The sequence below is a fragment of the Nocardia sp. CA-129566 genome, from assembly GCF_050956075.1.
GTDB lineage: Bacteria > Actinomycetota > Actinomycetes > Mycobacteriales > Mycobacteriaceae > Nocardia.
Window position 1 is genome coordinate 53931 of record NZ_CP192086.1, and the last position, 57671, is coordinate 111601.

General features: G+C 64.7%; 54 protein-coding genes and 2 pseudogenes (2 of these 56 cut by a window edge). 36 read left to right on the plus strand and 20 right to left on the minus strand.

Features of this window, described 5'->3' with window-relative positions; all coding sequences use genetic code 11:
* The 5 genes from ACQP0C_RS41760 to ACQP0C_RS41780 all read left to right on the plus strand — a co-directional run.
* On the plus strand, nt 1-152 hold the final stretch of the coding sequence (locus ACQP0C_RS41760) for a hypothetical protein (RefSeq protein WP_433734894.1). The gene continues 166 nt to the left of window position 1, outside the view; only the last 152 of its 318 coding nucleotides appear in the window; its start codon lies off the left edge, out of view; it ends in the stop codon at nt 150-152.
* Nucleotides 153-239: 87 nt separating this feature from the next.
* Nucleotides 240-1253 (plus strand): hypothetical protein, encoded by a 1014-nt coding sequence (locus tag ACQP0C_RS41765; protein WP_433734893.1) that lies wholly within the window; start codon nt 240-242, stop codon nt 1251-1253.
* Nucleotides 1253-1612: a hypothetical protein gene (locus ACQP0C_RS41770; RefSeq protein WP_433734892.1), complete on the plus strand. Its 360-nt coding sequence runs from the start codon at nt 1253-1255 to the stop codon at nt 1610-1612. Before ACQP0C_RS41765 ends, ACQP0C_RS41770 begins: the two co-directional genes overlap by 1 nt.
* A gap of 16 nt (nt 1613-1628) precedes the next feature.
* A complete protein-coding gene (locus ACQP0C_RS41775; protein WP_433734891.1) occupies nt 1629-1997 on the plus strand; it encodes a hypothetical protein in 369 nt (122 codons plus the stop codon).
* Between the two features lie 51 nt (nt 1998-2048).
* Nucleotides 2049-3536, plus strand: a complete 1488-nt coding sequence (locus tag ACQP0C_RS41780) for a PIN-like domain-containing protein (RefSeq protein WP_433734890.1) — start codon at nt 2049-2051, stop codon at nt 3534-3536.
* Nucleotides 3537-3570: 34 nt separating this feature from the next.
* Here the strand turns inward: ACQP0C_RS41780 and ACQP0C_RS41785 are convergent.
* Nucleotides 3571-3756 (minus strand): annotated as a pseudogene (locus tag ACQP0C_RS41785) (tyrosine-type recombinase/integrase); the annotation flags it as partial.
* Between the two features lie 42 nt (nt 3757-3798).
* The gene (locus ACQP0C_RS41790; RefSeq protein WP_433734889.1) at nt 3799-4032 is read right to left on the minus strand and encodes a hypothetical protein; all 234 of its coding nucleotides are present in this window, start codon (nt 4030-4032) and stop codon (nt 3799-3801) included.
* Between the two features lie 148 nt (nt 4033-4180).
* Here ACQP0C_RS41790 and ACQP0C_RS41795 point away from each other — a divergent pair, with 148 nt between their 5' ends.
* Together ACQP0C_RS41795 and ACQP0C_RS41800 are read left to right on the plus strand one after the other, a co-directional pair.
* On the plus strand, nt 4181-5143 hold the full coding sequence (locus tag ACQP0C_RS41795; RefSeq protein ID WP_433734888.1) for an ATP-dependent DNA ligase: 963 nt from the start codon (nt 4181-4183) through the stop codon (nt 5141-5143).
* Between the two features lie 77 nt (nt 5144-5220).
* Nucleotides 5221-6168 (plus strand): hypothetical protein, encoded by a 948-nt coding sequence (locus tag ACQP0C_RS41800; protein ID WP_433734887.1) that lies wholly within the window; start codon nt 5221-5223, stop codon nt 6166-6168.
* A 201-nt stretch (nt 6169-6369) separates the two neighbouring features.
* On the opposite strand, the gene ACQP0C_RS41805 is transcribed toward ACQP0C_RS41800, so the two are convergent.
* The gene (locus ACQP0C_RS41805) at nt 6370-6765 is read right to left on the minus strand and encodes a hypothetical protein (RefSeq protein WP_433734886.1); all 396 of its coding nucleotides are present in this window, start codon (nt 6763-6765) and stop codon (nt 6370-6372) included.
* Between the two features lie 233 nt (nt 6766-6998).
* Between ACQP0C_RS41805 and ACQP0C_RS41810 the strand changes: the two genes are divergently transcribed.
* The 3 genes from ACQP0C_RS41810 to ACQP0C_RS41820 all read left to right on the plus strand — a co-directional run bounded on the left by ACQP0C_RS41810 (nt 6999) and on the right by ACQP0C_RS41820 (nt 8975).
* Entirely contained in the window at nt 6999-7394 is a 396-nt protein-coding gene (locus ACQP0C_RS41810) for a hypothetical protein (RefSeq protein WP_433734885.1), read from the plus strand.
* Between the two features lie 583 nt (nt 7395-7977).
* On the plus strand, nt 7978-8634 hold the full coding sequence (locus ACQP0C_RS41815; RefSeq protein WP_433734884.1) for a hypothetical protein: 657 nt from the start codon (nt 7978-7980) through the stop codon (nt 8632-8634).
* Nucleotides 8631-8975: a hypothetical protein gene (locus ACQP0C_RS41820; RefSeq protein ID WP_433734883.1), complete on the plus strand. Its 345-nt coding sequence runs from the start codon at nt 8631-8633 to the stop codon at nt 8973-8975. The genes ACQP0C_RS41815 and ACQP0C_RS41820 overlap by 4 nt, the downstream gene beginning before the upstream one ends.
* Nucleotides 8976-9100: 125 nt before the next feature.
* On the opposite strand, the gene ACQP0C_RS41825 is transcribed toward ACQP0C_RS41820, so the two are convergent.
* Together ACQP0C_RS41825 and ACQP0C_RS41830 are read right to left on the minus strand one after the other, a co-directional pair.
* Nucleotides 9101-9448 (minus strand): hypothetical protein, encoded by a 348-nt coding sequence (locus tag ACQP0C_RS41825; protein WP_433734882.1) that lies wholly within the window; start codon nt 9446-9448, stop codon nt 9101-9103.
* Nucleotides 9449-9651: 203 nt separating this feature from the next.
* Nucleotides 9652-10644 carry a hypothetical protein gene (locus ACQP0C_RS41830; RefSeq protein ID WP_433734881.1) on the minus strand — a complete coding sequence of 331 codons (993 nt, stop codon included), beginning with the start codon at nt 10642-10644 and terminating at the stop codon, nt 9652-9654.
* Nucleotides 10645-10821: 177 nt separating this feature from the next.
* Here ACQP0C_RS41830 and ACQP0C_RS41835 point away from each other — a divergent pair, with 177 nt between their 5' ends.
* The 9 genes from ACQP0C_RS41835 to ACQP0C_RS41875 all read left to right on the plus strand — a co-directional run bounded on the left by ACQP0C_RS41835 (nt 10822) and on the right by ACQP0C_RS41875 (nt 17963).
* Nucleotides 10822-12519: a hypothetical protein gene (locus ACQP0C_RS41835; protein WP_433734880.1), complete on the plus strand. Its 1698-nt coding sequence runs from the start codon at nt 10822-10824 to the stop codon at nt 12517-12519.
* A 188-nt stretch (nt 12520-12707) separates the two neighbouring features.
* Nucleotides 12708-13472 carry a hypothetical protein gene (locus ACQP0C_RS41840; RefSeq protein WP_433734879.1) on the plus strand — a complete coding sequence of 255 codons (765 nt, stop codon included), beginning with the start codon at nt 12708-12710 and terminating at the stop codon, nt 13470-13472.
* A gap of 195 nt (nt 13473-13667) precedes the next feature.
* Nucleotides 13668-14321, plus strand: a complete 654-nt coding sequence (locus ACQP0C_RS41845; protein WP_433734878.1) for a hypothetical protein — start codon at nt 13668-13670, stop codon at nt 14319-14321.
* Nucleotides 14314-14640, plus strand: a complete 327-nt coding sequence (locus ACQP0C_RS41850) for a hypothetical protein (RefSeq protein WP_433734877.1) — start codon at nt 14314-14316, stop codon at nt 14638-14640. Before ACQP0C_RS41845 ends, ACQP0C_RS41850 begins: the two co-directional genes overlap by 8 nt.
* Before the next feature lie 154 nt (nt 14641-14794).
* Nucleotides 14795-15226 (plus strand): hypothetical protein, encoded by a 432-nt coding sequence (locus tag ACQP0C_RS41855; protein ID WP_433734876.1) that lies wholly within the window; start codon nt 14795-14797, stop codon nt 15224-15226.
* Nucleotides 15227-15413: 187 nt separating this feature from the next.
* Nucleotides 15414-16511, plus strand: coding sequence for a nuclease-related domain-containing protein (locus ACQP0C_RS41860; RefSeq protein WP_433734875.1), 1098 nt, complete (start codon nt 15414-15416; stop codon nt 16509-16511).
* A gap of 105 nt (nt 16512-16616) precedes the next feature.
* The gene (locus ACQP0C_RS41865) at nt 16617-16787 is read left to right on the plus strand and encodes a hypothetical protein (protein WP_433734874.1); all 171 of its coding nucleotides are present in this window, start codon (nt 16617-16619) and stop codon (nt 16785-16787) included.
* Between the two features lie 460 nt (nt 16788-17247).
* The gene (locus ACQP0C_RS41870; protein WP_433734873.1) at nt 17248-17520 is read left to right on the plus strand and encodes a hypothetical protein; all 273 of its coding nucleotides are present in this window, start codon (nt 17248-17250) and stop codon (nt 17518-17520) included.
* Nucleotides 17517-17963 carry a hypothetical protein gene (locus ACQP0C_RS41875; protein ID WP_433734872.1) on the plus strand — a complete coding sequence of 149 codons (447 nt, stop codon included), beginning with the start codon at nt 17517-17519 and terminating at the stop codon, nt 17961-17963. The genes ACQP0C_RS41870 and ACQP0C_RS41875 overlap by 4 nt, the downstream gene beginning before the upstream one ends.
* 143 nt (nt 17964-18106) lie before the next feature.
* Here ACQP0C_RS41875 and ACQP0C_RS41880 read toward each other — a convergent pair whose 3' ends face one another.
* Together ACQP0C_RS41880 and ACQP0C_RS41885 are read right to left on the minus strand one after the other, a co-directional pair.
* Entirely contained in the window at nt 18107-18370 is a 264-nt protein-coding gene (locus ACQP0C_RS41880; protein ID WP_433734871.1) for a helix-turn-helix domain-containing protein, read from the minus strand.
* Nucleotides 18367-18786: a helix-turn-helix domain-containing protein gene (locus ACQP0C_RS41885; protein ID WP_433734870.1), complete on the minus strand. Its 420-nt coding sequence runs from the start codon at nt 18784-18786 to the stop codon at nt 18367-18369. The genes ACQP0C_RS41880 and ACQP0C_RS41885 overlap by 4 nt, the downstream gene beginning before the upstream one ends.
* A 70-nt stretch (nt 18787-18856) precedes the next feature.
* Here ACQP0C_RS41885 and ACQP0C_RS41890 point away from each other — a divergent pair, with 70 nt between their 5' ends.
* Nucleotides 18857-19066 (plus strand): hypothetical protein, encoded by a 210-nt coding sequence (locus ACQP0C_RS41890; RefSeq protein WP_433734869.1) that lies wholly within the window; start codon nt 18857-18859, stop codon nt 19064-19066.
* Between the two features lie 183 nt (nt 19067-19249).
* Here the strand turns inward: ACQP0C_RS41890 and ACQP0C_RS41895 are convergent, their stop codons facing one another.
* The 3 genes and pseudogenes from ACQP0C_RS41895 to ACQP0C_RS41905 all read right to left on the minus strand — a co-directional run bounded on the left by ACQP0C_RS41895 (nt 19250) and on the right by ACQP0C_RS41905 (nt 21820).
* Complete coding sequence (locus ACQP0C_RS41895) at nt 19250-19456, minus strand: hypothetical protein (RefSeq protein ID WP_433734868.1); 207 nt, start codon at nt 19454-19456, stop codon at nt 19250-19252.
* A 267-nt stretch (nt 19457-19723) separates the two neighbouring features.
* Nucleotides 19724-20336, minus strand: a pseudogene (locus ACQP0C_RS41900) (recombinase family protein).
* A 194-nt stretch (nt 20337-20530) separates the two neighbouring features.
* Nucleotides 20531-21820: a pentapeptide repeat-containing protein gene (locus tag ACQP0C_RS41905; RefSeq protein WP_433734867.1), complete on the minus strand. Its 1290-nt coding sequence runs from the start codon at nt 21818-21820 to the stop codon at nt 20531-20533.
* A gap of 1012 nt (nt 21821-22832) precedes the next feature.
* On the opposite strand from ACQP0C_RS41905, the gene ACQP0C_RS41910 reads away from it, so the two are divergent.
* Both ACQP0C_RS41910 and ACQP0C_RS41915 read left to right on the plus strand, forming a co-directional pair.
* A complete protein-coding gene (locus ACQP0C_RS41910; RefSeq protein WP_433734843.1) occupies nt 22833-23090 on the plus strand; it encodes a hypothetical protein in 258 nt (85 codons plus the stop codon).
* On the plus strand, nt 23087-23602 hold the full coding sequence (locus ACQP0C_RS41915; RefSeq protein WP_433734844.1) for a hypothetical protein: 516 nt from the start codon (nt 23087-23089) through the stop codon (nt 23600-23602). The genes ACQP0C_RS41910 and ACQP0C_RS41915 overlap by 4 nt, the downstream gene beginning before the upstream one ends.
* 31 nt (nt 23603-23633) lie before the next feature.
* Here the strand turns inward: ACQP0C_RS41915 and ACQP0C_RS41920 are convergent, their stop codons facing one another.
* A complete protein-coding gene (locus ACQP0C_RS41920) occupies nt 23634-23987 on the minus strand; it encodes a hypothetical protein (RefSeq protein ID WP_433734845.1) in 354 nt (117 codons plus the stop codon).
* A 127-nt stretch (nt 23988-24114) separates the two neighbouring features.
* Between ACQP0C_RS41920 and ACQP0C_RS41925 the strand changes: the two genes are divergently transcribed.
* Both ACQP0C_RS41925 and ACQP0C_RS41930 read left to right on the plus strand, forming a co-directional pair.
* Nucleotides 24115-24669, plus strand: a complete 555-nt coding sequence (locus ACQP0C_RS41925) for a hypothetical protein (protein ID WP_433734846.1) — start codon at nt 24115-24117, stop codon at nt 24667-24669.
* Nucleotides 24670-24764: 95 nt separating this feature from the next.
* Nucleotides 24765-25196 carry a hypothetical protein gene (locus tag ACQP0C_RS41930; protein WP_433734847.1) on the plus strand — a complete coding sequence of 144 codons (432 nt, stop codon included), beginning with the start codon at nt 24765-24767 and terminating at the stop codon, nt 25194-25196.
* A gap of 264 nt (nt 25197-25460) precedes the next feature.
* Here the strand turns inward: ACQP0C_RS41930 and ACQP0C_RS41935 are convergent, their stop codons facing one another.
* On the minus strand, nt 25461-26273 hold the full coding sequence (locus tag ACQP0C_RS41935) for a hypothetical protein (RefSeq protein ID WP_433734848.1): 813 nt from the start codon (nt 26271-26273) through the stop codon (nt 25461-25463).
* Nucleotides 26274-26961: 688 nt separating this feature from the next.
* On the opposite strand from ACQP0C_RS41935, the gene ACQP0C_RS41940 reads away from it, so the two are divergent.
* Both ACQP0C_RS41940 and ACQP0C_RS41945 read left to right on the plus strand, forming a co-directional pair.
* On the plus strand, nt 26962-27333 hold the full coding sequence (locus ACQP0C_RS41940) for a hypothetical protein (protein WP_433734849.1): 372 nt from the start codon (nt 26962-26964) through the stop codon (nt 27331-27333).
* Nucleotides 27334-28243: 910 nt separating this feature from the next.
* Entirely contained in the window at nt 28244-30871 is a 2628-nt protein-coding gene (locus ACQP0C_RS41945; RefSeq protein WP_433734850.1) for a serine/threonine-protein kinase, read from the plus strand.
* A 181-nt stretch (nt 30872-31052) separates the two neighbouring features.
* Here ACQP0C_RS41945 and ACQP0C_RS41950 read toward each other — a convergent pair whose 3' ends face one another.
* From ACQP0C_RS41950 to ACQP0C_RS41965, 4 genes are all read right to left on the minus strand, one after another.
* Nucleotides 31053-31265, minus strand: coding sequence for a hypothetical protein (locus ACQP0C_RS41950; RefSeq protein WP_433734851.1), 213 nt, complete (start codon nt 31263-31265; stop codon nt 31053-31055).
* Nucleotides 31266-31609: 344 nt separating this feature from the next.
* The gene (gene mobF, locus ACQP0C_RS41955) at nt 31610-36298 is read right to left on the minus strand and encodes a MobF family relaxase (RefSeq protein WP_433734852.1); all 4689 of its coding nucleotides are present in this window, start codon (nt 36296-36298) and stop codon (nt 31610-31612) included.
* Between the two features lie 927 nt (nt 36299-37225).
* Complete coding sequence (locus tag ACQP0C_RS41960) at nt 37226-37444, minus strand: hypothetical protein (protein WP_433734853.1); 219 nt, start codon at nt 37442-37444, stop codon at nt 37226-37228.
* Between the two features lie 82 nt (nt 37445-37526).
* A complete protein-coding gene (locus tag ACQP0C_RS41965) occupies nt 37527-37850 on the minus strand; it encodes a hypothetical protein (RefSeq protein WP_433734854.1) in 324 nt (107 codons plus the stop codon).
* Nucleotides 37851-37928: 78 nt separating this feature from the next.
* Between ACQP0C_RS41965 and ACQP0C_RS41970 the strand changes: the two genes are divergently transcribed.
* Nucleotides 37929-38078: a hypothetical protein gene (locus ACQP0C_RS41970; protein WP_433734855.1), complete on the plus strand. Its 150-nt coding sequence runs from the start codon at nt 37929-37931 to the stop codon at nt 38076-38078.
* A gap of 83 nt (nt 38079-38161) precedes the next feature.
* Here the strand turns inward: ACQP0C_RS41970 and ACQP0C_RS41975 are convergent, their stop codons facing one another.
* The 3 genes from ACQP0C_RS41975 to ACQP0C_RS41985 all read right to left on the minus strand — a co-directional run bounded on the left by ACQP0C_RS41975 (nt 38162) and on the right by ACQP0C_RS41985 (nt 41274).
* Nucleotides 38162-38830 carry a hypothetical protein gene (locus ACQP0C_RS41975; RefSeq protein ID WP_433734856.1) on the minus strand — a complete coding sequence of 223 codons (669 nt, stop codon included), beginning with the start codon at nt 38828-38830 and terminating at the stop codon, nt 38162-38164.
* Nucleotides 38831-39087: 257 nt separating this feature from the next.
* Nucleotides 39088-39270 carry a hypothetical protein gene (locus tag ACQP0C_RS41980; protein WP_433734857.1) on the minus strand — a complete coding sequence of 61 codons (183 nt, stop codon included), beginning with the start codon at nt 39268-39270 and terminating at the stop codon, nt 39088-39090.
* 1746 nt (nt 39271-41016) lie between these two features.
* Nucleotides 41017-41274: a hypothetical protein gene (locus ACQP0C_RS41985; RefSeq protein WP_433734858.1), complete on the minus strand. Its 258-nt coding sequence runs from the start codon at nt 41272-41274 to the stop codon at nt 41017-41019.
* 952 nt (nt 41275-42226) lie between these two features.
* Between ACQP0C_RS41985 and ACQP0C_RS41990 the strand changes: the two genes are divergently transcribed.
* From ACQP0C_RS41990 to ACQP0C_RS42030, 9 genes are all read left to right on the plus strand, one after another.
* On the plus strand, nt 42227-42772 hold the full coding sequence (locus tag ACQP0C_RS41990; RefSeq protein ID WP_433734859.1) for a hypothetical protein: 546 nt from the start codon (nt 42227-42229) through the stop codon (nt 42770-42772).
* A 67-nt stretch (nt 42773-42839) separates the two neighbouring features.
* A complete protein-coding gene (locus tag ACQP0C_RS41995; RefSeq protein WP_433734860.1) occupies nt 42840-44099 on the plus strand; it encodes a hypothetical protein in 1260 nt (419 codons plus the stop codon).
* 17 nt (nt 44100-44116) lie between these two features.
* Nucleotides 44117-44899, plus strand: a complete 783-nt coding sequence (locus ACQP0C_RS42000; protein ID WP_433734861.1) for a hypothetical protein — start codon at nt 44117-44119, stop codon at nt 44897-44899.
* Nucleotides 44900-45201: 302 nt separating this feature from the next.
* Complete coding sequence (locus tag ACQP0C_RS42005) at nt 45202-45897, plus strand: hypothetical protein (protein ID WP_433734862.1); 696 nt, start codon at nt 45202-45204, stop codon at nt 45895-45897.
* Nucleotides 45898-46274: 377 nt separating this feature from the next.
* Nucleotides 46275-46481, plus strand: coding sequence for a hypothetical protein (locus tag ACQP0C_RS42010; RefSeq protein WP_433734863.1), 207 nt, complete (start codon nt 46275-46277; stop codon nt 46479-46481).
* 175 nt (nt 46482-46656) lie between these two features.
* Nucleotides 46657-46854: a hypothetical protein gene (locus ACQP0C_RS42015; protein ID WP_433734864.1), complete on the plus strand. Its 198-nt coding sequence runs from the start codon at nt 46657-46659 to the stop codon at nt 46852-46854.
* 8 nt (nt 46855-46862) lie between these two features.
* Nucleotides 46863-49532, plus strand: a complete 2670-nt coding sequence (locus ACQP0C_RS42020) for a LuxR C-terminal-related transcriptional regulator (protein WP_433734865.1) — start codon at nt 46863-46865, stop codon at nt 49530-49532.
* Between the two features lie 371 nt (nt 49533-49903).
* Nucleotides 49904-54604 carry a MobF family relaxase gene (mobF, locus tag ACQP0C_RS42025; RefSeq protein ID WP_433734866.1) on the plus strand — a complete coding sequence of 1567 codons (4701 nt, stop codon included), beginning with the start codon at nt 49904-49906 and terminating at the stop codon, nt 54602-54604.
* A 344-nt stretch (nt 54605-54948) separates the two neighbouring features.
* Entirely contained in the window at nt 54949-55161 is a 213-nt protein-coding gene (locus tag ACQP0C_RS42030) for a hypothetical protein (RefSeq protein ID WP_433734851.1), read from the plus strand.
* Between the two features lie 181 nt (nt 55162-55342).
* Here the strand turns inward: ACQP0C_RS42030 and ACQP0C_RS42035 are convergent, their stop codons facing one another.
* Nucleotides 55343-57671 carry the 3' portion of a serine/threonine-protein kinase gene (locus ACQP0C_RS42035; protein WP_433734850.1) on the minus strand. It continues 299 nt past the right edge of the window, so 2329 of the gene's 2628 nt are visible here — the last part of the coding sequence; the start codon falls outside the window, past its right edge — the gene reads right to left on this strand; its stop codon occupies nt 55343-55345.

The window sequence follows — 57671 nt, forward strand, 5'->3', positions numbered from 1 at the left end:
AACTGCTCGAGATCCAGACCCAAGGCGGCCACGGCGCCCTCGAGGACGGCTACACCCCCGCCGACTCCGCCGCAGTCGCCCACGCCCTGCGCACCCACATCCTGACCCGCATCGCCGAGAAGACCGGCCTCACCCTCACCGCCGCGGCCTGAAGCCCACCCCCACGAACCCCAGTGTCGCCCGGCTGCACAAGTCGGGCGACACCGGACACCACTCGCTGCGCCGGAAGGGCAAACACGATGAGCGAGAACATCCCCATGCCGAACAACCTGATCACTGCCACGCTCGACGCGGTCGCGGACCTGGATCCGAGCCTCCTCGCCGACCCGCACACGCGGGTGCTGATCGAGCTGGGCGCACAGTTCATCACCGAGGTGACCGACCGCTACGGATCACCGGCCGCCCCGCGCTGGGCCTCGGGAACCGTCGAGACCGACGTGCTGATGTGCTACCACAACGGCGGCACGGACGGGCACACCAGCGCCGGCCCGCTCGGAGCCGGAGTGCCGCGCGGCGTCCTGCAACTCGCCAACGCTGTGAACTCCACGGCCGGACGGGAAGTAATCGATCCGCTGCTGCGCGCAGCAGCGTTCACCGCGGCCTGCGCACACGATCACACCCAACTGTGCGGGCGGTCCCTGCTGCCCGAGGGGCAAGGCCCCGACCGGGGCGACGAACGCCTGTCCGCCGAAACCGCCCGCATCCGCTGCCTGGACACGGGCGTCCCGGCCGAGGTCGCGGACCTGGTCCACGTCGCCATCACCGCGACAGCGTTCGACCCCGAAACCCGCAGCCAGAACGTGGATTACGACGCGTACCCGGACCGGGTGGTGCTCGCTCAGGAGATGACCGCCGCCGCCGATCTGCTCAGCCTGGCCACCCGTCGCGGCCCGCTGTCCTCGCTGGAGATGGTGTGCGAGTCGCTGTGCCTGCATCAGCGTGGCCGCCTGGTCCAGCAGCAACTGCCCGCCGCCGCCGCGATCAACAACCCGGCCTGGCTGCTGGACTGCATCGACGTCGACCCAGAGCTGCACGCCGCGTTCAACGAGGCAGTGGTCGGACAGGCGAAGTTCTTCGCCGGCCACCGCTACAGCGACCGAGCCATCCGCCAAGCGTGCGGCGCCAGCGTCGACGACCTGTTCGGCGGTCGGCAGGCCAATGCCGAGCTGCTGGAGATCTTCGTCGGTCTGCTCCGCGACGGCCACAGCCCTCGCGAGCTGTGGAACTGCGCTCGGGATATGGCCGGATACTGATGCGCGACAAGGAGGTTCGCCCCAGCGCCTCGCTGGCGGACATGATCCGCGCCCACCAGGAACATCATCGGCGGGAAACGGTCTACCCGGACCCGCAACCGGCCGCCAACGAACCGGAGTACGACCACATCGTTGGGTGGTGGGAATCGGTGAGCGCGAGCCTGCTGAGGTGGGCACCGCCTCTGCTGCGCCGGGTACCGCGCGCCCTGTGTGGTGAACCGATGTGGGCCAATCCGGATCGGCTGGACCAGCCTTTGTACCCGGAAACGCCGTACTGCCCGGCCTGCCTGGAGGTCGACGGCCGCGACCCCGACACCATCGCCGCCCACACCAAACACGTTCGCGGCTACCGGATCTGACCGAAAGGAACAACTGATGACAACCGAGAACACCGCCCCGGAGCAGGAACTCAGGGTGGACAAGGCGTTGAGGCAGGCGTACGAGTCGCTCACCACCGCCGCCACCCTCGCCACCACCAGCAACGGCGAACGCGCATCACGGGTGATCGGCGCACAGTTCGATGCCGCGTTCGCGGCCGTGGAAACACTGCTGGAACTGCGCGCCGGAGACCGCGCCTGCACCACCGCCCGATTTGGAGCCACCGGCATGAGCAATGCGGAAATCCATTCCGAGACTGTGCGTTTGGCCGCGGACGTGGTGATGCTGGCCGAACACGACGGCGAGCTGCACGTCGGGCCGGTACAGAATGCCACGGCGCGCGCGGCTGATGGGCCCGCACAGTGACACTCCGGGTTTAGGCAGGCTCGGCAACTCAGGCTCCTTAGGCTTGAGCAGGTGTCCGACACCTCTTCTGGCGCGGCGAAGCCCCCGCGTCGACGTACCAAAAGCTCGAGCATGAAGACCATGTTTCCGGGCTACTTCCCTCCGAGCAGTGATGCCCTGCGCCGATTCGTCGTAGACGGTCTTGTGGTACTCGATACGAACGCTCTATTGGATGTGTACCGGTTCACCGACACGACGCGCTCGCAGTATCTGCAAGTACTGGGCCTCCTGGGAAACCGTCTGTGGATACCGCACCGGACAGGTCACGAGTTCTTCGAGCGCCGAACCACTGTCATCCGGCAGCGGCACGACGTCAGAGACAACCTGGAGCGCGACTTTGCCAATGTCCTTGACGTAGCAGTAGCTGCGATCTCCCAATTCGCCCGGCGCCGCGGTCTCGGGGATGAGGCTGTTCAGCCGATCGCCGAGCACCTAGCCGACGCGTTGATAAAGGTTCTCGCTGAGCTGGACGAAACGGCTGACACCGGTGCCGTGATCGATCCTGACGCTCATCCCGACTCAGATCCGATCCTGCAGGAGGTGCTGCTCCTGCTGGAGGGGAAGATCGGTGATCCGTTCGAGGTGAGCATCTTGGCTGGCCTTCAGAAAATCGGCCAGCAGCGCCTCACCGCGAATATCCCGCCGGGCTACCGCGATTCCAGCAAAGGAGGCGATCGTTCGATCGGCGACTTCCTGGTGTGGGAGCAGACCATGCGTGAAGCAGAGAAGCGCAAGATGCCGGTCCTCATGATCACCAACGAGCAGAAGCCGGACTGGGTACGCGAGGACGGTGTGCATATCGGCCCGCGGTCAGAACTGGTCAAAGAGATGCGGGATCGGGCAGATCAGGATTTCCACCTGGTCGACGCGCGAACCTTTCTGACCCTCGCGCAAGAGCACCTTGCCGCAGAAGTCAGCGAAGCTTCAGTCGACGAAGCTTCTCGGTTGGGCCGCATCTCCGAGCAGCCCGAACAGGTAAAGGACGCCGTCGTGGCAGCACCGACGGCGCGAGCATATGCGCGCGCCTTCTCTCCCGAGGTCACGGGCGCGATCGACACTCGCTGGATCGATGGGCTCTACTCCGATCAGGCCGCTGGAATCATGCAAGCAACTCAACAGATCTATGGAAATGCGCTCAAGGACTGGAATCCCGCTGCCTCTCTTGACTCCGTGCTCAAGGACTTGAATCCGACCGCGCGCCTGGATGCCGTGCTCAAGGACTTGAATCCGACCGCGCGCCTGGATGCCGCGCTCAAGAACTTGAATCCATTCGCTGGCCTTCGGGATTCCGCGCTCAAGGACTTGAATCCCACATATCAGGCGGCCCTCACAGCAGCGAACGCTCAAGATCGCCAAGGTGTGTCGAAGCACACCGCTGAGGAAAGTGACGCAGCCAAGGCGAAGGCTCCGAGTGCCAAAAAGTCCACGCCAGCAAAGAAGTCCACACGCGGCCAAAGCGCCAAGAAGACAGCGTCGGACTCGGAGTCTCTTGACGAGTAGTGCCTGGCTGGATTCCGCCACAGCAAACAGGCGCTCAGGTTCTCGCACTTCGCTGACAGGCGCCGCGGATTTCGTCGTCGGCGATCTTGTCGCCGAGCAGGGCGTACGCCTGCCTTGTCTCAGTGGAGACGTGCCCAAGCGATCTGCGCACCACCTCGATCGAACGGCCAGCGTTGATCAGCTCGGTCGCGTGCGAATGTCGCAGCTGGTGGATGTCGACATCGGGGCCTGCGCCCCAGGCCCGGTAGCCAGCCCGCTCGGCCTATCCTTCGACGATGTCAGCGACGATTTCGGCGAAATCGGTTGCGCACCAGTCGTCCCCGGCCACAGGAGCGCACTCGCCGCAGAGATGAATCGGGTCTCCGCTATTGCCCGGGTAGGTCGCGGCTGGCTCGTCGATGGCGGTTTCCAGTTCGTCGTCCCAGCCAGAGGTGAACTGCTCGTCGCAGCCAGCGCACACCCACACCCACGGGTCAGCGTCATTTATTTCAGTCATACCGCTACATGTACCGCCGCAGCGGACCATTCGGATGCTGGCCTCACACTGCTGGTGCGAGGTCAATTGGGAACCCGCGCTTTCCGATGGGGAGAACCGACCATAGAAATATGACCGGTCGGTATTTTATATCGGTAGGCTACTGCTCATGGTGCGCGTTCCGGCACCGATGCTCGCGACGGCTGGGCCCGCTCCCTCCGACGATGACCCCCGGTACGCCTACGAATGGAAGTACGACGGAATCCGCTGCCTGGCAGGGATTTCCGAGGGGGTATGCCACATGGTCAGCCGCAACGGCAGCTCCCTGAAACCAGCATTTCCGGAGATCGCCCACGAGCTGCTCGCATTGGCCGCGGGTCGGGAGATGACCCTCGATGGCGAGCTGGTGACACCCGACCGCAACGGTGTGCCGCGATTCTCCCGCATCGGTCGCCGCTTAGGCGTGATGCGGCCGAGCCAGTCACTGATCCAGACGGTGCCGACGCAGATGTATGTGTTCGACCTGCTCGGTCTCGACGGCCAGGACCTGCGCCCGCGGACCTATCTCGATAGACGCGAACACCTGCAGCGCCTCCCCCTGCCCCACGGCCCGATCCTGCTCTCCCCGTCCTATCGCGGAATCCCGGTCTCTCGCATGCTGGAGGTCGCCGCCGAACACCAGGTCGAAGGCGTCATCGGCAAACGTGTCGACTCTACGTACCGGTCCGGCCGGTCGCAGGCATGGCGGAAGCTGCCCCTGCGTCGCGCCACCGAAGTGGTAGTGGTCGGCTGGCTGGCCGGCCGCGCTGGCAGTGACGTGTTCGGGTCCCTGCTCGTTGCCGCCCACGACCCGAACGGGCACCTTGTTCTCCTGGGAGCCGTCGGGACCGGATTCACCGACGCCGCGCGCCGTGTGCTGCACCACGAGCTCCTGGCGCTGACCACAGCCGAGCCCCCGGTCGCCGGCGCGGTACCGTCGTCGATCGCGGCCACCGCGCATTGGGTCCTGCCGCACCTGGTCGGCGATGTCGCCTACCGCGAACGCACCGCCTCCGGACTGCGCCACCCCTCCTGGCGCGGACTCAGATTCGACCGCTCTCCCACTGAAATCAAAGTGCCGGAGCACAACTGACACCGAGTGCCCCGCATATCCCTGCGCGGGTTCGCATCCAGTGCACCGGCCGACCAGGATTGTGACAGCATCACCGGGTGCCAGCGTTCAACTTCCGAAACACGATCCTGCTCGCGCAGGGGACCCGCCTGTCGGTTAACACCGATGAGCAGGTGATTGTGCTCTCGGAGGACCCGCCCCGCGTCGAAATCACGCCCGTGCCACCGCATATTCGGTTTCTCGACACCGAGAAACTGGAAATGCGCGGCGGGCCGTACGCGACCGACAGTGAGGCAATCGAGGCGGGCCGAACGTGGCGGAAGTACCTCCTGGTTGCTTTTGCTGAGCAGCGCATAGGAATCGACCTCGGCGCGGAGCACAACCCAATCGCCGAGCCCATGGGCTACGTCGCCGACGCGGGCAAAAAGCTTGGCGTCCAAGCCCTTCGCGATCGACACGGGCTGCTCGTCTTCCCGTCCGACCTCGACGCGGCTTTCGGACGGTTCTTCGCCGAGGCCATGGTCTCCCGTGACGCAGGAAAGATAACCAGCGCTGTTGAACAGGTACAGGCCACCGCACCGAAAGTCTCCGACCCCCACCTGCTTGCGCTTCGCCTGCTGCATTCGTCATTTTTCGATACCAACCCAGAGACCCGTTTCGTACTGCTCGTGACTGCGATCGAGGCAGTGATCGAAACCAAGCAACGCTCGCCGCAGATTCTGGACCTGCTGGAGCAGTTCAGGGCCGTCACGAAGTCAGCCAGTCTGACGAGCGGTGACCGGGACGCTCTGCTGAATGCCCTCGGCAACGCCAAGTCAGAGACGATCTCGGCGGCTGGTAGACGGCTGGTCGCTCTTCTCACCGACCGCGAGTACGACGGCCAAGCCCCCGCCGAGTTCTTCGTAAGCTGCTACAACGCTCGCAGCAAGATCGTCCACGGCAGCCTCGGCCGCCCTAGCCGCGAGCGGTTGGAGCGCCTCATTCCGGTGCTTGAGGCTATGGTGGTCGATCTGCTAGGTGCGCTCACCCAGGGAACCAGCGACTGACCCACTGGGCGAATTCATCCGCGAACTCATCATCGACGGCACCCATGAGGGCATGGCCGCCCGCGGCTGCTTCAAGCAACTGATCAGGCGAGCAACCGCGGCCGTTTCGGTTGCGCGAGATTGTCGGTCAGAACATCAACGCTGTCCTGTCAGCTGTTGGAATCAACGATCCAAAGCTCTTCCGTCAATCTTTTCATCGCTCTAGTCGATTCGCCCTGGCGCGCCTTCGTCATCGAGAGCTTCCATGTGGGCTCGCCCAGCGGGCGTGAGTCGAACAACCATCACCTTGCGAACGACTTCGTGGTCTCTCATGTAGAGCGGATCTTGTTGCGAGATCGGCAAGTTCATCATCTTGAACTCGACGAGTCCGCGGTTATGCAAGCTGCGGACGCTGCGACGCACGCTCGCCCATTCGGCCCGGTCGTTCGGATCGATCGATTTCATTAGGAGCTTGGAGACGTGAACCCATCTGGGGGAACCAGGAACACGGCCGAACATTGCGTCCATGTCCCTCCAGCCGAACAGCGGCTCCAAAAGCTCGATGCGCCGAAGATCCTGCAGGATCCAGAGCTGCAGTTGGCCTAGCCCCCGGGACATGGCTGCAGCGTAAGTGCATCCTTCCCTCATTGCTGCGTGATCCAATGATTTCGCCCACAAAAGTGGCCTTCACCTGCTGAAAAAGGTGAAGGTAGCACGTCTTTGGGGCCGAAGAATATTTCCCACTTGAGGACGGCAGGATGATCAGGCCGCAGCGACAGGTGCCCGAGGCTCGCGCGCTGGCGCGGCGTCGAATCCGCGCAGCCACGCAGGGCTCCGCGCAGAACTCGCACGTGACGCCGCCGCCCGCACCGCGTCAGCAGAAGGCGCCCGAGAACGTTCTCGACTCGGTCGATCGGCAGCTGTTGCGCGCTACGGCGGACGATTACACCTTGACGCGCTACCTGACTCTGCTGCGGTTCTTGCGATCGACTGTCTTGATGGTGGGTGGCATCGTCGTGGTGGCCGCGGCGGTTTTCGGTGTCGGTATTGGTGCAGCGCTGTATCTCGCGGGGGTCTCCCTGAAGATGACGGTGGGATTCAGCGCACTGGGCAGTGGCATCACAATCGGCGTGGCGACCTCCAAGGGCGGCGCCATCGTCAGGCTGGTGAAACGGGCGACTACTGGCAACGAGGAGACGTCGGATTCCCAGCCCGATCAGACCGAGAGGGCCGAACCGGCGAGTTAGCACTGCCCGGCCGGATCCAGGAACCCACCGTGACGGACATCAGCACCACGGTGACCGCAATGACCACTTGAGCGCCGAGGCTTCCGCGCCCGAATACGAGTACGCCGGCGACGGCACCGAAGGCCAGCCCCGCACCGACTGCGGAGGCAGCTGCGGCGATCTGCCACAAGCCGAGGCGTATGGCCAAGAGACCAACTGACTTCCGCATATTCAAACCCTAGGGCAACCTCATCTCCGGACAATTCCCGGAAGACTGAGAGCAGACGATAAAGACTCTGCGACCGTACCCGAGTCCCCCGGGCGCCGGAAAGACAATTCAACCCTGGCACCGGACTGCGTTGGGCGGCAACATGGTTCGCTGCCACACCCGGGTGGACGGCCTGGAATAGGCTCTGACCTGCGGGTGGGTGGTCGACATCGACTCCGATGTCATGTCATGATATGCGAACATATGTTCGAATCTATGGAGTCACGAGCGGCTGGCGAGCGACCTGACGGGTCGCCCGCAGAATCGCTTGCTGCCCTTCCCCGTGCCGCTCAGCTCGATGCTCTGCGCGCCCGGATGGCGGCCATTCCGGGCCGAGTGGGTGCTGACACGCGGCAACCGGCCGCGCCGAAGGTCGACCTACTCGCGGCCGTGCCGGGGGGCTTGGGTGAACTCCTCCCAGATGGAGGTCTCGCGCGCGGCAGCATCGTGGCGTGCACCGGCAGTGGCTCGGTAATGCTGGCGCTGCTGGCGGCCGCGACCGGCGCCGGCGTCTGGTCCGCAGTGCTTGGCGCACCGCGGATCGGGTTGTTGGCGATCCATGAGATGGGTGGCAATTTGTCCAGGCTGGCCCACATTCCCTGCCCGGGCGATGACCCCTTGGCCGTCGCGGCCGTGCTGCTCGAGGGTGTGGGTGTCGTCGCGATGGATGTTCCCGGATCCGTTCCCGCGTCGCCGAGCCGCACTCGCGCGGTCATCGCCCGGGCCCGTAGTCATGGCGCGGTCCTGCTCGTCACCGGTGATGGGTGGGCGCGCCCCGATATCGAGATCCGTTCCCGCGTCGCCGGATACGTCGGGCTCCGCCGCGGACGCGGCCTGCTACGGGAAATACACATTGATGTTCGGGTATCTGGGCGGGCCACGCGTCCTCGCACCGCGCGTGTGGCCTTGACCGGTGCTGGGCCTGAGCGCACCCAGTGGACGCGGGCAACCTCGGATATAGCAGTGCTCGAGCGTGGGGAGCGGACCGGATGAGCGGTGGTCCGTTGAGTCGGGATCCACGGTGGTCGGCGCTGCGTCGTGTCGAGCCGCCGCGGCGCGTGCTGGTGGATCCAAAACGTGTGTGGGTGCACCCGTTGCGGGATCGGCGCCGCGTAGATCCGCCGACTCTGGGTGAGAAGGCGGGGAGTCTGGATATCCGCTTGAATGACGAGTGGATGCCCGCCGTGCTCTACGCGTGGGCGCGCGTGGCGCTGGGGACGGAGCCGACGTGGTACGCGGAGATCGCCGCGGACTACCGCACTCGCTCCGACCTCGTCGAGGTCACTCTGCGCCACTGGGTGCCCTGGGATGCGGTCAAACCCGCTCCGGAGTAGCCGCTTGCCCGGGCGCTGGGCGCCCACGTCCTGATCCGAGTCGCTGAGCGGACAGGGTGCCGAAGCTCCTGCAGCAGCCTGACCTCGCATAACCCACACCGGCCAAATCTTGAAGAAGGGCACCGCTAGCTGCGGCGGCGGAGTACACGACGGATGCCGCGGCGCCCCGCATCGTGGAGGCGGGTCACGGTGCGTTGGAGCATGGCGCGGATGGAGCGCACCACCCCACGGACGAGGGCCCACGCGCGGAACCCGACCTTCACCGTGCACGTACCGATGGTCTGTACCGCGCGCCAGAGCCGCTGGCTTACCAGCAGTCGCAGCACGAGCGCGAAGATCCGCACCACCACGGAGAGCTCGTGCAGACCGAACTCCTCGAGCACGGCGGCCGCACCGCCGAGCACCACGATGACCGCCGGGACCACCCGACGGGCGCGCTCGACGGCACGGCGGCCGCGGCGGTTCAGGGGCATACCACCCGAATTCAAATCTCGCGTTGCTTTTCTCATAAATCCAGCGAAGCACCGGAAATTTGCTTATCGCAAATGTGAGAGCATTAACCATGCATTTAATGCATGATCCATTCAAAAAGGATGAATGGAAAGCCGAAGCCCGCTCAACGCATGAACATGAACATGAAAAAGTTTTTCATGAACATGAACATGAACATGACTCGTCATTCATGAACATGAATGTGGTCTTGTTGCTCGCCGCCGGTGATCGGCAGGGGCTCAGATAATTCGGGAACGTTTTTGAGGTTGGCGTACAGTTCGTACAAGTCCAGTTGCAGACCCTTTTTGCCCACACGATGCGCTGGCCGCGAAATTCCAGGGTCAGCCTGGCTAAGTGCATCCAGGACATAGCGCGCGGCGCGGGCACCATTCTCGGTCCATGTCTTGCGCTCATTCTTCGGCCATGTGGCATTCGGGTCTTCGAGGATGAAGTCGAGACGATTGAAATCACTATCGTCACCGAAGGGGCGGCGCATCGCGCTGAATTGCTCGCCGTGGTAATAGATCCGCGCGTCCTCGATGACCTGCAACGCCACGGCCGCGGTTTCGATGGTGGCGATGCCCCACTGTTCCAAGAGTCTCCACACGGCCTGTCGGCTCTGTTCGAGGATGGAAGGCTCTTGGGTCGGCATGCCTGGCATGCGGAAGGCGGGATCGAAGATCGAAAAGAAGTCCACCTCTTGCGAAGTGGACTTCTCGTCGAGGGGGTGCAGCTTACACACCTTGTCCAGGATTGATCGTATGTTGGGATGCTGCAACATCTTTGGCGTGCCAGCGAGCTGGACGATGCCCGCCTTGGACGCGGTCTGCTGTCCAGCTAGCAGCTCGGGGATGCCGTCCTCGTTGAAGTTGCGGTACTGCCGCACAAGGCTGCCGATGCGCTCGAGCGGCGCGACCTGACCTGGCGAGGTCACGATCCGCGACAGGGTAATGACGAGTCCGTGGTAGTACCACAACTTCGTCAGCGGTGCGTCGATGCCCCGCCTTTCGAATTCGATGCCATGCGCGTGGCACTGCCGGCAGGCCGCCTCGGCGATCTCTTCGGCGTCAACCCCCCGAGACTCGACGACGAGCCAAGGACTGACCGGATGGAGCTCTTTCACCTGAGGTGGACCGGATTTCCCGGCGCCAGCGAGAGAATCGAAAGAAGACTGCATGGCCGCAGTGTGCGGGCGAATAGCCGGGCAAGTCAATAGTTCATGCACCGGGTTCTGTGATTCATGCATCCGATTCATTCATCCCGTGGCAGATTCATGAATGAATTCATGAATAACGAATCCGATTCATGAATGTCACCCTTGTAAAATCAATCTCGGGAAGCGACCCTGAGGTTCGTGGACGATCAGATTTCTACTCCATATGGTCTAATTGACCCTATGCTTGCGGCGGTTGTAAGACAGACCGCCGAACTGGCAGCGCGCGCGGCGGTGTTTTCCCTGCACGAAGCACATCTGAAGCTGATCGACGTCCCTGGATCCGGCATTGATCCGGCATCGCTAGACAATTCACCATCATACAGGTGGTCTCAACTGATGGTGGAATTGTTCGGAGTACGACAGAACCAATTGCTTTACCGCGAATTGAGCCCTGACGGGGTCGTAGAGTGCGTGCAAGTAGCGACACTCTCTCCAGCAGGTTCGGAGCGTGTTGTTCGGGCTGTACTGGCAGCGGTCAGTTTGTTTCTTGTCGCCGAGGCCAATAGAACGCGCGGGCGAATCGAGCGTCTAGGGGCGGCCGACTTCAGCGAGGAGGTCTTCGATGGCCTCGAGGCGATCGAGGGTGTCCCGGCCGAGGTGGCTGCGCACTCGTTGCGTCTGCAGCAGACTGTGGCCAGCGGTCAGTGGGGGCAGATGTGTGTGCGTGCTGTGGCGCATCGGAACGATAGTTATGTCCGGGCGCGCCACATGCCGCCAGCTGTCGGCGCCGCCGCCGGCATCCCGTTCAAGCATCTCGATGCCCTTGTTGCCAGCCATGTGGCGGTCACCGGCTGCGGTGCGGTCGGTGCGCTGCGCACCGCTTCAGCGGCGCAACACCGAAAACCGGGTCGCCGCGACATCGACTTGGTGATTCGCAGCGAACCAGTTCGACTGAAATCCGCTGGTCCGGCCTTCGAGCACCTCAGCATGTACATGGTCCTGGTCTATGGCCATCTGGGGACTTACGCGATGATCGCGACGCCTGCCTGTCGAGCGCTCGACGGGCGGCATCGGATTTCGACGATATTTGCTACAGCGAACGGATTTTACAGATGTAAGGAACCAGAGCTCTTTCAAACAGTCGCACGGTCAGTTGTTTCCGACTGTTTCCACAAAGATCCGCCACTCAGCGATGTCTTGGATGTTTTGACGGAATCGTTCCGGCCGACGGAACCCGACTCGCCTTCGTCTGCGAAGAGAAAGACCAAAGACATTGGGGGAGCGGTGCTCACACATTTCCATTCGCTGATACGGCAGCGCCTCAGGACATCGGAGAATGAGTATAGAACCTGGTTTCGTGACCGCCACGCTGTCAAGGCTATCTCCATGCCAAAAACAGATGGGCATCCAAAATGCGACATCAACCGCCCGGAAGAGGTCGAGGCGCTGGTCATCGCTGCGAACGAACGTGGCGTAGGGTTCTCCGCCGACCTTCTGGACAAGCCTTTCGGATCACTCAATGAAGCTGTCCAAAAGGTGAGCCCGAAGATGAAATTGAAAGGCGGATTTCCGCAGGACTTTCAGAAGGAATTTGAGCGGACGCTCACGCTGACCAAGCCAGGGGGAAAGTTCGCCAAATCATGGGACAGTGCGATAAACAATAACGGTGTCCAGGACATTGTTCGCGTTTTCTCGAATGTCATGAAGAATATTTCTTGGATGCCGCCTGAGGTCGAAAACGAAATCGAAGGCGTTATCGGCGTTCACCTACAGGGATTGGACTCTGAACTCGATGCTGGGCACTCGATAGCGACCACGTGGAAATCCGGACCGAAAAGGGAAGGGCAAGAGCCCGAGACGAGTGCGGCCGGCGACTGGTCTGTCTCCGCGAGCTGAGGGCGGCACGGTGAACACCCATATCGCACGCATCGGCTTCTGGGAACACGCTTAGGTCGATCTACCGGCGGTTGGCGGCTGCTCGAAGCGTGTGCACCTGCCTGGCAAGGAGGCAGGGTGACTGGCGTTTCCAACACGGTTTGAGGGGACTGCCGCTCCTCGATAGCAGCGTGAAGTGCACATGCTTCATGCGGAAAGATGCGAAATTGAGGATCTTCTCGACGATCTCGGGCATTCTGACTGCCTTCGTATGTGCGGCTGTGCTTGCGGCTCCACAGGCGGCCGCCACGGACACCGACGTCAAAATTCAGGAGCAGTGTCAAACTCAGTACCCGGCAACCAGCAGCCTCAAGGCCGGCACCGCCTACCTTCTGGACGAACACAACGCCTACACGTGGCGATGTAAGCAGGATCCGATCGGCTCGGCCAAAGCCGTCACGGACCTCTCTGTCGATGTGCAGGCCTACTGCACACGACACAAACTCGGCAATGCCATGGCTCGCGACATCTACAACGCCTACTCCTGGAAGTGCGCCACAACGCCGATGCCAGGCAGCGGTGACAGTTGGATCGACTGCTCCGGAACGGCGGTCTGCACGAAGTACTGGTCGCGTACCAAGACCAAGGACATCAACAAGGAGCTGGGCAGCGCGAAAACAGCCGACAACACTGTGCAATACGCCGCGGCCGCGATCTGCGGTCTCGCCGGCTTCATGGCAGGCGGTGGCCCAGTATCCCCAGCAACAGGGGCCGCACTTGCCGGGGTTGTCGGCACCGCGTGCAAACAGGGCATCAACACGATCTTTCCCAACGACTTGAACGGACTCGACACCGCCACGGCCGCCGCGGTCACCGCCAACGGATGTCTGCAGGTCGCTTTCCCGAAAGATGGCGGCGCCGGGCCGCGGAAATGGAGCTACACCACTGACCACGGATACTGCTGGGACAAGTGACGGCTGTTTCCGTCCGAGGCGAGGTCACCATCGAGGTGACCCCGCCTCTGCTTCAGTGGGGTCTGGCCGCGAGAAGCCCGTTCATAATTCGGCCAAGCCGTAGATTCGGTGTCGGAGTGTCCGATTCGGCGATGCTAGACTGATGACAGTTTGGCAGTCTATGCTGTCGATATGACTCGGCGACTAGTGGTAGGGATGCTGAAGGGCGGTGCGGCCAAGAGCACCACTGCCTGCCAGTTCGCTATCTGGCTCTCTCTGCTGGGCATGGGCCCGGTCCTGGTGGCCGAGGCCGACACCGATCTGATGGCGCTGGAGTGGATCAACGCGGTCCGCGAAAAGCTTCTGGCGCTTGGCGGCGGGGATCGCCGGCACCGGATCGATGTCGTCGATATGACCCATGGGCTGGCCCGTCTGCCCGAGATGGAGCGCAACTATCGCTACTGCGTGGTGGATGTCGAGCCGAAGCGCGAGAAGCTGCTGCGGGAAGCGCTGTGGCGGCCGGAGCGCAGCGACAAGAACGGCAACCGGACGGATCTGATCATCCCGGTCAAGCCGTACCCGGCCGATATTCGCAAGCTGCCGCAGACGCTCGCCCTCGCGGCGGAGGTAGACAAGCACAACCCGGTGATTCCTCGCGTGCTGATGGTGCAGGTGCGAATGAGCGCGGGCCACGCCAAGGAAGTGCCCAACCAGCTCGCGGCGGCGGGAATCCCGACCTTCAAGACCATGATCATGTTGAAGGAGTCCATCGGCTACAGCTTCCGCACCACCTACGTCGATAAGTCGTACTCCGACGTGCTCGGCGAACTCGACATCGTTCCAACAGAAAAGGATTCGACCAATGGCTGAGCCCCGTGAGATCCGTGCAAGTGAAATCCAAGCGTCTGTGGCCTCGGCGTTGGCCAACGGACCGCAGCTCGCCCCTGCCTCCGCTCCGTCGGACAAGGAAGAGCTGCTGACGTGGACGTTGAAGATGGACCCGCAGCAGGCGGCCGACTGGGACAGCCTGGTCGCCCGGTTGGCGGGTGCCACGGGCAAGCGCGTCGGCCGGTCCAAGGAGGCCATCAACCGCCGTCACATGGTGGAGGCCTTGGTCAAGCTCGCCGAGGACGACACCGAGGTGTGGGACAAGCTCGTCGACGCGATTCGAACCGGGAAGCCGTCGTAACCAGTCGAACAAGAGGCCCGGAGCGCAAGCTCCGGGCCTTTTTCGTGCTCCGGCCTGGTGTCGGCCTGGATTTCGTCCCACATATAGACTGCTGACAGTCTGCATTGCTAGACTGTTAACAGTCGAATCGGACGTTATCTCAGGAGAAGAGACCATGTCGCAGCTCAGCACACTGATTCAGCCGACCCACATCGCTCGCACGCTGACGCACCGAATCGGAAGCGCAGCCGAATTCCTTTTCCGCACCCCCACGCTGCTGTTCGCGCTCTTCGCCGCCGCGACCGTGCTGCAGGGCGCACTGCTGTTGACCGTCAACCGCGCCCCCGCCGAGACGATGATCCCGATGACTATTACCGCGCCCCGCGTCGATGGATGCGTAATGCTCTGCGTGGAAGCCGATTCCGCGCCCTCTGATCCCGCAGCGGCGGCGGATCCGGCCCCCACCCCTGTCCTGAAGGCGCACTCGAATTCGACGGCGGCCGCGACCATGTCGACATCGCGCTGCTGGATGTTCTGCTCCGCACCGACGCCAGCGCCCGCTGGAATCGCCGACGACTCCAGCGCCACATGGAAATTGAACCTGTAGCGCATCGCACTTTCCGGGCCGCATCGCATCTGCCCGGAAACGGGCATCAACCTCGAACGATGGACCACCATGGATGTGGACCCGATGAGAAGTGTTGTGGCGCAACAAGATCGATGCCGAAAATTTGTCAGAGCCAGGCGCTATCGTGCCGAAACCACCGCAATTCAGACAAACCCGAAGGGGAGGGATGACCATGCTGGTCATCAACGGCGACCGCGAAATGCCGGGAACCGAGAAGAAAGTCGTCGGCTGGCTGCAGTCCCACTCGGCGAACCCGGCGATCGCGATATCGGGCTGCTACATCCCCGACCGCCGCGGCCGCCGCAGCGAGGAAGCCGACCTCGTGGTCATCACACCGCAGACCTGCTTCGTCATCGAGGTCAAAGGCATCCTCAAGCGCGCCAGCGGCGAGCTGGCCTGCCCGATCAACGCCCGCTGGCACCTCAGCGGCGTCACCGGTGACCCGATCCACGTGCGCGCCGGTGACAACAACCCGATGGACCAGGCGACCGGCCGCATGTACGACCTCAAGGCTCTCGCCGAACAGGCAGGCGGGCACGACCTGTTCGTCGCAGGACTGGTCCTGGTGATCCCGCACTACGGCACCACAGTGACCCTGAACAAGGGGCCGATGCCGGTCGGACGCGATGTGCTGCTGGGTGATCGGCCCAACGAGCTGCTGGCCCAGCTCTACCGCGCCGGTCGCCGCAGCGAAACCCCATGGACCGCGGACCTGGTGCTCAAGCTGCTCGCCGCCTTGGAAATCCGCGACGTCGCCGTCTCCTACACCGAACTGCTCGGCCTCGGCTTCCCGTCCGAGCACGCCCCGGCTGGCCGGGAGCAAGCGCCGGTCGCTGAAACATCGTGGGAGCCACCGCCAACCACCACCGCGTTGCCGCCGGTGACCTACGCCGACATCGACGCTGGCCCGACGGTCATCGAGAACCGCGACTTGGGGCGCACGGACAGCTACACCGCCGACGATTTGAACGACGACTACGCAGTGCCAGTCACAGCCTCGAATTCGAGCAGAAGCCGCGGCCGCCGAACGCCGGTGCGATCCGCAGTGGTGGCGGCCGCCGTCTTCGCGGCGCTCGGCTGCGGACTTTGGTACGTCACGGACGGCAGCAACTCCGACGCCAGCGACAACCCACCCTCTCCGAGTTCAGTCACTGAGCAAGCGCCGGCACCTGAGCAAGCCCCAGCGCCTGCACCGGCACCGATGACCGAAGCGGCACCGGCGCCCGCGCCAAAGGGTTGCTATCCGTTCCAACCGAACTGCTGATGATGTCGACCAGACGACATATGACACTGGGGCAGATCCGAAGGGCCACCGAGCTGCGCGCGATGGCCACACAAACTAGTCGGTCGCAAAGGATAGGCTGCGGTCGTGGTGAATGTCGGAGACAAAGTCCTGCTCGTGGTGGGCGGTGTGTCCGTATTCGAGGTTCTCGAGATGGACGGCGACCGCGCCGTCGTGGAGTCGGTCGAGAAGAACGCGCCGGGCTGTTTCCCGTTCAGCACCGAAGTTGCCATCCTCGTCCCCGCCGACCCAACCTGACGGACCCGCGCCGCTGTGGAATGCCCCGACCTCGACCTCCGGCTTATCTGGCAGAGACTGCGCTCCGGGCTGGCCATCGAAGCCCGCCGCGCGACATGCGAAAACCATTGTCAACCAAGGTGGTTGGCCGGGGCTGAACTCCGCTGAACTCTACAAGTACATGCAGATCGTGGACCGGTGGGACAACGCGCTGCAGGGTATCGGGCCGTAGGGATATGACCCCCCCGGTACACAAATGTCGTTACGAAAATAGATCGGCACCGAACCGGCTGCGCCGCAAGCTCTTCCAGCCTCTGACCAGCAATTTGACGACACTGCCCTATCGCGTTAACCTTTCCGCCCATCGGGCACACATGCGCCCATCCTGAGCTCCAGCCCCCGGCTGGAGCTTTTTTCATGTCCAGGTTCAAGGCCCTCGGCGATGCGCTGGGGGCCTTTGTCGTTTCTCGGAAGGGTTTTCATGTCGGTTGATGCGATCTCCGCCGCGTTGGCGAGCGGCGGTTGGACGGTGTTTTGGGTGCAACTCCCTGTGCTGGTGCTCGCGGTGGCGGTCATCATCGTGGCGACCACCGCGCTGTGGCGGGCCAGCCCGGAAGATATCCCTCGAATTTTCGAAGCCTTCGCGAAGGCGTTCGGCCGAGGGAGCGAGAACACCCCACGAGACGATGGCCAGCGTGAGATCGAGCGCGCACCGCGCCCGGCCGAGACCGAAGACGAGGAGCAGGCACTGTGAGCCGCCGCCGTAAACGCCACGACGCTCTTGCTGAGCACGTCGCCGACAGTTTCCTCGACACCGCCCTCCAGCAGGTGGTCGCGCCTAACGCGCTCCTCGAGGCATACCTCCACCACAGGGGGGCTCTCGAAACCATCGCAGACGAAGTGGATTACGACGTCAACGCCGTACGCATCGCGTTGCACTACGACATCGCCCAACTTCGCTCGACCACCGCCAGCGATGCCCTCGTGGCCTACCTCTACGAGGACGAGAGCCGAATCAGGCGCCGCTGCTCGATGTGCCGCGGTGTCCTGCCCAGCCGCCACAGCAAACGCGGACGGCCACGGAAATACTGCAGCAACGCATGCAAGCAGCGTCACTGGCGAAACGGAGAGATGCCCCGCAAACCCAACCGGGTTCGGGTCTCCGGGCGGCGGGGCGAACTCGGCGTCGATCTGTAGGCGTCGCCCGCAGCCCAACGGATTCGACGTGATTGTTGGACACCGTCCCGGTGCCTTGGATCCTGGCGATCCCGGCCCGACCGGGACGGTGTCCCACGAATTGATGGTTTCGAGACGCAGCCACATAGAAGGACAGGGGCGCTCTATTCGAATGTCGAGAGTCGGTTGGCGGCGCAGTCTCGATCAACTTGGCGTTCGCTAGGGAGGGATTCGTAGTAGCGGCGAAGCGATTCCGCGTCGATCAAAATCTTGGCGCCGTAGTAGCGGGCCGCGATCTGTCCTTCCCTGACCAATCGCCTCAGGGTGGACTCGCTCAGTCCGGTGGCTGTATGTGCTTGCGCCACGCTGTAGCTGATCTGCTGGATTCGCTCGGAATCGTCGGAGGCGCGTGCTCGATCGCTGCTCATGCGCCTCTCGATGCACGAAAGCGCCGGCGGCTGCGCTCGCTGAGCCCTGAGGGGTCCCTGGTCGGTGTGAAAGCGGGCACGGCCATCGAATCGATCGCATCCCGAATGTCTTGTGCGGCAACCCGCCATGCGCGACCTGCTTTGCGGGCGGGCAGCTTCCGCGCTCTGATTTGCTTGAGGTACCAGTCCTCGGTCACCGCAAGCATCTCCGCGGCTTGCGCGACCGTGTAGAGCCGGAGGCCTGCATCCGGTGGGGACGTGTCCTCCGGCGGCGTCTGGGCGGCCATCTGCGGAATTCGGCGTTCCAAGGCGCGCATCAACCGGGCAACCGTGTCTCCGTTGCTGGGGTCTGAATCCGTTTTCTGCTGGTCGCTGCACGCATGCATCGTGGTACCGACCTCGGAGCGGATAGGCATCGCCGAATGCTGCCATCTGCAAGCGCCGATGTCAGCCATTCTCATTTGAGCCGGGACAACAGTCGGCACGGTGCAGCGTCGCACCATCGTGACGCGCGCAGACCTGCGGAAGGTCGATCTCGCAGGCGTGCCACTCGAAGGGCTGCGCTGGTCGGAGCAGACCACCCAATGGCCCGACTGCTGGCGCGAACAGATCAAGGAGGACTCTGTGCACATCGAAAACGATGTGTACGAGATCCACTATGGCACCCACACACGAGGCCGAAACACGTTGGTGTGAGCCACGGCCGGGTTAAGCGTCCGTCGCAGCCTACGCGGCGGACGCTTCCCTTTCGTTTTCGCTAGCCAGACCAGGACTCGGACCCCGAACCCGCTGATCAAGAGTCAGCTGCCCCACCTCGAGGGGGGTTTCGGACAGCGCGGCTCGCAACCGAATCCGGCCGCGAGCCGCGAACCGAGCAGCTCAGCTGTTGGTGCCGCGGTAGGCGGCGGCGAACAACCCGAGCATGGCCACGAGGACGGTGATGGCCGCGGTCGCGTCCACCAGCAGGCCGGTTAGCGCCGCCGAGGCCAGGCTCAACGCCAGCGCGAGTAGCGGGTGAACGGGCGGATCTTCTGGAGAACCTGGCGGTCTGAGGGGTTGGTGGACCGGCGGCTTAGATACGCTCATCAGTACCTCGATGTTCTTTTGTCAGGGCATTTCGTGGTCGGCTGCCTCGTCTGGTGCAACAGACGGGGCAGCACTCGTTTTCGGCGAGCTCTGCCGAATCTAGTGACTGGTGAAGTTTTTTCGGGGTCAGGCGTGACAATACTTTGTTGTTTTTGCCGCCTCGAAGCGCGCCGTTCGGCATGCGCATGATTGCGCCTGTGCCCAACGTGTCCAAACATCCTGCGTATGAGGTAAAACAGCGTTGCGCATGAGTGGATTTGCTGAGTGCTAGCCGATGCCGGAAGTCGTGTTCTCGATGGCCACTCGGCCACTACTGCGGAGTTCGGGGAGGTACTTGTAGATGGTGCCGCGCGAGACTCCGAGCAGCCGTGCCACCGTTTCCTCCGGCCGGGTGAGGATGGCGCGGGCTTGGGGGATCTGCTCGACGGTCATCGCTGGTGGCCGGCCGAGGCGTTGCCCGCGTGCGCGGGCGGCGGCCAGCCCTCGTTGGTGCCGTCGACGATCAGCTCACGGATGAACTCCGCCAGCGCAGCGAAGACGTGGAACACCAGACGCCCCCGGGTGTGGTGGTATCGAGGGCTTCGTGCAGTGACCGTAATCCGATGCCGCGCTTACGAAGTCCGGCCACGATCAAGATCAGGTCCTGCAGACTGCGGCCGAGCCGATCCAGTGACGGCACCACCAGAGTGTCGCCCGGGCGCAGGTAATCCAGGCACGCCCACAACTCCTCGCGTTCGGCGTTCTTGCCGGACTTCTTGTCGGTGAAGATCCGCTGGCATCCAGCCGCGGTGAGCGCGGCGACCTGACGGTCGAGCAGCTGGCCCTTGGTCGACACCGACGAGAGCACCGCCACCGCCGATCGGATCGAGCGCATCACCATCGAGGGCAAGCGGCTCGGCGACGGCGAGAGTACGGGTTTGACCGGGCATGGCCCGGACTGTACGAGAAAGGTCTGACAGGACTTGTTGAACACCAATCGTTTTCGACACGTTTGTTGAACACCGATCCAGTTCGGCCGTCCTGACGATTCGACCCATCCGGGTCGGTGTTCAACAAACGAACGATTCTCGACACTTACGAGGCGGGTGCCGTCGGCACGGCCACGGTCGGTGGCCAATCCTGCGGCTCGACATTGGCGGGCTTCTGGCTGAGGTCCTGATCCCAGTCGAATACCGGTGCTGGCGGCCCCCATTGTTTTGGGGCAACGAATGAAACAGTCCCGCTACCGAAGCTCACCTTCATGAACCTGGCATCGCTGGTGAAGGTCGCATGGTGGAACGAGACGTCGCCGGTGAAGGCCGAACCTTTGAACGAGACGTCGCAGGTGAAGGTCGCACCGTTGAACCAGGCGCTGTGAGCGAAGGTCACATAGTGGAACCAGATTTTGCCGGTAAAGGTAGCGTCTCCGAACTCGGCGGTGCGGGTGAAGGTCGCCTCTCCGAACTGAACGTCGCCGGTGAAGGTCGCGTCGTGGAACCAGGCACCGCCGGTGAAGGTCGCATTCTGGAACCAGGCACCGCCAGTGAAGGTCGCACCGCCGAACTGGGCTTTGCGGGTGAAGGTCGTGTCTCCGAACTCGGCGATGCTGGCGAAGGTCGCGCGGCTGAACTCGGCAGAACCCGCAAACGTCGCATTGCTGAAATCGGCACCTTCCAGGTAGGCATTGCGGAAGTCGAAATCGCTTGTTGACCAGCTGTATTCGGTGGGTGGGCGGAGGCGGTTGGCAATGACACGGAGGATGGTCGCGCGGACTTCCCGGTCGTTCTGCCGGTACTCGATGTGCTCTTCTGTCTCGCCGCGAACTCGCCCATGGTCGATCCGGGGGGCTTTGACCACGAATTTGGTGCGCCCGCTAGCACCGTGCTCGGTATCGTAGGGCAGACGGAGGTATCCGCACAGCACGTCGATGCATTGCTGGCGGCGCAGGCCTTCGGATTCGTCGGCGACGCCGGCCATGGCATAGACCCCTGCGATACGGACCGCGACATCGGTGGCACCGAGTTGGGCGGCCGCAGCGCCGAAGCGTTCGACGAACCGACTCTGCTCGAGGTCGCGCTGGCGGCGGTAGGCGATGACCAGCGCGACGACGCCGCCCACGCCGGCGACGACGGTCAACGCGATACGGGTGACGTCGATCTCGGCCGCGGTCTTGCTCACGTCGACGGGTGTAATCCACCGAAGGAACCCGTAGGCGGCGACGGCCACACCCAGGCCCGCAGCGAGAGCGAGTAGGACCGCGGGCAGCAACTGGATCCGTCCCGTGCGGCGCCTGAGCGACGAGCGGGAGTCTTTAATCAACCACGTGCGCAACGCGGTCGTGGTTGAACGTGCCTGCGCGCCAATGGCGCTCACCCGCCCGGACATTGCTCAATTCTGCTCGACGCGATGTCCTGCCACCGAGCACTCCGTTCACTCCGATGCTGAGCAGCACGTTCGAGTGTCGAAGAACCGATCAATTCTCAACAGCTACCGGCGGGGGTTGGCGATGTCTAAATGCTATGGAAGATGACGGTGCAACAGGCGCGCCTATATGTACCAGGCGGAACCCTCGAATCGAGCGCTGCGTGTGCTCGATTCGCGTCTGGGAAAGCCGGTAGTCGTTGCAGGTCAGGGGCATTTGTTGAAAGCGCTTATCGACAATCCGCCCCTGACCTGGTGTTTGCTAACCCAATCCCCTTGATTTGCTGGACGTTTGCTAAGCTCATAAACTTTGGCGTAGCACATAGACATGCTCGGCGGTGGTGGGCAAGACTGGCAGGTATCCCGCTCAAAAGGGTGCTGCCCCCGCCTGTTCCAGCAGGCGGAGGCAGCTGTACGTCCAAATGTCCGATCGCGAAACCAGTACATAGGAGCGCTTGTGAGCGTAACGCCGCCTGACGAACAGGCATACCCCTCTAGCCCCCCGGATCCGCCGGAGAGAGATAGCGTTCATCCATTGCTGGCGCTACTTCTCGCCGTCCTCCTTGCGTCTACGGCGGGCATCTTGGTCGGCTGGGAGGCCGCTGTGACCGTGCTGATCGCAGTGCTGGGCTTGTTCGTTGCCTACCGAAGCTCCAGGTCCTGATCCAGCTATAGAACGAAGGGCGCCCGGAAATGCCGGGCGCCCTTCGTGGTTTGCTCAGGCATCGGCGGGGCGTTACGAAAGTTATGTGTGTCAAGTTGCACCTGCACGCCTGCCGATTGACCTGCGCATTCTCGTTCCTGCAGCCGCTGTCGGGACTTGTGTTCCCAATGCGCTATATTGATCTCGCTGGGCATAGTTGTGCCCCGGGAGTCTCGGTCACCTGACCGGGACTTTTTTCGTTTCAGCACACCAAGATTCACCCACCAAGCCCTCGGCGCTACGCCGAGGGCTTTTTTCGTGTACGGAGGTGCCTTGTCCACCCATATCTCGGTCGTCTCGTCGCTCCTGGCGGCGGGGCTGTGGCCGTTGCTGATCCTCGTCCTCGCCGTGGTCGGGATAACCGCTGTTGCCCTGCTACGGGCGGAGAAGCAGGATATCCCTGCGGTCTTCGCGTCCTTTGCTCAAGCTTTCGGGTTCCGCAGAAGCTCCGGAGGCCCGGTGATTCATGGCGGCGACGACAAGGCGACCGCGCCTGTTGAGGAGACGGACCGGCCCGAGGAGGCATTGTGACTCGCCGTCCTGTCCGCCGCGACCGAATCGAGGAGCGAGCCGCCGACAACGTCGACATCATCGAGTTCCGCGCAGCAGCCACCGAGGCGATCAGCAGCGTGAAGTGGAGCGAGGGCGTCGAGCCGCCGACCATCGAACAGCTGAGCTGTTTGATTGACGGCCTGGCTCACAGTGATCTCGTCGGCGGCGAGGTCGCGCTCGATTGGCTCAAAACGGTGGCTGACCGTCTGGAATTCACTGGCCCTGTCGGGCCCGCACGTATGGAAGTGGCGCGCAAGCTGGCGCAGATCCGTCTCGGCATAGGTGCCAAACACAAGTCGGACGGATTGATCTGGTGCGACTGGCACGGCTACACCGAGCCACTCGGCTTCAAGGCCTGTGCAGCGTGCCCGTGTGAAATGCCGACCGGGCGCGTCTACGGCCTCGACGGGATAGGCCGCCCGCGACGGCACTGCACCAACGCCTGCCGACAACGTGCCTACCGGCAACGTCTTCGGGACCGGTTCGCCTGAACGGCCCATCCGTCAGACGTTCGGATCAGACCTATCTTTCGAGCATCGTGAACGAAGAGATCCATTGGTCGATTTCGGTGTCTTTCCGCAGCCTTCTGACAAGATCGTCGAATTTGGGGTACGAGTGGGCGGTCACGCTGATCGTGCGCCGGGGTGGCTCGTTCCTCGTCGAGAAGAACCAGTGATTCACGTGCATCACCTTGACCACCAGTACGGAATCGTCGCTTTCGAAGGTGAGTTCGTCGCCGACGCGAGGTAGCGACAGCGCGTTGACGGTGAAGTCGACACCGTCGTCGCGCTCTCCATCCGCAGGAACAAACACGTGCAGGTCGTATCGAACCGGCCCCATGAGAGAGGTGGGCGCGGGATTCTGTTCGGTTGTCACCCTCCCATCGTGCGGGAAGCCGCGTCGTGTATGCGGCGAATTACGTTGCCCGGCCGTGTGTTCCGCATTGTCTGTCAGGGTGTCTCTGAAACGGTTTTCTGTCGGTGCACCGGCGGATACTCAACCCATGACCACGAAGACGGCACCCTGGTTCGGTCGAGTTCTCAAGTGGCACAAGATGCTTGATGGGCACGCGTGCGCTTACCGCGGTCGCGTGTACACGATCGTGAAGCCCGAAGGCGAAGAACGCTGGCACTTCACCGTGAACCCGGACTACCCCGCCGCCGAACCGTTGTCCCGGTGTGGTGGTCCCGGGCTGGCGAGGTCGCTGGAACGGTCGCGCCCGCTGGCTGAGGCGTGGCTGCTGGTCGATCCCGCGGACCGCATCGCGGGTGCGCCGAACTTCATGTACGCCGTGCGGGGTGACCGCCCGGGGTTCGGCGAACTCGGAGAGTTGATTGTGTGGACCGACGCTGACCAGGGACTGCTGCGGATCTGCCGCAGTGTGCCGTGGTCGCCCGGTGACCCGAAGCTGCCCGGCCCGCTCGTCGCGACAGTGCAGCCCATCTTCCACCGCGGCGGCCAGATCACCCACTGGCGCACCGCCGGGCCCGACGGTACACACTGGGACAACTCCGCGTACTGGTGTGAGGCGTGCCGTCTGGTCGAAAGCCGTGCCTGACTGGGGGATTACCGCCACTTTGCCCCCTTGTCGGCGGCTAGAATTCGAACATCCATTCCCGGAAATTCCACCGAACCGGCCCGTACCCTTGCCGCGTGACGTACGACCCTGACGAGAAACTCGAGCTCACCGACGACGGCTATCTGCCCAATGGCGCGGACGTCGACGGCATGATCGCCGAAGGGTGGGAACAAGAACTCACGGCTGTCTGGTGCACCTACCACTACTACGGGGAAGGCCCTCCACTCCCCGACGTCGAGAGTTCGGACTCGCAGGAAGGCGTCCCCTCCGTCAACGAGTTTCGCCGCCGTCGAATCACCGAGAAGGAAAAATACGCCGCGGTCACTCCTATCCAAGCGTTGGCAGCCAACGCCCGACTGGTCGAACTGCTCATGGATTACCGCTTGAGCGTCATGGAAGATGCACGCTTCGACGGGAGGAGCTGGACCGAAATCGGTGACGCCCTCGGCATGACCGACCAGGCCGCATCCGACTGGCATCAGCAGAATCGCACCGACACGCGATAGCGCTTGCAGTACAACCGAATTCGTCCTGACCAGCGAATAGTCCGGTACGGGGGATCGTCGATGTCCGAGCACGTGCCCAGGCAGTGGCGTCAAGTCGCCGGCGGTTTCCAGATCATCCCGGGAACGTCTGTCCGAGCGTCTATTCCGAGCACAGACCCCGTGCTAGCGGGGGCGTCGCCTACAACGGAGACGTCGCGGAACTATACGCCGAGGCCGAAGGCATCACGTTCGGCAGTCGCACGATGAAATGGTCCCGTCAGCCCGCTAGTCACTGCCCTGCTCTCGAAGGAAATCGTCCAGCCAGTCCTCGCTGCGGTTGACCACTGCGGCAATCATCCCCATGGTCGACTGGAGTGCGGGCTGTCGCTGCGTCGACTCCTCGTCCGGCTCATGGTCGTTGGGTGTCTCGCCTTGGTTGGCCTTAAAGAACTTCATCCGCTCGATAGCGGGCATCCACACCGCCGCGGTCCGGTCCTTCTCGTTGAAGTACGCCCCGCCCCGTTCGATCACGATCTCCTCGGCGACATCGGAGTCGAGCGCCACGAGGGTGTTGTGTAGCCAGGGGTAGCGATTGTTGCGGAAATCGGGATCGCGATTCCAGTTGGCGAAGCCGAACGTGGCCGTGGTGTGCGGGTCTTCGCCATGGTCGGCCGTCCATGCACGCTCAAGCGAGGCCATATAGCGGCTGTAGTGCTCGTCGACGACGCCGTCGTCTCCGGCCTGCAGCGGGATGACTTTCTCGACAACAGGACGACGTCGGGGGTCTCGTGGATCGAAGGTGACGTGTCGTATCTCAGAGTCCGCCACTTGCACTCTCGCCATAGGTCGGCGGGGGAGCGGTCTGCCCGAGGCCAGGTAGTCGACGAGATTCCCTTGCCGGGCATTCAATTCGATCGACCAGTCCACGTACTGGTCATTCCGGACGCCGTACCTCACGTAAAGCTCGGCAGCGGTATCTCCGTTAGTGGGTCCCAGCTCACCAACGAACTCGTTGTACTCAAGACCTAGCGGCGGCCGATATCGCCGGATCTGCTGTTTCTTGTACGGCTTGTTCCCGCGGCTTTTTCTGGTCGACATGGCCGCCGAGCTTACGACGAGTCGCCGACACCTCCGTTGAGATTCGGCCTCGCGCGACACCGACCGCGCATCCGACACCCCGTCGGTGGACTCGAACCCTGAACCCCTTGTAAGTCCTAGCCGCCGTTGGCCGGAGGTGGTGGGCTCCGCTGCCGACGGCGCCCACCGGTTCACCCCGATGCTCGAACCACATCACGCTCTGCGTGAGTCCGGGGGCAGAGCGTCCCGCTACCAGGAAACCGCTACTGCGGGACTTAATAAACCACGGGTGGTCGGGTTCAACAAACTGTGTTGGACGTCAAACACTTCCAACGTGCATCACCGCTGGTCGTGGCCTTCAATCTCCGTGGATTGAGTGTTGGATATCTATCTTTCGCGAGTCGGGCAATGGAGTTGGACCCGATGCGGCGGCCTCGAATTCGGTGTTATCGCAACGTGATTCTTGGACTGTGTTGCTATCGGACGGTTTTTGGTTCCCGACTATTTACCGGCCCTTGCCTGGGCTGCTTGGCTCGTGGTTGCGCCTGCGGCTTCGTGTCGCGGGGGTGGCCAGGCCTCGCGCACTGCCGATGCGTGGGGTCCTGGTCTTCGAGTCCCTTTGTGCTCGAACCACATCCATTGCGATCGGTCATAGGTGCCATCGGCACCTATGACCGATGAACATCCGGGAAGGAACCTCGTGGACCAAATGGCAGATACCCCTGCCTCGAGCGCGCATCCGCTCGCCGATTCGCAGCCAGGCCGCGCCGATGCGGAAGTCCGATCAGCGGGCAATCCCGAGGCGGTCGCGCCGAACAGCGATGCGCCCGACATTGCGGTTCGGCCGCTGACCTGGCAGACAGTGGTGCTGATGCTCGGTCTAACGTCGGTGTGCCTGATCTTCGCCGGTGTGCTGATCGGTCTCGGCGCGGTGGATCCACAGCAGGGCACCTGGTGCACGGTGGTGATCGCGTTGGCGCTCAACGGCGGAGTGGTCCTGGACCGCCGAGCGGGCGGATCTGGCGTTCGCCGGATGCGCGATGCATTGACTGTGCTGCTGGACCCTCGGGATCCGCGGTAGGCGCGCGCCGCGCGGCGAGGTCCGGCAGATGGTGCGGCCGGACCCCGCGCGGTTGTTCGCTTTCACGCCAACATCTTTGGTGGGCATCGCCGCCAGACAATGACCCACCGCCCCTGTTGCCTCAGACTGCACCCAAATTTGCGTATGAGTGAAAGGGGAAACGCAGCCGCGACCGGGTGAAGGTGTGGGTTCGCCCCGGAAGTTGCTGCGGGAAGAACCATATCTGGTCCTACGTATCTAGAACATGTTCAGCTGGGCGTTGAATAGGCCAGATCACGTGACTACCGAGGTCACCAAGGTTGGTCCGAACGAAACTGTGCCCAGAACCACGAGCATTGAACACGTTGTTGGACAAAATCCTTCGTCCACCCGCGTCAGTGTCTGGGTGGTCCGAAGGTGTTCAACGCCCAGCTCACGTCTGTGTCCGGTTGGACACATGGTCGCCTTGGATGGGAGATCCCATTTGTGGGGTTCCTGGAGATCAACTGCACTGGTTACGCCACATAGAATCGTTGCGCCCTCAACCGAGAGTTGACGGCAGTGCGCCGTTCATGGGATCCGCCAGCTCCTGTACACGTGCGTACGAGACCGAAATACCGAGCACCACAGTTCGAATCAGGCTGCACCCGCCAAATTTGCGTGGAGTCCGCGGCGCATGGGAGATTCGCCGCGCTCGACCTGGTCGCGAGTACTCGCGAGCACGCTCCAAGTCGATGAGGGTGAAACACTTTGCTGCGCAAGGGGCCTCCGTGCCGAACCTCGAAGGAGGAACCGTGCGCACCCCCTTGCTACCTCTGGTTATTGAGGCCACGTATACATCTGGTCGGACGAGTGACACCGGGATCGGTGCGCGCGGCCGCCGGTGGTGCTTTGGTGTGCCCGCCGCGCCCGATGACGGACATAGTGCCAGGTGAGCCGCACCGTGAGCGCGCAGGTTGGCGATACCGCCTCGCTGATCGTCGATAAGTGCAATGCGGCCGACTTCATGGAGATGCTCCGGCGTCTGCAGCAGGCCTCCGGCCGCAACCCAGGACAGATCTCGAAATACGCAGAGCTTCCGCGCTCTACCGCATACCATTTCGCGTCCTCCACCAACCATTCCCTGCCTCGCAAGGCCGAGCAGCTCGAAAAGTTCTGCCGCGGCTGCAAGCTCACCCCTGAGGAAATAGATCAGGTCATGCGCAACTGGGCGCGGCTCGGAGGTGCAGGCGGAGCCGCGGTGCAGCCCAAATCCTCCGCAGTGACAGCGGAGGACCCCACACCGCAGATGCAGGACCGGCTGCTCGACGACCCCGCTGGCCAGCGTCCAGTGACGATCGGCGGCAGCGTGCGTGATGTCCACATCATCTACAACATCGCCTCCGATCCAGCGAGCTCGCTGAAGCAGAAGCCGCGGCGGCCGCGGCAGTTGAGTTCGATCGTGATGGTGCTGGCTACCGCAGTCACCGTTTCCCTGATGATCGATCTCGTCGCGGCACCGTCTCATCTCACGCGCGCCTATGCCGCCGCCTGGCAGGCACCATTGAGCCAGACGACCCTATGCGCTGTTGTCCTGCTCTGGATGGTTCTCGGTGTCCTGCGCCGCATCGGCTACGACGAGCGGCGCTTGGCGTGGTCTCGGCTGCGGTCCTGGTCCGCGCTGGCCGCCATGCCGGTGATCTCGCTGACCGCAGGTACCGCTGTGGGCTTCTACAGCCCGACCCCTGTCGTCGCAGGCACCGCCACCGCGGCGATGACATGGGCGGTGACCGCGTTGTGGTTCGCATCGATCGATCTCGGCGAACTGCGCCGAGTCCTCGCTCATGCCCCCGCGCTGGCCGCGCTCGGCCTGATCTTCGGGGCGGGTACCAGCGCCGGCATCGGGGTGCACCGACTGCCACTCGCACCTGCAGCGGTCGCTGGAGGGTTGACCGCTGCTGCGATCATGCACCTTCTCGGCAAGATCGTCGCACCGCTGATCGAGGCCCGCGACCCGCTCACCGCCATCGACAATTCCATCCAGAAGAACACCCCGCTCACCCACGACAACATCACCACTCCAACACCTCCAGCGGACATGTCGCCCCCCGGCGCGCAACGCCCACCAACCGGCAAACGGCACAGGAGAAGTCGCAAAGCATCGAGGCGCCAGCCAGGTTGGGGCCGCGCTCGGCGAAACCGCCGCCGTGACACAGCGAACCTCGTGAATATCGGTGCCCGCCGCCGCCGAACCTCGGAATTGCCGCCGCTGCCTCGCCGCGCCCCGTGGGCGCACACCTTTGAGGACCTGCTGGGCCTTACACCGGACACCAGCTTCGGCGGCCTCGGACGAGATAGCCGCGCATCGGTCATCACCATGGAGCGGCAATCAGTGCCCGCGTACGAGATCATCGCCCGTATTCGGCGCGAACGTGAGCAAGCCTCTGGACGTGAACCAGGCGGCGCACGCACAGGAACCCAGCTCGGCCCCTACCGTCTGCAGGCGCTGCTGGGCAAAGGCAAACACGGCGAAGTCTACGAAGCCTACGACGAAAACCGCTATCGGGTCGTCGCCCTCAAACTGATCAGCGGCAAACTCGCGAACAACCACCACTACATCGCTCGCCTGCAAGAAGATACGCGCGCCGCCGCGGAGCTGTGGGAACCGCACATCATCCCGATTCACAACTGGGGTGTCATCGACGAAGTCCCCTTCATCGACATGGGGCTGGGCACCGGCACCGATCTGCAGCGCAAGCTCAGCCATGGGTCACTCGCCCCGCACGACGCAGTAGACATCGTCGAACAGATCGCTTCGGCGTTGGATGCCGCCCACGACAGCGGGCTTGCCCACGGCAATGTCAAGCCATCCAACATCCTGCTCACCCACGCTGGATTCGCCAGCCTCGTCGACTTCGGCACCGCCCCGAACTTGGACGAAATCGCAATGAGCGCCTACCAACTGGACCCCGACGCCTATACCGCGCCGGAAACGCTCCACGGCAATGGACAAGCCACCCCCGCGACAGATGTCTATTCGCTGGCGTGCGTCCTGTACGCCTGCCTCACCGGCGCTGAGCCGTCCGGCGAAAACAAGAAGCCGCTGCCACTGAGCAACGTGCAACCCTGGCTGAGATCCGCCCTGGCTGCGGTCCTCAGCTGCGGCATGGCCAAGAATCCCATCGACCGATATGTCACCCCAACCGCCCTGGCACGGGCTGCGCGCGCCGCTGTAGGTCCGGCGCCCACACAGCCAGCCAACCCAGCATTGCCGCGTCGAACACCCGGAGAAGCCGCCGCGCTCGAGATTCCTGGATGGGCCGAGAAGAACGGCATCCTGCGATTGGATTCAGGCCTCTCGCCAACAACAACCTTGGACTGGGGACCAGACGCGCCGTCCAACAAGCGCCCCATTCCGCCGCCGCTGCCGAATACCGGGTACCGCGGAATTGCCTATGACGTGCCTGCCGACTACACCGAATACCGGAACGCGGGGTACGAGCTGACCGAGGCGGAGAGCAACTATCCGCCGGACATCAACATCAACCAGGGCTATGGCTTCCAGAGCCGGATATTATGACCTACCCGACGAGGACTGGACGAGGTAGCGAGCCTCGCGAAATCCCCGCTGCCGCTGCGGCGCGTGCCGACGCCGCAGCGGGGGTTAGGACTCATTCGGACCTGACTGCGCGGTCGCACTGCGCCACTGGGGGTGCCCGGGGACGCAGTGCGACCACCGACGATGAAGCCCAGAGCGTGGGCTATTCGCGTCGGCACACCTGGCGTATGCCGAGCAGTCCGGTGAACACGGTCAGGAAGACCGGCACCGCGCTCGACCAGTCCGTGAGCAGACCCACCGGTGTCGCCGCGACCATCGCGGCCGCCAAGCTCACCAATGGATGCGTCCCAGGTGGGTGCGGATTGGCCGGCGGATGGTTCTGCTGTTCGTCGGGTGGGATGGTTACCCTACTCATTGAGCTCCGTTCTCATTCATGCAGTTGGTGGCGGGGTTTTTCACAGCTGACCCCCACCCCTGGTCGGGTGGGGGCAGCGCCAAACACTGGAAGCCTATGAGGCCCAACGCGTTTGAATATGCTCTCTTTGTGCTCCCCTTCTGTCCTTGGCGAAGTTGCGTGATTGGAGCATAGAAACGCACCCGGACACTGACGACACGTCAATGCCCGCGGTGCCGACGCCGGGCGGGCAGCATCCAGTCGACTACATCCAGCGCCTGCCGAAGTTCAAAAAAAGTTCAAATTCCGGAGGTACGCCGCCCTTTTCGCCTTCTTGACCTCGACGGTGTCAACTCACCCGTCCTCTACACGCCCAGGCCATCCTCGCCGCTGAGCTCCGGACCGAAGTCCGGCGCCGGCATCTCCTGGTCGGTAGGCGGAGCCCAGGTCCGGTTTCGGGCCTCGCGGACCTGCACGCCTGCAGCGGATGTCGAGACCGCGACCGCATGCTCTGCTTGTTCATCGAGTTCGGTCCGGGCTCGGTCCTCAAGGTCCCGCTCCGGATCGGTCAGGTCATCACGGCGCTGCTGTTCGGCGACAGCGGCATCGAGCAGCTCGGTGTTGTCTTCCAGGATCTTCGCCGAGCGTCGTCGGCCTTCGTCGTCCAGGCGCTCGGTCTCGCGGGCATTGGCGAGCTCGGCGTCGCGCCGCCCCGTGTTTTGGGCCTGCTGCAAAGTCGATGTCCACGCCGCTTTCGGCACGGTGACCGCCCGCTCGGCGTCCTCGAGGTCCCGCTCGGCGGCGGCAACGGCCTCTTCGGCCTCTTCGACTTTGGTCTTCCAGGTAGCGATGCGGCCTTTGATTTCATCGCGCCCGCGATGCTGCCACCAATTCGTGGCCGCCAACTCATGCTCAATCTCGGCCAGCTTGTTCCCCCGCTTGCGCAGCTCCCGCTCGGCCTTGCCGACTTTCTGCTCAGCATTGTGCACGGCGTGGATCGTGGTGGCCTGGTTATCGAGCTCATGATGGCGATCTTGGACGTCGCCGACAGGGTCGCGATGCTCAGTGTCAACGGGGAGTTGGTCGGTCCAGATCATGTTGCGCAAGCTGGAGATATCGTCGGCCAGCTGGGCATCCGACATCCGCCGCAGCGCATCGCGGCGCAGCGCATCCACGACGCGGGCGAACTTCTCGGCATCCTCGCCACGCTGTTCGTCCAGATCACGGGCCATCCGCCACCGCAGCGCGGCCGCCGGTTGCTCAGCTGGCAGCGGCATCGGCTCGAACGCAGCTCGCGCAGCCACCTCCACATCGAGGCCGGTCGCCGACACCCGAGACCACTCCGTCGCGAGTGCCGGCCAGAACGGATCATCGAGGATCCGCGGATCCAACGAGGTCGCCAGCGCAGACCAGCGGCGAACATCGACGGCCTGGTCGCCGAGCACACGCGCGGCCCTGCGCTCCAGCTTGCGCTGCGTGCGGCGTTCGGCCGCACTGCGAGCATGAGGTCCGGTGCGGCGTCGGTCGATATCGGCGACACCCTGGGCGGCCCGCCACACCGCGAGATCGCCGAGCAATTCCGGGTCGGAGCCGATCAGCGACCGCGCCCACATCGGCGCCGACGCGACATCCCAGGCCCGCGCGGCCGCAGCGACCTCGGCGGCCAGCCCACGCACCTGCTGCTCCCGTTCCCGCAGATGCTGCCCGAACTCCGGATCCCCCCGCAGCCTCGCCGGTATGGCGGGCAGCCACGGCAGCGGACCACTCTCACGCGCATGATCACCGGTCGGGGCGATGCGCCAGTCCAGCACCGCGGCACGGTCCAGGGCACTGTCGAGCTCGCCTCGGTTCACCGCGGCGGTGAGGATCGCGACCGGATCACCTCCCTGCGCCGCGCGCAACGAAAGGCGTTGCCGCAGTGTCGGATAGGCCGGTTCATCGGTCAGACCGGGCACCAGGCGCTCGGCGGCGCCGTCGATATCGTCCAGCAGCTCCACGCCCGCGCGATATTCAGTGGCCGCAGCGATCGCATCGGCGTAGGCAGTGGCCGAATGCCGCAGGCGAGTGCGTGGATCGGCGGCCGCGCGGTCGGCGCTGGTCGCAGAAAGCTGCGCGCCATCGCGGCCTAGCACCCCGGTCAGCACATCGAGGTAGGTCGGCGGCATCCGCGCCTCGATCGTGAACGGCGCGGGCTCGGTGTCGGGCAGCGCCGTGGCGACGTAGGCGTGGTTGGCGCTGCGCCCGCGAGTCAGCATGACGTACAGCTGATTTCGGGTTTCCCGCCCTGTCAGCACGCCGTGGCATGTGTCGACGGTCAAACCCTGGCTGGTGTCGATCGTGGTCGCGTAGCCGAGGGCGGTGTGTTCGGCGACGTAGTCGGCGGGCAGCGTCACCAGTCGCCCGGATCCGGTGTGCGCGACGGTGATCCGCCCGTCCGGGTACACGGTGCGGACCCGCCACCAATATCCGTTTCGCACATGATCGGTGTCGGATATCCGCAGCTGATAGTTATTTTTCCGGGTGGCGATCATGTCGCCGACGCTGGCGGCCAGGCCGTCCCCGAGCCGCACCTCCGCGCGGCCGCTTGCCTTCGGATCACCGGCCAGCCGGGCCGCCCGGGCGCGGGCGTTCAGCTGGGCCACCATCGCACGAGTGGGGGCGAGCAGGATCGAATCCATGCCCGCGGCAGTGTCGGCCGCCCACGCCGCGAACGCCTGCTCGGTCACCGCGCCGATGGCACCGGTGTGGATGCGGTCATGATCGGCGTAGAACGCCAACGCGGCCGGATCACCCTGCCGCACCGCCAAAGACGCGGCACGTTCACCAGGATCAGTGAACCGCATCACCCGCGACAACGTCAAGGATCCAGCCTCATAGGCGATATCGCGGACGATCCCACCAGCTGCCACCGCCGCGAGCTGCTGATCGTCGCCGATCAGTCGCACACTCGCGCCGCGATCCAGCAGAAACCGCACGGCGGCATCCAGATTCGTCGTAGCCGCCTTTGCCGCCTCGTCGACGATGACCAGCGTTTCCGCGTCAATATCGCGCATCCACTCCGGAGCATCTGCGGCATCCAAAGTGCCGGCCTCCACGCGCTCCGCGACGTTGACCAGCATGTCGATCGTCCCGGCTCTCACCCCGGCCTCGCCCTCGAGCACCGCCGCCGCGGACGCGGTCGGTGCGAGCCCGATCACCGTGCCACCCTCGGCGGACCAGGCCCGCACCAACACCTGCATCGCCGTGGTCTTGCCCGTCCCGGCCGGAGCGATCCCCAACTGCAACCGCATCCCCGACGTGGCGAAAGCTTCCACCAGCGCATGCTGTTCCGGATTCAGTTGGCGGCCACGGTTGTTGGCGGCAAATTCCACGATCGCCACATCCACCGCGGCCGCCGATATGGTGCGTCCCCCACGGAGCAGACTCGCATCGATCAGCCGACGCTCGGCGGCGAGAACCTGCGGTGAGGTGAACGTCGCGGATCCGGCCACGACGAACTGGCTGGTTCCGTCCCGACGTCGCAACGCGTCCGGCACCACGAGGTTGTCGGGCATGCCGCGCGGGATCGAGATCGGCGGTGACATCGCTGCCTGGACCACCTGATTGCTGACCTGCCGCCATTGATCACGACCGACCTCGCCGCGCAGCTGCCGCTGGACCTCGATGCGCACATGGTGGATCCGCCAGGTGGCACGTCGCGTGGCAACCTTGTCGACCACCCGTCGTGCGGTCTCGGCGATCCATGCGTCATCGAATTCCTGCTCGCGCACCAGGACTCCGCGCCCCAGCACATCGGCGAGCATCGCCTCCACGGCCTGGTCGCCGCCGAGCAGCTGCACGGCCTCGGCCCACCAGGCCTCACGCTGCTCGGCGTGCGAGCGTGGACGGTGCTTCGGTGCGCGGGTCTTGATGGTCGCCGTCTGTGCCAATTCGACCGCTTCGCCGGGCGTCGGTTCACGGCCATGCCAGTTCTGGAAATCGGCGGTCAGCTCGGCCAGTTTGGATTCGATCATCGCCGAGCGCTTCGACCACATCACATTCAATTCGGTGCGCATCCCGACGATTTCGCGGATGGGCTGCAGCTCGGGGCCCCGGCCCGCCCGGTCGGCGAACTCGATGCCGAGCGCTGCCTCGAGATGATGTTCGAGGCGGGCGTCGTAGATCTCGGAGGCGGCCCCGCGCAGCTGGTGGATCAGCCGCCCATCCAATGCCCGCCACTTCCCATCGAGGGTCCGCACCTTGTTCGAGATGACCAGATGGATATGCAGATCAGGATCACCAGCACGGGAGTCGCGGTGCGTATAGGCGGCCGCGATCAGGCCTTCGGTGTCGACCTGGCGCACGCCGTTGGTGCCCAACCGGGTGTAGGTGTTCTCATCGAGGAAGGCCAGCACATCGGCGACCGCGGCCTCGTTGGCGGCCTCGATCTTCTCGGCGATTTCGCGTGGCGCCAACGCCCACAACGAACTGACCGACTTGCAGGGCGAGAACGTCAGGTCGTACGCACTCAACGCCGCTTTCGGCGGCTGCGAGTTCCGCGCCACCCACCACGTCAGCTCCCGATCCGACTTCGGAGGCCGGCCGAAGTCTTCCTCGAACATCCGCTTGGCCACCTCGCCGGATCCGCCGCCGCACCTCCTCCGGCACAGCCGCCCGCGGTTCGAAGCCGTGGTCTTCGTTCCACTCGGCGTAGGCTTTCGAGCGCTCCTGCAGATAGCGCGTCCGGCAGGCTGTACCGATACGGCCGCCCGCACCGCGCGCGATATCGCCTTCGGCGAGGCACCCTCTGCCCGCATGCGCGCGGTGATCGCTTCGGCATCCGGATGCATACCCTGGCCGTACAGCGCCGCCATCTGCGGCTCGAGCACCGGGTCGCCTTCGTCGATATCGGCGAACGCTACGAGCCCAGAACCGAGCCACCGGCCCGGCATCTCACCCTTCGCCAGGTAGTAGTCATCCAGGCTGGTGCGGCCTCGATCATCGCCGTCGCACACGGCGATGCACCTCGCGTAGTAGAGGTACCCGTCGCCCGCTGAAAGCTTGTGCAGCGTCATCACAAACCCCACGGTACGCAGCAGGACATCGCCGCAGGCTCCAAGAATGCACAGCGTGCGGGAGATGGATGGTTGGCGGCGCGTAGCTCGTGGGCGGTTGCGGATGTCCTGTTCGGAGGTAGGCGGTGTTCGGGCTAGCTTGCGGGGTTGGTGCGGAGTTCGGATATAGGTTGCGGTGTTGAGCGATTGACCTGCGGCTATGGAGCACTGGACTCATACACGCAGCCCCAACTCTTCGGATGGCCTGTGGCGCAGGAATTCCGGCGCCACCACAGAATTCGCGGCGAATCCGGCCCCACACCAAGGCCATTCGGGGTGCAGGATCGGAGCCTAAACCCGATTTGGGCGCTCGGGACGGCCGACGTCGAGGTGGCGGCGAGCCCTTCCCGAGCGTTGATACCGGTCTTGGGAGCGCGGAACAGGCTCGACGGTGCGGATGGACGACGAGCCGGTCATGCCGGTTGGTCAGCCCGGCGGCGACGAGGGCACACTGCGCTGCCGCGCGGTCAGCGGGTCGGTGGTGGCGCGCAGCGCGGGTATGGCCGTGCGGCGGCGGCGGCGGTGGCGGTGGAGCGCGGCGCCGCGGTATCGCTGCGGCGGCAGGGTCGCGGATGCGGCGTCGGCGGCCGCTATCCGGTCGCCGAACTCCTCATACAGTCGCAGCCTCCGCTAGCCCGGCGGGGTCGCCATCTCGTAGGCCGTGGTCGGCGGCTGCGGTCACGCGTGGTCCTGCACGACGGTGCCGGTGAGCGTTCGGCGTGGGCGGGGTCACCGAATTGGGTGGCGGCGTGCGATGCTCGCGGGCGTACTGGCGGTCTGCGCGGCGGTCTCGGCTGCAGGGTGGCTGGCGATGCGCGGCGGCGCTGGCCCAGGCGCGCGAGCAGGCGGGCGGCGGACTCCGCCGGGGTTTCGTCGAGCGGTTCGTAGTCAGCGCGTCTCGGCCGTCCCGGCGTCGCCCGTCATCGCGGTGGCGGTGGCCACGTCAGCGTCACCAGCCGCGTAGTCAACAGTGACCCGTTGACGGTGATGGATAGCGAGTGCTTCACGGCATCGTGCCGCGGCGGTCAGGTCGCCGGCCGAGGCGGCCAGTGCCGAGCAGATGGCTCGGTAGGCGAGCGTGGGAAATCGCCAGGGACGCTCGGCCACGTCGGTCGCCGCCTCGGTAGCCAGCGGCGTGGTAACCGTCGAGATGATAGGTCCCGATGATGAATGTGAACATGGCCGGCCATCACATCTGTGCGAGGGCGCAGCGCTCTGCCGGGGCGGTCATCTCCTCACAGCGGCCCAAAGCCGCGTTGGCACATACGAGCGCGGCGAGCGCGATTATTTCGAAGAATTCATTGAACCAACCGTCCCCGGCCAACGCGGCGGTGGCAGCTTCGGCTCCCGCAATGAGCTGAGTATGTAAGTTGGCAACCCATCCAGCGACTGCGTCATAGGGACGGCGCAGCCCGCAAGCGGTGGCGGCAGATTCGATCGCGGCCAGCTCACGTGCCGCGGCTGAACCGTCTTTGTCGGTCAGGATCACCGCGCGGTTCAGTGTCAGCAGCACCCGTTCACGCTCGGAGTCGGCAGCGCGGCGCAGCGCGGCGTCACCGCCGTAGCGGGCGCAGCTGACCAACGTGCTCGCATGCAAAACAGTGCGGCGCGCCGCCGCTCGACCGCGCGGCGCGCCAGCCATTCCGCGGTGATCGGATCGGCCAGCTTCAGCGCTTCGCTGCCGCACATTTCGGCGTTCGGCGTCCGACTCGACATCAGCACCGCGCGACGCACGGTTTGAATGAGACTGGTTGCGGCACCAGAGCGCGGTCGCGACGCGACCGCGCAGTGCCCGCAGCCGTGCGGGCGCGTCGGATCAGCGGGTCAGCCGCGCCAGCGCCGGATCGGCGTCCAGGTCGGAGGCGACCGCCGTCGGCCGCCTCGACAGCGGCGGATCGGTGAGCACGCACGCACGCAGCGGTCGGCCACCGCCAGCACGTCGACTACGGCCAAGACGGACTCGGGTTGTCGGGCGATGCTGGCTTGCACCAGCTCGGCCAGCGGCGCCGACACCTGCGGTCGGCCATCCCACACCCATATCCCCGATCTCAGGGTCAGCCGCTCGTTTGCGCGTTCGCCGTCGAGCAGATGCCGCAGATACAGCACGTTGCCGCGGGTGTAACGCCACAACTGGGTCGCAGTCGATGATTCGATCTGCCCACCCAGCACCGCGGCGGCCAGTTGCTCGGTCACTTCCGGTGAGAGTGGTTGCAGATCCAGCCGCTCCAGCAGCTGGTCTTTCCACAGTCCCGATACCGCATCCGGTGGCGTCTCCCCATGACGCACAGCGAGCAAAACGGTCGCCCGCCGCTGGCGCACCACCTGGTGGATCACCAGCGCTGATTGCTCATCCAGCAGGTGCGCGTCATCGACCACCAACAGCACCCGGCCACCAGCCGTGGGTGCCGACACTGCTGCCACCACGTCACGGACCCGGCGTAGCGGATCGACCTCGCTGGTTTCGGCCAGCTCGGCGAATACCCCCAACGGCACTGATCGCGCCGATCGTGTCGCCACGAACCATCGACACACGCCTGCGCCCGCCACCGAGCCACCACCTCGGACACCAGCCGCGTCTTGCCGACCCCTGCGGAGCCGGCCAGGAGCACACCGCGAGCAGCCGCTGTCGACGACTCCAACAGCCAGTCCAGTTCTTCTGCACGGCCTACCAGCGGCCACTCGGCCACCATTACCAGCGCGCCGCGCCGCGACAGCAGGGCCGAACTCGGCATCGGTGGGCTCATCGCCGATCACATTCCCGATCGCGGCCAGCTTCGCCCGGCCATGCGCAGCGGATCCACCGCATCGACCTCGATCCTGAGGACTTCCGCGATCACCTCGTCGGCGAGACCAGCGGCTCGCAACCGCAACGCCTCCGCATACGGAAACGGCAACAGGTCCACTGCGTGCTGCCACTGCTCATCATCTTTCACAACATCACCGTGCGCCGATATCGCCTGCAGGGGTGCAGCATCGCTCACCTGACTCCGCGCGCGGAACCGCCTGGCCGGCTCGACCAGCGCCATTGCCGGCCTCGTAGTCGTCGTTGACCACGCCGAGTGCGGCAGGCCATCATCCGCTGGAAACGCTGATGACCCGCCGCATAGTGAGCTCCTCGGCTCGCGCCACTGACCGGATCGTCAGCCCGTCCGACGAAACTGATCACCATCCCGCCCGCGCGGCCTACACCGGCGCAGAAACCACCATCGCGGCGCGGATCAGCACTACTTGCGCGACTGCCGCCGTCGCTCTGGACTCCACTCCGCCATCCTCCGGCCACCAGCTTCGGTGGCATGGATCACTGTGCGGGCTGACAGGACCTGAACACCTAGCCCTTTGTCGATGAATATCCGCCTCGGGCACGCCGAGCGCGAGTTGCTCGGTCTGGATCTCGACATCCGTTCGTCGGCGGAACAGCGGGATCACAGAACATTGCCCGGAACACTTACGGAACACTCGACCGAGACGACGCCCGGTCGGGGTAGGTGTTCCGTTGACCGATCGCCTACAGAACACCACGCCAGCACCTGGGACCGCGGAAAACGACCAGATCAGCTGATCAGCCATTCGTCCAGCTGTAGGTTGTGATCAGTTGATCCACAATCCGCTGCACTCAGCCGAGACGCCAGTCCGTCCTTCGATCGCAAGAGCGCAGCTCTCGCTGCCGAATCGCCTTCAGCTGCCGAACAGCTTCACCGAGCCGCCTTGACTGCGCGCCGCCGGCGACATCGCCCGCCGACGAATCCAGCTAATCCGCCGGCATTGCATTGCGGCCTGAAACGCCCGCACGGTTTTTATCGTGCGCTACACCGAATACCCATCGAGCCTGACTTCTCCGACGACCTGGCCTTGCGATGCCGACGACGCCACGGCCGTTGGCGATTGCTGTTCCGGTGACGCCGTCACCGCCGCGTCGTTGTTTCGCTAAGCGACGGAGCGTCTGGCGGCCGGTCACGACAACATGGCCGTCGAACCAGCCGAGTCCACGCGCCGAATCATCGCCGGATCTGTTGCCACCGAATCGCCGCCGAACTGCTCGCTGCCCACAACGCCAGCGTTGGTCCCGCTGGCCATACACGCCCGGAAGGCTCAGCCCGACAACACCGCCTCACCGACGACGCCGTCCCATCTGCGGTATTTGCAGCGCGGAGTCCCCGGGAAGCGGACTCTCCGACAATGCCATAGTTCTCCATCCTTCCCGATCTCGAGCCGTGCTCGATTCACGATCTCGACGCTAGAGTCGGTCGTCGTAGGTAACGCACTACTCCAGACCTCGAACCGCACGGCGAGTGCCGAACAGCGTCTATGCGGTGACCACGATGGTGAAGTCGCCGGAAGACAGCATGACAGCCCGCACAGCACGCCGCCGACATTCTGATGCTGCCTTCAGGCGGGGAATCCGACGACATAGCTCGGCCTGAAAGACGCCCAGGACCTGTCCGCAACCTGCGCCGCTTTGCTTGCGGCGGCGCGCGCAGGCACCAGAGCATCTGCGAGGCCGACCAGCGCCAGGCTGAGCGATCGGCACGTCGCACACCACGCACCGGGAGTATCACGCAGCACCGAGGACGACGGCTGGCTGACGGCCGATGCGCGGCAGGTACCAGATGCAACGAGTCCTTGAGCGGCGGCAGCATTGAGCCATGGCCGGTGCATCAGTCCGCGGAGCGCTGGAAGGCTCACGCAGCGATCGGACGGCACGCCTGGCCGAGCCTGCCCGCGCTCGCGCGGCCACAGGGACATCGGACGGATTTCGGCGCGGCGTCGAGGTCTTCCAACTCGATGGTGATGCGAGGATTGACGCGGTCGATCACGATGCGCTGGCGGGTTTCCAGAACGTGGGCGGCGTCGTCGTCGGGCAGCACGCCAGCCTCAGTGAGGGCGTCGAGCGCGGCCTTGAGGAACGGGCCCAACGTCGCCGTCACGGCGGCGCGCATCGGGAGCATGCCAGCACACCGCGACCCGGGTCCGGTTGAGCCGCAACGCTTCGAGCTGGCTGCGGCTGCCAGCCGACCATGGAGGCAACCTCAGCCTGGCCTGCGGACCGTCGACCGCGCACGGCGCTGGCCGTTGGAGGTCAGCGGCGGCGCAGCGGCAGCTCGATCGGCACAGCAGCTCGACAGCCTGGACCGTCGGACTGCTGTGCTTGATTGTCGAGCGGTCTCCACGACGCGGTCTCCCCGCTGCGACGCGCAGGCGACGCGCTGGTCGCCGGGGCATGGAGCGTCCTCGACCTGCGGCCGGCGATGGCGTAGGCTCCTTCACCAGCTTCGGTAGCTGCGCAGCTGCTCGTCGCGGCGCTCAGCCTCGTCGCGGCGCTTGGCATCTGCGGCGCCTGGCGCTCGGTGTCGAGCTGCCCGGAGCTGACCCACCTGCCTCGGCCTCCTCGGCGCACCTGCGCCGCGGTGGCGGCATTGATCTCGCCTCGGCTCGGCGATCCGCCGTCAGCGCGTCGACGATCCGACTCGGCGGCACTTGAGCGGCCTTGATCGCGGTGAGGGCATCTCGGCGGCGGCCGCTGGCGCGCTTCGCTGCGCGGCATCACGCTCGGCTTCGGCACGGCCGCCTGCGCTGGGCGCGGGCGTCGCTCGGCTTCGGCCGCAGCCACGCCTTGCTGCTTCGGCACGGCGTCGCCCACCGCCATCTTCCGCCGCTCCTCGACGTGCTTGGCGCGCCTTCAGCGGCGTTGAGCTTCTGCATCGGCGACGTCAGCGCCGTCTACGGCCTGGATGACCCGCGCTCAGCCGCACCGGCTGCTCGATGACGGCGCGGGCGCACGGACTCAACGGCCTGCGGCCTGGACGATGCTGCGCGGCCTGAGCGAACTGCGCGACCAGCGCCCGAACCGGCCGACTGCGTCCGACTACCGGGCTCAGACTTCGAACTGCCGTGCCGTCAGCACCTGAGAGGCCGGACTGCAACGAAACCTCGTCGACCGAGGTAGCGGCTGGCGGAGAGCGACCACCGGGGCGGCGGAATGACGAACCCTCCTGCGAGGAGGAACGGCGAACAGCAGGCGGCATTGAACTGCGCAGTCACGGCCTTGCGGCATTTTTCCATTATGCCGACAGGCGGCCATCGACTCTACCACCATCGCAGTACTTCGGAGACGGCCTGCAGACCCGAACGGGCGGCCGCACAGCCCTCGTCATCATCACGAACTCGCAGGTACCAGCTCGCCAATCGCAAGCCGCCTCTTCCTACCATATTTGGTATCCACGTCGACATCTCGGTCACGCCGCGCCTGCCTTCTCGCTTCTCGTCTGGTACCTCATCCTACAGGAAAATACTCGGCAGGTCAAGAAGAAAGGAAAGAAAATGGGAAAGAAAAGAAAGAAAGTAAAGAACAAACAGTTTGTTCTTTACTTTCTTTCTTTTCTTTCCCATTTTCTTTCCTTTCTTCTTGACCTGCCGGGTATTTTTCCTGTAGGATGAGAGGGTACCAGACGAGAAGCGAAACAGGAAGGCAGGCGCGGCGGTGACCGAACCGAGGATGGTCGACGTGGATACCAAATATGGTAGGAAGAGGCGGCTTGCGATTGGCGAACAAGCTGGTACCTGCGAGTTCGTGATGGATGACGAGGGGCATTTGTGCGGCCGCCCCGTCTACGTTCGGAGTCTGCAAGGCCGTCTCCCGAAGTACTGCGATGAGGTGGTTGTAGGAGTCGATGGCCGCCCTGTCGAGCATAATGGAAAAAATGCCGCAAAGGCCCGTGAACTGCACGGATTCAATGCCGCCCCTGCTATTCATACCGTTTCTTCCTCCTCGCAAGGAGGGGTTTCGTTACATTCCGCCCCCGCCCCGGTGGTAGTCACTACTCCACCAGCCGCTACCTCGGTCGAATCGACGGGTTTCGTTACAAGTCCAGCCTCTCAGGTTGCTGACAGCACAGCAGTTCAGAAGTCTGAGCCCGGTGAGTCGGATCACCCGGTCACTGAGGCAGTCGGCCGGTTCGAGGCGCTGGTCGCGCAGTTCGCTCAGGCCGCGCAGCAGATCGTCCAGGCCACACAGGCCGTTGAGTCCATTGCACCCGAGGCCCGCGCCGTCATCGAAGCAGCCGGTGCAGCCGGTGCGGCTGAGCGCGAGGTCATCCAGGCCGTAGACAGCGCTGATGAGGCGATCGCCGATGCTGTAGGAAAGCTCAACGCCGCTGAAGAGCGCGCCAAGAAGCACGTCGAGGAGCGGCGGAAGATGGCGGTGGAGCGCGACGACGCCCGTGCCGAAGCAGCAAAGGCTGTGGCTGCGGCCGAAGCCGAGCGAGACGACGCCCGCGCCCAAGCGCAGGCGGCCGTGGAGACTGCCGAAGCCGAGCGTGATGCCGCGCAGCAGACAGCAGAGGAAGCGCGCCAGCTGGCCCTTACCGCCGAAGAGAATGCCCTCACCGCGATCAAGGCCGCTCAAGATGCCGCCGAGTCGGATCGTCGACGCGCTGACGAGCGGATCGCCGAGGTGCGGAAGCAAGCCGAGGCGAAGATCAATGCCGCCACCGCGGCGCAGGTGCGCGCCGAGGGGGAGGCCGAGGAGCTGCGCAAGCAGGTGGGTCAGCTCTCCGGGCAGCTCGACACCGAGCGCCAAGAGCGCCGCACGGATGCCAAGCACCGCGATAAGCGTGAGGCTGAGCACCGCGACGAGATCAAGCAGCTGCACGAGTACTACCAGAAACTGGTGAAGGAGGCCTACGCCATCACCGGCCGCCCGCAGGTCGAGGACGCTCCATACCCCGGCGACCAAGGCGCGTCGCCTGCGCGTCGCAACGCTTAGCAGGGGGAGACCGCGTCATGGGGAGACCGCTCGACAATCCAGAAGCACAGCAGTCCGACAGTCCAGGCTGTCAGGCTGCTGTGTATACGATCGAGCTGCCGCTGCGCCGCCCACCGCTGACCTCCAACGGCCAGCGCCGTGCGCACTGGTCGACGGTCCGCAAGGCCAAGGCTGAGGTTGCCTCCATGGTCGGCTGGCAGGCCCGCAGCCAGCTCCCGAAACGTTTGCGGCTCAACCGGACCCGGGTCACGGTGTGCTGGCATGCTCCCGATGCGCGCCGCCGTGACAGCGACAGTTTGGGCCCGTTCCTCAAGGCCGCGCTCGACGCCCTCACTGAGGCTGGCGTGCTGCCCGACGACGACGCCGCCCACGTTCTGGAAACCCGCCAGCGCATCGTGATCGACCGCGTCAATCCTCGCATCACCATCGAGTTGGAAGACCTCGACGCCGCGCCGGAAATCCGTCCTAGTGTCCCTGTGGCCGCGCCGCAGAGCGCGGGCAAGGCTTCGGCCGAACGTGCCGTCCGATCGCTGCGTGAGCCTTCCAGCGCTCCGCGGACTGATGCACCGGCCATGGCTCCAAATCCTGCTGCCGCCGCTCCAAGAGTTTCGTTACATCTGGTACCTGCCGCGCATCAGGTTTCGTCACCGGCCGTAAGCCAGCCGTCGTCCTCGGTGCTGCGTGATACTTCCCGGTGCGTGGTGTGCGACGTGCCGATCACTCAGCCTGGCACTGGTCGGCCTCGCAAGACCTGCTCTGGTGCCTGCCGCGTGCGCGCTCACCGCCGCGCGAAGAAGTAAAAACGGCACAGGATTTGCGGACAGGTTGTCCTGGAGCGTCTTTCAGGCCCGAGGCTTCTTTATGTCGTCGGATTCCCCCGCCTGAGAGGCAACATCAGAATGTCAGCGGCGTGCGCATGTTGCGGGCTGTCTTCATGCTGTCTTCCGGCGACTTCACCATCGTGGTCACCGCATAGACGCTATTCGGCTACTCGCCGTGCGGTTCGAGGTCTGGAGTAGTGCGTTACCTACGACGACCGACTTCTAACGTCAGATCATGAAATCGAGCACGAGCTCGAAAGATCAGGAAAGGATAGAGAACTATGGCATTGTCAGAGAAGTCCACTTCCCAGGGGACTCCCGCGCTTGAAGGCACAAATACCGCAAATGGAGACGGCGTCGTCGGTGTGGGAAGGCGGGGTGTTGTCGGGCTGAGCGAGGCCTTCCAGGGCGTGTATGGCCACAGCGGGACCAACGCTGGCGTTGTGGGCGAAAGCGAGCAGTTCGACGGCGTATTCGGTGTAGCAAAAGATCCGGCAAGGGCGGGTGTCTCCGGCCATAATTCGGCGCGTGGACTCGCTGGCTGGTTCGACGGCCATGTTGTCGTGACCGGCCACCAGGGCAACTTTCCATCGCTTAGCGGAAACAACGACACGGGCGGTGACGGCGTCACCGGAACAGCAATCGCCAACGGCCGTGGCGTCGTCGGCATCGCAAAAGGCAACCAGGCTGGAGTCGTCGGAGAAAGTCAAGGCTTCGATGGAGTATTCGGTGTAGCACACGATAAAAACCGTGCAGGCGTTTCAGGCCACAATACAAATGCCGGCGGATTAGCTGGATTCTTTGGGGGCAATGTTGTCGCGACAGGCGATGTCACCGGCGGCGGCGCGAGTCTAAAGCAGCTCAGTGAAACTGTTCAGCAGCTGAAGGGAACGATTCAGCAGCAAGGAGCTGCCTTTCTTGCGATCGAAGGACAGATAGCGAACCTGGCGTCTCGGCTGAGTGCAGCGGGATTGTGAGATCAACTGATCACAACCTACAGCTAGGCAAGTAATGGCTGATCCAGCTGATCTGGTCGTTTTCCGTTGTCCGGGCCTAGGTGTCTTGGCGTGGTGTTCTGTAAGGCGATCGGTCAACGGAACACCTACCCCGACCGGGCATCGTCCTCGGTCGGGGTGTTCCGTAAAGGTGTTCCGGGCAATGTTCTGTGATCCCGCTGTTCCACCGACGAACAGGATGTCGAGATCCAGACCGAGCAACTACTTCGCGCTCGGCGTGCCCCCGAGAGCGGATATTCATCGACAAAGGGGCTTGGAGGTAATTGTTCAGGTCCTTCTGTCAGCCCCACACAGTTGATCCATGCCACCGAAGCTGGTGGCCGGAAGGATGGCAGAGGGTGGAAGTCCAGAGCAACGACACGGCGGCAGTCGCGCAAGTAGTGCTGATCCGCGCCGCGATTGGTGGTTTCTGCGCCGGTGTAGGCCGCGCGGGAACGGGATGGTTGATCAGTTTCATCGCGGACGGGCAGACTACGACGATCCGGTCAGTGGCACGAGCCGAGGAGCTCACTATGCGGCGGGTCATCAACGTTTCCAGCGGATGATGGCCTGCCGCACTCGGCGTGGTCAACGACGACTACGAGGCCAGCAATGGCGCTGGTCGCTAACCGAGGAGCCCCAGGCGATTCCGCTCGCGGGTCCGGCGGGCTGGAGTCGGGCAGCCGAGTGAGGTAATGCTCTACTGCACCCCTGCGGGCGATATCAGCGCACGGTGATGTTGTGAAAGATGATGAGCAGTGGCAGCACGCAGTGGACCTGTTGCCGTTTCCGTATGCGGAGGCGTTGCGGTTGCGAGCCGCTGGTCTCGCCGACGAGGTGATCGCGGAAGTCCTCAGGATCGAGGTCGATGCGGTGGATCCGCTGCTGCGGATGGCCGAGGCGAAGCTGGCCGCGATCAGGGAATGTGATCAGCGATGAGCCCACCGATGCCGAATTCGGCCCTGCTGTCGCGGCGCGGGGCCGGATACGCTGAAGTAATGGTGGCCGAGTGGCCGCTGGTAGGCCGTGCAGAAGAACTGGACTGGCTGTTGGAGTCGTCGACAGCGGCTGCTCGCGGTGTGCTCCTGGCCGGCTCCGCAGGGGTCGGCAAGACGCGGCTGGTGTCCGAGGTGGTGGCTCGGTGGCGGGCACGGGGGCGTGTGTGTCGATGGTTCGTGGCGACACGATCGGCGCGATCAGTGCCGTTGGGGGTATTCGCCGAGCTGGCCGAAACCAGCGAGGTCGATCCGCTACGCCGGGTCCGTGACGTGGTGGCAGCAGTGTCGGCACCCACGGCTGGTGGCCGGGTGCTGTTGGTGGTCGATGACGCGCACCTGCTGGATGAGCAATCAGCGCTGGTGATCCACCAGGTGGTGCGCCAGCGGCGGGCGACCGTTTTGCTCGCTGTGCGTCATGGGGAGACGCCACCGGATGCGGTATCGGGACTGTGGAAAGACCAGCTGCTGGAGCGGCTGGATCTGCAACCACTCTCACCGGAAGTGACCGAGCAACTGGCCGCCGCGGTGCTGGGTGGGCAGATCGAATCATCGACTGCGACCCAGTTGTGGCGTTACACCCGCGGCAACGTGCTGTATCTGCGGCATCTGCTCGACGGCGAACGCGCAAACGAGCGGCTGACCCTGAGATCGGGGATATGGGTGTGGGATGGCCGACCGCAGGTGTCGGCGCCGCTGGCCGAGCTGGTGCAAGCCAGCATCGCCCGACAACCCGAGTCCGTCTTGGCCGTAGTCGACGTGCTGGCGGTGGCCGACCCGCTGGAGATCGACGTGCTGTGCGTGCTCACCGATCCCGCCGCTGTCGAGGCGGCACAACGGGGCGGGCTCGTCACCTCCGACCTAGACGCCGATCCGGCGCTGGCGCGGCTGACCCACCCGCTGATCGGGGAGGTCCGACGCGCCCACACACCACCGGCACGGCTGCGGGCACTGCGCGGTCGCGTCGCGACCGCGCTGGAAACCTCTGGTGCCACAACCAGTCTCATTCAAACCGTGCGTCGCGCGGTGCTGATGTCCGAGTCGGATCGGACGCCGAACGCCGAAATGTGCGAAAAAGCAGCGAAGGCTGCCTTGAAGCTGGCCGATCCGATCACCGCGGAATGGCTGGCGCGCCGCGCGGTCCGAGCAGACGGCGGGCGCGCCGCACTGTTTTTGCATGCGAGCACGTTGGTCAACTGCGCCCGCTACGACGAGGCATTGGCGGTGAACGCCGCGCTGCGCCGCGCTGCCGACTCCGAGCGTGAACGGGTGCTGCTGACACTGAACCGCGCGGTGATCCTGACCGACAAAGACGGTTCAGCCGCGGCACGTGAGCTGGCCGCGATCGAATCTGCCGCCACCGCTTGCGGGCTGCGCCGTCCCTATGACGCAGTCGCTGGATGGGTTGCCAACTTACATACTCAGCTCATTGCGGGAGCCGAAGCTGCCACCGCCGCGTTGGCCGGGGACGGTTGGTTCAATGAATTCTTCGAAATAATCGCGCTCGCCGCGCTCGTATGTGCCAACGCGGCTTTGGGCCGCTGTGAGGAGATGACCGCCCCGGCAGAACGCGGCTACGCCCTCACACAAGATGTGATGAGCGGCCGGGCCATGTTCACATTCATCATCGGGACCTATCATCTCGACGGTTACCACGCCGCTGGCTACCTCGAGGCGGCGACCGACGTGGCCGAGCGTCTCAACCAAGCCCCTGGCGATTTCCCCACAGCTTTCACCTACCGAGCCATCTGCTCGGCACTGGCCGCCCTCGGCCACGGCGACCTGACCACCACGCAGGCACGATGCCGTGAAGCACTCGCTATCACATCACCGTCAACGGAGTCACTGTTGACTACACGGCTGGTGACACTGACATTGGCCACCGCCACCGCGATGACGGGCGACGCCGGAACGGCCGAGACGCTGTTAGCTGACTACGAACCGCTCGACAGAAACCCCGGCGGAGTCCGCCTGAGCCTCGCCCACCTGCTCGCGCGCGCCTGGGCCAGCGCCGCCGCCGGAATCACCAGCCACGCCACCACCCTGGCAACCGAGACCGCCACCACAGCCCGGGCAGACCACCAGTACGCCCACGAAGTCATCGCACGACAAACCGCCACCCAATTCGGTGACCCCACCCACGCCGAACGCCTCACCGAGCTCACCACCGTCGTGCAAGGACCACGCGTGACCGCAGCCGCCCGACACGCAACGGCACTACGAGATGGCGACCCCGCCGGGCTAGCGGAGGCTGCACGACTGTATGAGGAGTTCGGCGACCGGATAGCGGCCGCCGACGCCGCATCACAGGCCGCGACCCTGTACCGCCGCAACGGATACCGCGGCGCCGCGCTCACAACCACCGCCACCGCACGCCGGCTCGCCGCAGCAACAGGAGCCCATACCCCCGCGCTGCGCGCCAACACCACCACCGACCCGCTGACCGCGCGGCAGCGCGAAGTAATTGCCCTCGTCGCCGCCGGGCTGACCAACCGGCAGATCGCCGACCGGCTCGTCATGTCCATCCGCACCGTCGAAGGCCACCTGTTCCGCGCCTCCCAAAAGACCGGTATCAACACTCGGGAAGGGCTCGCCGCCACCCTCGACACGACCCGCCACTGAGTCAGCGTCCCGAGCGCCCAAATCGGGTTTAGGCTCCGATCCTGCACCCCGAATGGCCTTGGTGTGGGGCCGGATTCGCCGCGAATTCTGTGGTGGCGCCGGAATTCCTGCGCCACAGGCCATCCGAAGAGTTGGGGCTGCGTGTATGAGTCCAGTGCTCCATAGCCGCAGGTCAATCGCTCAACACCGCAACCTATATCCGAACTCCGCACCAACCCCCGCAAACTAACCCCGAACACCGCAACCTACCTCCGAACAGAACATCCGCAACCACCCACGAAAACTACGCGCCGCCAACCAAATCCATCTCCCACACACTGTGCATTCTTGGAGCCTGCGGCGATGTCCTGCTGCGTACCGTGGGGTTTGTGATGACGCTGCACAAGCTTTCAGCGGGCGACGGGTACCTCTACTACGCGAGGTGCATCGCCGTGTGCGACGGCGATGATCGAGGCCGCACCAGCCTGGATGACTACTACCTGGCGAAGGGTGAGATGCCGGGCCGGTGGCTCGGTTCTGGGCTCGTAGCGTTCGCCGATATCGACGAAGGCGACCCGGTGCTCGAGCCGCAGATGGCGGCGCTGTACGGCCAGGGTATGCATCCGGATGCCGAAGCGATCACCGCGCGCATGCGGGCAGAGGGTGCCTCGCCGAAGGCGATATCGCGCGCGGTGCGGTTGGGGCGGCCGTTCTATCAGTACAGCCTGCCGGAGCGCAGCTATCTGCAGGAGCGCTCGAAAGCCTACGCCGAGTGGAACGAAGACCACGGCTTCGAACCGCGGGCGGCTGTGCCGGAGGAGGTGCGGCGGCGGATCCGCAGCGAGGTGGCCAAGCGGATGTTCGAGGAAGACTTCGGCCGGCCTCCGAAGTCGGATCGGGAGCTGACGTGGTGGGTGGCGCGGAACTCGCAGCCGCCGAAAGCGGCGTTGAGTGCGTACGACCTGACGTTCTCGCCCTGCAAGTCGGTCAGTTCGTTGTGGGCGTTGGCGCCACGCGAAATCGCCGAGAAGATCGAGGCCGCCAACGAGGCCGCGGTCGCCGATGTGCTGGCCTTCCTCGATGAGAACACCTACACCCGGTTGGGCACCAACGGCGTGCGCCAGGTCGACACCGAAGGCCTGATCGCGGCCGCCTATACGCACCGCGACTCCCGTGCTGGTGATCCTGATCTGCATATCCATCTGGTCATCTCGAACAAGGTGCGGACCCTCGATGGGAAGTGGCGGGCATTGGATGGGCGGCTGATCCACCAGCTGCGCGGGGCCGCCTCCGAGATCTACGACGCCCGCCTCGAACATCATCTCGAGGCAGCGCTCGGCATCGAGTTCGCCGACCGGGCGGGCCGGGGCCCCGAGCTGCAGCCCATCCGCGAAATCGTCGGGATGCGCACCGAATTGAATGTGATGTGGTCGAAGCGCTCGGCGATGATCGAATCCAAACTGGCCGAGCTGACCGCCGATTTCCAGAACTGGCATGGCCGTGAACCGACGCCCGGCGAAGCGGTCGAATTGGCACAGACGGCGACCATCAAGACCCGCGCACCGAAGCACCGTCCACGCTCGCACGCCGAGCAGCGTGAGGCCTGGTGGGCCGAGGCCGTGCAGCTGCTCGGCGGCGACCAGGCCGTGGAGGCGATGCTCGCCGATGTGCTGGGGCGCGGAGTCCTGGTGCGCGAGCAGGAATTCGATGACGCATGGATCGCCGAGACCGCACGACGGGTGGTCGACAAGGTTGCCACGCGACGTGCCACCTGGCGGATCCACCATGTGCGCATCGAGGTCCAGCGGCAGCTGCGCGGCGAGGTCGGTCGTGATCAATGGCGGCAGGTCAGCAATCAGGTGGTCCAGGCAGCGATGTCACCGCCGATCTCGATCCCGCGCGGCATGCCCGACAACCTCGTGGTGCCGGACGCGTTGCGACGTCGGGACGGAACCAGCCAGTTCGTCGTGGCCGGATCCGCGACGTTCACCTCACCGCAGGTTCTCGCCGCCGAGCGTCGGCTGATCGATGCGAGTCTGCTCCGTGGGGGACGCACCATATCGGCGGCCGCGGTGGATGTGGCGATCGTGGAATTTGCCGCCAACAACCGTGGCCGCCAACTGAATCCGGAACAGCATGCGCTGGTGGAAGCTTTCGCCACGTCGGGGATGCGGTTGCAGTTGGGGATCGCTCCGGCCGGGACGGGCAAGACCACGGCGATGCAGGTGTTGGTGCGGGCCTGGTCCGCCGAGGGTGGCACGGTGATCGGGCTCGCACCGACCGCGTCCGCGGCGGCGGTGCTCGAGGGCGAGGCCGGGGTGAGAGCCGGGACGATCGACATGCTGGTCAACGTCGCGGAGCGCGTGGAGGCCGGCACTTTGGATGCCGCAGATGCTCCGGAGTGGATGCGCGATATTGACGCGGAAACGCTGGTCATCGTCGACGAGGCGGCAAAGGCGGCTACGACGAATCTGGATGCCGCCGTGCGGTTTCTGCTGGATCGCGGCGCGAGTGTGCGACTGATCGGCGACGATCAGCAGCTCGCGGCGGTGGCAGCTGGTGGGATCGTCCGCGATATCGCCTATGAGGCTGGATCCTTGACGTTGTCGCGGGTGATGCGGTTCACTGATCCTGGTGAACGTGCCGCGTCTTTGGCGGTGCGGCAGGGTGATCCGGCCGCGTTGGCGTTCTACGCCGATCATGACCGCATCCACACCGGTGCCATCGGCGCGGTGACCGAGCAGGCGTTCGCGGCGTGGGCGGCCGACACTGCCGCGGGCATGGATTCGATCCTGCTCGCCCCCACTCGTGCGATGGTGGCCCAGCTGAACGCCCGCGCCCGGGCGGCCCGGCTGGCCGGTGATCCGAAGGCAAGCGGCCGCGCGGAGGTGCGGCTCGGGGACGGCCTGGCCGCCAGCGTCGGCGACATGATCGCCACCCGGAAAAATAACTATCAGCTGCGGATATCCGACACCGATCATGTGCGAAACGGATATTGGTGGCGGGTCCGCACCGTGTACCCGGACGGGCGGATCACCGTCGCGCACACCGGATCCGGGCGACTGGTGACGCTGCCCGCCGACTACGTCGCCGAACACACCGCCCTCGGCTACGCGACCACGATCGACACCAGCCAGGGTTTGACCGTCGACACATGCCACGGCGTGCTGACAGGGCGGGAAACCCGAAATCAGCTGTACGTCATGCTGACTCGCGGGCGCAGCGCCAACCACGCCTACGTCGCCACGGCGCTGCCCGACACCGAGCCCGCGCCGTTCACGATCGAGGCGCGGATGCCGCCGACCTACCTCGATGTGCTGACCGGGGTGCTAGGCCGCGATGGCGCGCAGCTTTCTGCGACCAGCGCCGACCGCGCGGCCGCCGATCCACGCACTCGCCTGCGGCATTCGGCCACTGCCTACGCCGATGCGATCGCTGCGGCCACTGAATATCGCGCGGGCGTGGAGCTGCTGGACGATATCGACGGCGCCGCCGAGCGCCTGGTGCCCGGTCTGACCGATGAACCGGCCTATCCGACACTGCGGCAACGCCTTTCGTTGCGCGCGGCGCAGGGAGGTGATCCGGTCGCGATCCTCACCGCCGCGGTGAACCGAGGCGAGCTCGACAGTGCCCTGGACCGTGCCGCGGTGCTGGACTGGCGCATCGCCCCGACCGGTGATCATGCGCGTGAGAGTGGTCCGCTGCCGTGGCTGCCCGCCATACCGGCGAGGCTGCGGGGGGATCCGGAGTTCGGGCAGCATCTGCGGGAACGGGAGCAGCAGGTGCGTGGGCTGGCCGCCGAGGTCGCTGCGGCCGCGCGGGCCTGGGATGTCGCGTCGGCGCCGATGTGGGCGCGGTCGCTGATCGGCTCCGACCCGGAATTGCTCGGCGATCTCGCGGTGTGGCGGGCCGCCCAGGGTGTCGCCGATATCGACCGACGCCGCACCGGACCTCATGCTCGCAGTGCGGCCGAACGCCGCACGCAGCGCAAGCTGGAGCGCAGGGCCGCGCGTGTGCTCGGCGACCAGGCCGTCGATGTTCGCCGCTGGTCTGCGCTGGCGACCTCGTTGGATCCGCGGATCCTCGATGATCCGTTCTGGCCGGCACTCGCGACGGAGTGGTCTCGGGTGTCGGCGACCGGCCTCGATGTGGAGGTGGCTGCGCGAGCTGCGTTCGAGCCGATGCCGCTGCCAGCTGAGCAACCGGCGGCCGCGCTGCGGTGGCGGATGGCCCGTGATCTGGACGAACAGCGTGGCGAGGATGCCGAGAAGTTCGCCCGCGTCGTGGATGCGCTGCGCCGCGATGCGCTGCGGCGGATGTCGGATGCCCAGCTGGCCGACGATATCTCCAGCTTGCGCAACATGATCTGGACCGACCAACTCCCCGTTGACACTGAGCATCGCGACCCTGTCGGCGACGTCCAAGATCGCCATCATGAGCTCGATAACCAGGCCACCACGATCCACGCCGTGCACAATGCTGAGCAGAAAGTCGGCAAGGCCGAGCGGGAGCTGCGCAAGCGGGGGAACAAGCTGGCCGAGATTGAGCATGAGTTGGCGGCCACGAATTGGTGGCAGCATCGCGGGCGCGATGAAATCAAAGGCCGCATCGCTACCTGGAAGACCAAAGTCGAAGAGGCCGAAGAGGCCGTTGCCGCCGCCGAGCGGGACCTCGAGGACGCCGAGCGGGCGGTCACCGTGCCGAAAGCGGCGTGGACATCGACTTTGCAGCAGGCCCAAAACACGGGGCGGCGCGACGCCGAGCTCGCCAATGCCCGCGAGACCGAGCGCCTGGACGACGAAGGCCGACGACGCTCGGCGAAGATCCTGGAAGACAACACCGAGCTGCTCGATGCCGCTGTCGCCGAACAGCAGCGCCGTGATGACCTGACCGATCCGGAGCGGGACCTTGAGGACCGAGCCCGGACCGAACTCGATGAACAAGCAGAGCATGCGGTCGCGGTCTCGACATCCGCTGCAGGCGTGCAGGTCCGCGAGGCCCGAAACCGGACCTGGGCTCCGCCTACCGACCAGGAGATGCCGGCGCCGGACTTCGGTCCGGAGCTCAGCGGCGAGGATGGCCTGGGCGTGTAGAGGACGGGTGAGTTGACACCGTCGAGGTCAAGAAGGCGAAAAGGGCGGCGTACCTCCGGAATTTGAACTTTTTTTGAACTTCGGCAGGCGCTGGATGTAGTCGACTGGATGCTGCCCGCCCGGCGTCGGCACCGCGGGCATTGACGTGTCGTCAGTGTCCGGGTGCGTTTCTATGCTCCAATCACGCAACTTCGCCAAGGACAGAAGGGGAGCACAAAGAGAGCATATTCAAACGCGTTGGGCCTCATAGGCTTCCAGTGTTTGGCGCTGCCCCCACCCGACCAGGGGTGGGGGTCAGCTGTGAAAAACCCCGCCACCAACTGCATGAATGAGAACGGAGCTCAATGAGTAGGGTAACCATCCCACCCGACGAACAGCAGAACCATCCGCCGGCCAATCCGCACCCACCTGGGACGCATCCATTGGTGAGCTTGGCGGCCGCGATGGTCGCGGCGACACCGGTGGGTCTGCTCACGGACTGGTCGAGCGCGGTGCCGGTCTTCCTGACCGTGTTCACCGGACTGCTCGGCATACGCCAGGTGTGCCGACGCGAATAGCCCACGCTCTGGGCTTCATCGTCGGTGGTCGCACTGCGTCCCCGGGCACCCCCAGTGGCGCAGTGCGACCGCGCAGTCAGGTCCGAATGAGTCCTAACCCCCGCTGCGGCGTCGGCACGCGCCGCAGCGGCAGCGGGGATTTCGCGAGGCTCGCTACCTCGTCCAGTCCTCGTCGGGTAGGTCATAATATCCGGCTCTGGAAGCCATAGCCCTGGTTGATGTTGATGTCCGGCGGATAGTTGCTCTCCGCCTCGGTCAGCTCGTACCCCGCGTTCCGGTATTCGGTGTAGTCGGCAGGCACGTCATAGGCAATTCCGCGGTACCCGGTATTCGGCAGCGGCGGCGGAATGGGGCGCTTGTTGGACGGCGCGTCTGGTCCCCAGTCCAAGGTTGTTGTTGGCGAGAGGCCTGAATCCAATCGCAGGATGCCGTTCTTCTCGGCCCATCCAGGAATCTCGAGCGCGGCGGCTTCTCCGGGTGTTCGACGCGGCAATGCTGGGTTGGCTGGCTGTGTGGGCGCCGGACCTACAGCGGCGCGCGCAGCCCGTGCCAGGGCGGTTGGGGTGACATATCGGTCGATGGGATTCTTGGCCATGCCGCAGCTGAGGACCGCAGCCAGGGCGGATCTCAGCCAGGGTTGCACGTTGCTCAGTGGCAGCGGCTTCTTGTTTTCGCCGGACGGCTCAGCGCCGGTGAGGCAGGCGTACAGGACGCACGCCAGCGAATAGACATCTGTCGCGGGGGTGGCTTGTCCATTGCCGTGGAGCGTTTCCGGCGCGGTATAGGCGTCGGGGTCCAGTTGGTAGGCGCTCATTGCGATTTCGTCCAAGTTCGGGGCGGTGCCGAAGTCGACGAGGCTGGCGAATCCAGCGTGGGTGAGCAGGATGTTGGATGGCTTGACATTGCCGTGGGCAAGCCCGCTGTCGTGGGCGGCATCCAACGCCGAAGCGATCTGTTCGACGATGTCTACTGCGTCGTGCGGGGCGAGTGACCCATGGCTGAGCTTGCGCTGCAGATCGGTGCCGGTGCCCAGCCCCATGTCGATGAAGGGGACTTCGTCGATGACACCCCAGTTGTGAATCGGGATGATGTGCGGTTCCCACAGCTCCGCGGCGGCGCGCGTATCTTCTTGCAGGCGAGCGATGTAGTGGTGGTTGTTCGCGAGTTTGCCGCTGATCAGTTTGAGGGCGACGACCCGATAGCGGTTTTCGTCGTAGGCTTCGTAGACTTCGCCGTGTTTGCCTTTGCCCAGCAGCGCCTGCAGACGGTAGGGGCCGAGCTGGGTTCCTGTGCGTGCGCCGCCTGGTTCACGTCCAGAGGCTTGCTCACGTTCGCGCCGAATACGGGCGATGATCTCGTACGCGGGCACTGATTGCCGCTCCATGGTGATGACCGATGCGCGGCTATCTCGTCCGAGGCCGCCGAAGCTGGTGTCCGGTGTAAGGCCCAGCAGGTCCTCAAAGGTGTGCGCCCACGGGGCGCGGCGAGGCAGCGGCGGCAATTCCGAGGTTCGGCGGCGGCGGGCACCGATATTCACGAGGTTCGCTGTGTCACGGCGGCGGTTTCGCCGAGCGCGGCCCCAACCTGGCTGGCGCCTCGATGCTTTGCGACTTCTCCTGTGCCGTTTGCCGGTTGGTGGGCGTTGCGCGCCGGGGGGCGACATGTCCGCTGGAGGTGTTGGAGTGGTGATGTTGTCGTGGGTGAGCGGGGTGTTCTTCTGGATGGAATTGTCGATGGCGGTGAGCGGGTCGCGGGCCTCGATCAGCGGTGCGACGATCTTGCCGAGAAGGTGCATGATCGCAGCAGCGGTCAACCCTCCAGCGACCGCTGCAGGTGCGAGTGGCAGTCGGTGCACCCCGATGCCGGCGCTGGTACCCGCCCCGAAGATCAGGCCGAGCGCGGCCAGCGCGGGGGCATGAGCGAGGACTCGGCGCAGTTCGCCGAGATCGATCGATGCGAACCACAACGCGGTCACCGCCCATGTCATCGCCGCGGTGGCGGTGCCTGCGACGACAGGGGTCGGGCTGTAGAAGCCCACAGCGGTACCTGCGGTCAGCGAGATCACCGGCATGGCGGCCAGCGCGGACCAGGACCGCAGCCGAGACCACGCCAAGCGCCGCTCGTCGTAGCCGATGCGGCGCAGGACACCGAGAACCATCCAGAGCAGGACAACAGCGCATAGGGTCGTCTGGCTCAATGGTGCCTGCCAGGCGGCGGCATAGGCGCGCGTGAGATGAGACGGTGCCGCGACGAGATCGATCATCAGGGAAACGGTGACTGCGGTAGCCAGCACCATCACGATCGAACTCAACTGCCGCGGCCGCCGCGGCTTCTGCTTCAGCGAGCTCGCTGGATCGGAGGCGATGTTGTAGATGATGTGGACATCACGCACGCTGCCGCCGATCGTCACTGGACGCTGGCCAGCGGGGTCGTCGAGCAGCCGGTCCTGCATCTGCGGTGTGGGGTCCTCCGCTGTCACTGCGGAGGATTTGGGCTGCACCGCGGCTCCG

Bases quoted from the DNA above. Each gene is read 5' to 3' on its own strand.
- ACQP0C_RS41925 (WP_433734846.1), top strand. From the start codon at position 24,115: ATGACCACGAAGACGGCACCCTGGTTCGGTCGAGTTCTCAAGTGGCAC.
- ACQP0C_RS41970 (WP_433734855.1), top strand. From the start codon at position 37,929: ATGCAAAACAGTGCGGCGCGCCGCCGCTCGACCGCGCGGCGCGCCAGC.
- ACQP0C_RS41905 (WP_433734867.1), bottom strand. From the start codon at position 21,820: ATGTCCGGGCGGGTGAGCGCCATTGGCGCGCAGGCACGTTCAACCACG.
- ACQP0C_RS41770 (WP_433734892.1), top strand. From the start codon at position 1,253: ATGCGCGACAAGGAGGTTCGCCCCAGCGCCTCGCTGGCGGACATGATC.
- ACQP0C_RS41870 (WP_433734873.1), top strand. From the start codon at position 17,248: ATGTCGGTTGATGCGATCTCCGCCGCGTTGGCGAGCGGCGGTTGGACG.
- ACQP0C_RS41850 (WP_433734877.1), top strand. From the start codon at position 14,314: ATGGCTGAGCCCCGTGAGATCCGTGCAAGTGAAATCCAAGCGTCTGTG.
- ACQP0C_RS41855 (WP_433734876.1), top strand. From the start codon at position 14,795: ATGTCGCAGCTCAGCACACTGATTCAGCCGACCCACATCGCTCGCACG.
- ACQP0C_RS42030 (WP_433734851.1), top strand. From the start codon at position 54,949: ATGAGTAGGGTAACCATCCCACCCGACGAACAGCAGAACCATCCGCCG.
- ACQP0C_RS41830 (WP_433734881.1), bottom strand. From the start codon at position 10,644: ATGCAGTCTTCTTTCGATTCTCTCGCTGGCGCCGGGAAATCCGGTCCA.
- ACQP0C_RS41795 (WP_433734888.1), top strand. From the start codon at position 4,181: ATGGTGCGCGTTCCGGCACCGATGCTCGCGACGGCTGGGCCCGCTCCC.
- ACQP0C_RS41985 (WP_433734858.1), bottom strand. From the start codon at position 41,274: ATGCGCGCCGCCGTGACGGCGACGTTGGGCCCGTTCCTCAAGGCCGCG.
- ACQP0C_RS41790 (WP_433734889.1), bottom strand. From the start codon at position 4,032: ATGACTGAAATAAATGACGCTGACCCGTGGGTGTGGGTGTGCGCTGGC.
- ACQP0C_RS41765 (WP_433734893.1), top strand. From the start codon at position 240: ATGAGCGAGAACATCCCCATGCCGAACAACCTGATCACTGCCACGCTC.
- ACQP0C_RS41775 (WP_433734891.1), top strand. From the start codon at position 1,629: ATGACAACCGAGAACACCGCCCCGGAGCAGGAACTCAGGGTGGACAAG.
- ACQP0C_RS41805 (WP_433734886.1), bottom strand. From the start codon at position 6,765: ATGTCCCGGGGGCTAGGCCAACTGCAGCTCTGGATCCTGCAGGATCTT.
- ACQP0C_RS41840 (WP_433734879.1), top strand. From the start codon at position 12,708: ATGCGGAAAGATGCGAAATTGAGGATCTTCTCGACGATCTCGGGCATT.
- ACQP0C_RS41845 (WP_433734878.1), top strand. From the start codon at position 13,668: ATGCTGAAGGGCGGTGCGGCCAAGAGCACCACTGCCTGCCAGTTCGCT.
- ACQP0C_RS41825 (WP_433734882.1), bottom strand. From the start codon at position 9,448: ATGCCCCTGAACCGCCGCGGCCGCCGTGCCGTCGAGCGCGCCCGTCGG.
- ACQP0C_RS41940 (WP_433734849.1), top strand. From the start codon at position 26,962: ATGGCAGATACCCCTGCCTCGAGCGCGCATCCGCTCGCCGATTCGCAG.
- mobF (WP_433734852.1), bottom strand. From the start codon at position 36,298: ATGACGCTGCACAAGCTTTCAGCGGGCGACGGGTACCTCTACTACGCG.
- ACQP0C_RS41860 (WP_433734875.1), top strand. From the start codon at position 15,414: ATGACCATGCTGGTCATCAACGGCGACCGCGAAATGCCGGGAACCGAG.
- ACQP0C_RS42000 (WP_433734861.1), top strand. From the start codon at position 44,117: ATGGGGAGACCGCTCGACAATCCAGAAGCACAGCAGTCCGACAGTCCA.
- ACQP0C_RS41820 (WP_433734883.1), top strand. From the start codon at position 8,631: ATGAGCGGTGGTCCGTTGAGTCGGGATCCACGGTGGTCGGCGCTGCGT.
- ACQP0C_RS41935 (WP_433734848.1), bottom strand. From the start codon at position 26,273: ATGTCGACCAGAAAAAGCCGCGGGAACAAGCCGTACAAGAAACAGCAG.
- ACQP0C_RS41895 (WP_433734868.1), bottom strand. From the start codon at position 19,456: ATGAGCGTATCTAAGCCGCCGGTCCACCAACCCCTCAGACCGCCAGGT.
- ACQP0C_RS42005 (WP_433734862.1), top strand. From the start codon at position 45,202: ATGGCATTGTCAGAGAAGTCCACTTCCCAGGGGACTCCCGCGCTTGAA.
- ACQP0C_RS41885 (WP_433734870.1), bottom strand. From the start codon at position 18,786: ATGCCTATCCGCTCCGAGGTCGGTACCACGATGCATGCGTGCAGCGAC.
- ACQP0C_RS42020 (WP_433734865.1), top strand. From the start codon at position 46,863: ATGCCGAATTCGGCCCTGCTGTCGCGGCGCGGGGCCGGATACGCTGAA.
- ACQP0C_RS41950 (WP_433734851.1), bottom strand. From the start codon at position 31,265: ATGAGTAGGGTAACCATCCCACCCGACGAACAGCAGAACCATCCGCCG.
- mobF (WP_433734866.1), top strand. From the start codon at position 49,904: ATGACGCTGCACAAGCTTTCAGCGGGCGACGGGTACCTCTACTACGCG.
- ACQP0C_RS41880 (WP_433734871.1), bottom strand. From the start codon at position 18,370: ATGAGCAGCGATCGAGCACGCGCCTCCGACGATTCCGAGCGAATCCAG.